The organism is Legionella gresilensis, assembly GCF_900639865.1.
Classification (GTDB): Bacteria; Pseudomonadota; Gammaproteobacteria; order Legionellales; family Legionellaceae; genus Legionella_C; species Legionella_C gresilensis.
This window is the reverse complement of the sequence record NZ_CAAAHX010000004.1, coordinates 1-57,671: the sequence shown is the minus strand read 5'-3', so window position 1 is coordinate 57,671 and position 57,671 is coordinate 1. Positions and strand designations below refer to the sequence as shown.

Below are 57,671 nucleotides of genomic sequence, written 5' to 3'. Positions count from 1 at the left end.
ATGCACTGCTAAAGGAGTTGGCATAAGAAAACTACTCATAATTGCAAAACTTGAAAATAAGCTTGCAGAGTAAGCTATATTATTAATATGTTGATAACGAGTATATTTCCAATTAAATTCAATATCTTTCTTTAACTTTTCATTTTCAGCAATTTTATTTTTTAGCTCTCTCTCCTCTTTTAATAAAACCAATAAAGCTTCTCTTACGTGATCGGCATTTGCTAATTCCTTATTCTTCCTTTTCTGCTCTTCTAAATTAGTTTTGAGCCGTTCTTCTAATAAGAATTCAGCTTCACGAATGGCTATTATTTTTTCGTTGAACTCCCTTTTCTCTTCTTTGTAATGCCATATTGATAAGCTTAAGTCCATAAGTAATAAAGCAGCGCAGACTATATTACCACCGTAACCCAGCTTGCCATCACCTTTAAGCCAAAGGTAGCAAGCCATATTAGCTAGTCCCCAGATTAAATCATTTAATAGTGCAAATTTACGCTGCTGCCACTGAGTTTTGAATTTTTCCCAAGCAGGTAAATCAATTTCTTGCTCAGTAGCACTCATCCAAAAACCTTTAATGGTATGCTTAAGTAGTAAAAGAATATTTACAGCAAAACGGGTATAATAGAGGATAAAGCTCATATAGCCTGTGGCAGGCGCAATAATATTTAAATGTTGTTGCGCTGGTGTATTAGACATTGCTTGAAAAATACTACCTAGTAAACCACCTGCCCATATCCAATATAAGCGTGCATTGTTTATATCAGTCAGATATTCGTTTATTTTTCCCGTATTAACATCAATATCAATTTGTTTAGATTCTTTATATCTCGCATTAAGGAGAGCCAAAGCCTGTTCTATAATAATGGGGGCAACAATAGTATACCCTAATAAATGTAAGCATTTTTCGGCACTATCGATTTCTTTATTTAATTGACTTTGCGGGGTTAACGGAAGAGTACTTTTTCTTAATTCATCTAAAAGTATGCTGCATTGTTTGAGTTTAGCTTCTAGTTCAACTTTCTTTGCTTTGCGATCTTCTGTTAAATGGATAGTATGTTCTAGCGCAAAAATATAAAGCATGAAAAATAGCTTATCTCTTAGCTCTTCTCGTTGCTTATCATTTAGATACCTAAAATAGGCCGGGTTAATATGAGTTAATTCCAAGCTATAGTAACTTGAAAGCGACGGTAGTAAGGTACGTAACTGATGAGCTTCTTCAAATTTTAAATCAGCAAAGGGGTCTTTAGGATTGGCGACCAAATTCACAAATAAACTACGAGCTCGATTTAATCCTTCTTGGCCGAGTATAAGACTCCAAAGGCTATTGCTCATGTTGTTACTACCCAAAAATTAAATAAAATGGCATCTTGCTTCTAAATACCGCACTAAGGTTTTTTCTAACACAGATTTTATTAAACTAATAGGTTAATTTGTAATATTTTACAGTTTTGCAAACTAATTTTTCTGAATCTTTTTGGGTAATATATTATCAAATTAAATAATTTTATTTCAAAAATGTAATGCATTGTTAAACTAATTTTGTAAGGCACAGAAATAAAATCTCGCCCTCTTGATAAAAATTATTAAGCGTATGAGATAAGCTTTTGAAAAATTTAGTTAAATAATTTTAGGATTTATAGGTTTAAATAAATAACTTATATAACTTAATAAAGGGAATTTTCTAAATCCAAATTTAAAGTTGCAGTTACTGAGATTTAAAGTCTTAATTGATTCAAGTTTAATCAATATGTTTCAAACAAGCGCATTATTTAAATATTTGCTAAAATATAATACAAGTTTTTATGTCAATCCATTTATGTACAGTAAGTCATTTTATTTTAAGAGCAAAGGTGAAGGAGACGCTTTTAGCCGTATTCCTAAGGGTAAGTTAATTGTCAATCGAGTCCTTAGAAATCAGGCACCTTTTAAACAGGCCCATGTAATAAGCCAGCCTAAGCCCAAATCCCTCGTCATTGCAGATTGGACATTAAAGAACTTAGAAGATTGGGAAATTGAGAGGGTAATAGAGAGTATTAAACAATTAATGGAAAATGATTTTCCAGTCTACCTTTGGCAGGATGGTAGAATAATAGCATTAAATAAAACAAATATTACTTGCCTAAAGAAGAAAGAAATTCGTGAGTTAATTACTCCTGCAATTCAGAGCAAGGTTATAGCTGCTACACCTGTTGAGCATGATAAGGTTAAGATTCTAGATAAATATTGGTTGAATAGTTTATTAAAAACGCCTGTTAGTTTGACAAGCCAACAATTATTGGTAAGTGATTTAGAAACTAGTGATATAAATACTGTTTTAGCTACATTTAGACAAGCGATACCTCCTTTTGACGCTGTTATTATAGACCTTGATTTAGACAGCTTACCCGAATCATTAAATATTAATAATTTATTGTTGGTATTATCGAAAGAGTTACCCATTTATACTCAATATAGTCAACTTAAGCTTGATAGAGAGAAACTTAATAAACTTCTAAGAGAGGGTTCGTTAACAATCAATAATAAGATTGTATCCATTTCAGAATTAAATAATTTAGAGAAACTAACTATTGATTTTGAAGGTGAGCTTAAGGCAGAAGAGTTAACGACACTGCTTGGTTATTTTCCTAAGCTTAAATCTCTCAGTTTAAAGAAATTAAGTTTAAGTACAGGTTTTGAAAATTTACCTGAGTTCAAAACCATTGAAGCACTTTCAATAGAAAGCATTACTACCAGTGTAGCAAACTTAGAGTCATTATTAATATCAGCAAGCGCACTTAAATCCTTAACTTTACAGCAAGTAAAGCTGACAGATATACAATCTTTTACAAAAAATTTGCATTTAGACCATCTGGATCATTTAAAAATAGAAACATTTAATTATAGTTCCGATTATAGATTACAGCCAACACATTTACAGGATATTTTCCAACAATCGAGCTCACTTAAAACCTTAGAATTAAATCACTTTCCCTTAGCAAATATTATTGATACACCCTTTAGCTCCTTAAGAGAACTTACACTTACTTCAAAAAAAGTTGATTTACGGGATTTACTTACTTTTTCGCTGCGAGCGCCAGCTATTGAAATATTAGATATAGAGGAAGTAGCACTTAATAATAGTATTCTAATAGAAGAAGGGATTTACTTTTCCAACCTTAAGGAACTTGACGCAAATAATAGCAATATCAATATTGCAAGCTTAGAGAAAATTTTAAAACATGCCCGAAACCTTGAATCATTAGATTTAACTGCCTGCGCAAGATTAGGGGATGATGAAGCTATACTGACTCTTAATTTTGAGCATCTTAAAACGTTACACTTAATCGACAGTAATATTACAGAAAAAAATATAGCTTTTATTTTAGCTCAGGCGAAAAACCTTGAAACCTTGAGCTTAGGAAAAAATGATAATTTAAGAGTTAGTTTACCTGCCGAAGTTAAATTTATTCAGCTAAAAGAACTAGAGATTAATTCTCAAACCATTACTAGCTCTGATGATTGCCTTACCTACGCTTTGTTAAAAAAAGCAGAAGGGCTTACTGTGTTGCAGTTAAGTTTTGCTACCTTCGAAGATAATGTTACCCAAGATCTTAATTTAACAAAGCTTAAAAAGTTTGTAGCCCAAAACACTAAAATTAGTGGAGCAAGCTTGAACTTTTTATTAAAAAAAACCAATGTACTTGAATATTTAGACTTAACAAGTGACTCACTAGATGAAGAAAATGAATTCATTGATTTTACAGATAAAGTTAATTTTAGTCATGTTAAATACCTTAGTCTAAGCCATAACAAAATTAACACATCTAGTCTAGAAGCTATTTTTAAGCAAGCAGCTGAGTTACAGATACTTGATTTATCTGACTGTAAAGGAATATTTCCCACTTTTAAAAATACCCAGGATTTTCAATTAGCTAAGCTAGAGGAACTTAATTTAACGAGTAGCGATATAAGTCTTCATAATTTAAAAGCAATAATTAAGGCAGCGCCTAACCTTAAGAAAATTGATATAGGAGATTGTCCTAAGCTTTTAATTGATGACGAATTAAGAGAATTACTAAGAGAGCGGAATTTATTACATATTTTAGAAAAAGTTGAAGAAAGTAATAGCCAGCAAGTAAGGAAATTACAAAAGCAATCTAACCATAAAGCGACATCAGATAAAATGGTTAAATCGCATTCTGTAGATGATTCAGCAACGATGGATGCAGACACAAAATTAGATCCAAGCAGAAAATATAATCTTAAACAAACCCTATTTCCGCTTGATCCAGATATCCCAGTGCCTAGCGTAAGGATGTATCGTAAACAAGTCTTTAACGATTTTAGAGTTAACCCAAAATCGTGTACGCCAGAGGAAGCATTTTCATTACATAATGTAGGCGACCCCCTTCTTGTTCAGCCTACTAATCTAGAGCAAATATCTAGTGTAGCAGAAATTATTGACAAGGGACGTACGCTTGTTGCTGAAGAGAAAGCAAAGCAAAGTGGCACGACTTACTATTTTGGCCATCAAGATCTTGTTCTTTCGCCAAATGGCGTCGCTTTAGATTCTTGGGTTGCTCATGAACTACTGACGCACTATCATATTGACCCGCCAGTTCCTGGTGTTGAGCTTATATATTCTAAACGTGATAATTTATATTATCTGTATGGCCCTAAAGATAAAACAGTCAAAATTTCATTCTTATTAAAAATAGAACCACAACCTAAATTACCTGCTGATCAAGTTTCATATTATGAAAAAATGAAAGAGTTTTTTAATAAAAAATTTACTGACGGTGAGCTTAAATTTGAAAAAACAAACCCAACTGGAAAAGACTATTTAGAGAGTATCATTAATCAGAAAAAAGGTGCTTGCCGCCATCGTACTCTGGCATTTCAAACCATAATGAACCGTTTGCATAAAGCTCAGGTGCCAACGCGATATGTAGGCAATCCATGTCATGCCTTTGCCGAAGCATTTGTATCTAATCAATGGATAAAACTTGATTTAGGTGGTTATCCGGCTGAATTGAACATTGATGATTCTAACAATCCAGATAACCTGATTGAATCCGAATCAGCATCAAAACCAGTAGCCATGGAGGCGGCTAACATGACGGCTGCCTATACTAAATATGCGAGATATTTGGCTACTTGGAAGAAATCAAAGCCAGAAATAAGCTCAGTTAAACGTTATTGCCAGCATTTAACAACGCCAGAAAAGAAAAAAACATTAGTTGAGTTTTCAGATTCTGATGAGATTAATGCTTTGCAAATTAGCTTACAGGATTATTGTAAACATACTTCTAGCCCATGCTTCTATATTAACTCACCTGATGATTTAGTTTGCTCAGCTCCTTTTATAAAACGTAAGGGTGAGTTTGGCGTTTTACAAAAAGGGCCTGGTGGCCCCTTATATGATTTTCTTGAAGCATACCGAACCAGCAAAACGCCAATTTATTTAATCGTTAATTACGATAATTTCGATGCTAATGATATTGTAAACTTAAATGCTTTAATTGATAAAGCACCTCATGCAGATGGGACCCCTTTACCAGATAATACTCAGGTCATTGGCTTAATTAATACTAAGAAACCAGACTGTTATCAGGGTCAAGATTTTTATTCACGTTTTGATGCTGTTGAAGCCTGTCCAATCACGTCTGACATTTTATTAGATCAACTCAATCAATTAGCGCCTTTACCTACGATAGATCATGCTGCTGAAATAACCAGTGAAACTACTTTAATTGATTTATATCATGCAGCTGATTGGAAAGAACGTCTATTAGGTTATTGGGCTATTAAGGGCGATAAGCTTATCTTTATTGAAGGTGAGCTTAGTACGGCTTTAAAAAAAGCAATGCCAATTGAAATTAAGAATGGCCTTTGGAATGATTTTGAGTTTAGACATTTCTGGCAACAAGCGCTTGCACTAGGTTATATCCTTCATGAAGGGGAACAAATTTTATTGCCAAAAGACTTACAGTTAAAAGTAAGCGAAGGTTATAATTGGGCTGATTTATTGACTAACGTACAGATTTCCAGCCGCCTTAATACGCAAGCTCAAGTACTAAATCCCGGGCAGTTCAGCACTTTTTTAAATCAATATATTTGTCAAAACAAACAATTAATTAATATTCCAGGCCTAATAGAAAAATATGACGGTCAGGCTCTAGAGGTACTATTAACACATGAATTAACTGAAGATGAATGGGCACTATTTTTAGCAGCTTGCCAAAAACATAAAGTTCGATTAACGGTTGATGTTGCGCCAGGTGTTAATTTACCAGTGGCTTTAAATCGACCTGATTTTATAAAGGTTACCCAGGAGATTCAAACTTGGCAGGGTAATTCTAACGACTCGATTATACCCATCGTAAGCGATGATATTGGTGCAACTATTCATCAATTATCGTTGAAGAATAAAGGCTATCGAGTGATTGATGTTTCCGAATGTGAGCCTAATGATTTATTAACCCATATTCATGGTGAATTTAATAATGAGCAAGGATTAGTTTTTCAATCTTATAAGCGTGCTTTATTAACGGCGATAGATGAAGGTACCCCTGTTATTTTAAAAGGCCATTTTTCCCAAGATTTAATTGATGCGTTAGCACCAATTTTATTAAGTAACTTAAATAAATTAAAATCAGGCCAGCTTGTGCTAGTAAGCGATAAGAATAGTTTTTCTTATCTACCTATTACTCAAGTACATAATGTAAGTCCAATGGATAAGTGGTCTTTATTATATTCTTTATTTCCTCAAGAAATTGATAAACTGAAAGAGGAAAATTTATTTAGCCAAGAATCCTTTACTAAGCTTTATTCACGTTTACTGTATTTACGTCATCATCCTAACGAGACTAATAGTCAACTAAATTGGGCAGGTTTACATGGTATATCTGGTGGCGTGAAACTAAAAGGTTTCGATGAAGCAAACAGTGCTGCTATTGCTGAAGAATTTGATAGACAACGGTTAGCGGCAGTTAATGAGGTATTGGCTTACAGTCCTTATGTTTTTTTAACTGGCTTAACGGCCGTAGGAAAATCAACCTTTGTTGAAAAGCAGTTTAAGAACAAAAATAATGTCACTTTATATCAAGGGTTAGATAATCTTTTAAATTGGGCGATGGATGATAAGCCTGACCAGCAAAAGATTTTGTTTATTGATGAAGCTAACTTACTACCTAGTGAATTTAGTGTATTTAAGGGATTATTTAACAATCCGCCCACAATACTTATTGATGGTATTATTCATCCATTAAGTCCAAATCATAAAGTCATTTTTGCGGGTAATCCTTTAAATTATGGTGATGAGCGCCATTTAGCATCTCTTTTTGCAGAACATGGTCGGGCTGTAGTCTTTGAGCCCATGCCGCAAGAGTATATTTATGAAAATATATTAAGACCAGTTTTTGTTGGCAGTAAACTTAACAATGAGCATATTTTACAAATCAGCCGTGAATTCCTTAACGTCTATCGTTTTTTATGTGAATGCTCAGCCGATAAGGTACTAATTTCACCACGTGAAGTCCAGATGATGGCACTGTTTGTCACTTCATATTTGCAAGAGCATCCTAACTTAAGCTTAAGCGAGTTAAATGACATAGCTAAATTTTATTCCTACAAAGTGGCTGTTGATAATGTGCCTGTAGAAAATCGTTTAACCTTCGATACGCAGTTCAAACCAGATGTCACAATAATAGAGCGCGATACAACAACGGTTGCAGTGACTAAGGATTTTTTATTAACTCCCTCACGTAGACCGATGTGGCAACAATTGCAAGATTTATTAGCATTGCGTACGTATAAACAGCAGGGCATAGAGGATGCGCAAAAATACGGTGGTTTAGGAGGATTAATTCTTGAAGGAGAGCCGGGAACAGGAAAGAGCGAACTTGTGATAGCTGCGCTTCTCTCCCAAGGCTATCAAAAAGTCTCTATTTATGACACAACAGTGCCACTATCAGATAATATTTTTTATCATATCCCTGTAAGTTTATCCTTAGAAGAGAAAAAGGCCTGTTTATTAAAAGCCTTTAATGAGGGAGCTGTTGTCGTCATTGATGAAATTAACAGCTCTCCCATGATGGAGCGTTTAATTAATGATTTGCTAATGGGGTATAATGATAAAAAAGAAAGACCTACGAAACCTGGGTTTTTAATTATTGGTACGCAAAATCCTGTAACTATGGCTGGCCGTCGGCATCCTAGTGAGGCTTTGGCGAGACGGCTTATGAAGGCTATTTTGCCGGCCTATTCTAATACTGAAATGGAAGCGATTTTACAAGCTAAAGGGTTAGAAAGACAGCAAGCAATAGAATTAGTTGAAGTCTATCAAGCTCAAGTTAATAAAGCGGCTAAAGAGAATTTAACGCCGGCACCTACATTTAGAGACCTTCAACGCCTCGCTGAGGATATCATAATAGGACAAAATAAAAAGTTGCAGAATATAGAGCCAATGCAGGTGGTTGAAGAAGATAAGACTTTAATAGAAGAACAACAGGCAAAGCAAAATAGAAAAAGAAAAACAATGACCCCAGCAGGCTTCTTTAATACTAAGCAAGAGCGTCATAATCAATCACCAATCTCAATGGAGGAAAGTTCTAAGAGAGAAATTGAGGTTGTCAGCGAGGATACTGACCAAGATCAATTACCACTCCCAATGGAGAAAGAGTCTAAAAGAGAGATTGAAGTTGGCAATGAGATTGAAGAGAAGATATTAACGGAAGCTTCTTATCTACATAAAGAGAGGTTTTTAGAAGAAAGAAGATCAATGTTTGATCGGAATTTTTCCAAACAATTAGCAAAAAAAGCGCGAAGAGAAGAGGATAACTCTACTGGGATGGATTTAATTAAATAAGTGGAAAAAGACACTGCATTATTTAGATCTTAATAATTAGTACTTTTATATGTGTTTATAAGCCAATTCATAAATCTCAACTCAATTTTTAATTAAAGACTAATCATTTCCCTGGTCAAAAGTTATTAATCTAACGACTTTCAATTTTTAATTTACTCAAAAAATTAGTTCATTGTGGTAAACTTGTGATCCTTTAAAAATCAATTAGTGACATGAAGAAACGAGTATTAATTTTAAATACCGGTGGCACGATTAGTAGTGTTAAAACTAATTGTGGCTATGAACCTGCACTGGGTTATGTTGAAAAGGCATTGGCTCAAATCCCTTCCTTAAATCATCCTGATATGCCTGATTATGATATTAAAGAATATGCACCCTTACTTGATTCTTCTAATATGACGATGACTGATTGGAATCGTATTGCTACAGATATTTTTGAACATTATCAAGCCTATGATGGTTTTATTGTCTTCCATGGTACTGACACCATGGCTTATACGGCTTCAGCCTTATCATTTATGTTAGAAAACCTTGCTAAACCGGTAATTATAACAGGTTCACAAATTCCCTTATCAGAAGTAAGAAATGATGCGACTGATAATGTGATTACTTCATTATGGTTATGTGCTCATGAGCTAATCCATGAGGTTTGTATTTATTTTAATCAACGATTATTGCGAGGTAATCGAACCCAAAAAATCAGTGCTGAACGTTTTCGAGCATTTGATTCGCCTAATTATCCTCACCTTGCAAGCATTGGAATTTCTATTAATATTCATCATAAACTTTTGTTGCCTAAACCAACAAAAGAATTACAATTACAAACAATTTCGCCTCATTTAATTGCTAATATACGTTTATTTCCTGGTTTTTTAACCGATATTTTAGCTTATTTATTACAGCAGCCTCTACAAGGCTTAGTTTTAGAAACCTATGGCTCAGGTAATGCGCCTAATTATGATCCAAAATTTTTAAATTTACTGAAGCAGGCGTGTGAGCGTAATATTATTATTGTAAATTGTACGCAGTGTCAGCAGGGCTCGGTTGAAATGGGTCAATATGCAACGAGTCATGGATTAAAGCAAGCAGGTTTAATTAGTGGACGTGATATGACACCTGAAGCGGCACACTGTAAATTACTCTATTTGTTGAGCAAAAATCTTAATTCTGACCGCATAAAGAAATTAATGGAGACAAATTTAAGTGGCGAACTTAGTGCGTAAGTAGCAGTTGTTTAACACATAGAATGTTGCTTCATTGGTAGCGGATAAGGATAATGCCTTAGAAATTAGGAGCCCGTAAATGCGCAAGCATTTTACGGGTAATATTTATTTATAGGTTATACAAGATTTTCATCTTAGAGTGAAGTCAAGCTCGAAATTGACGAAATATGCTCTATATTTTCCATTTTTATTTCATTTTCTGCTTTAGTTAAACATTCATTAAGGGTGCCTGCCTCAGGACCTAATTTAGGTGCATTAATATTAAGCGTAGAGAAAAAAGCAAAGGTAATAGGTACGCTCACATTTATACCATATTCATTAACTTTACTAAGATTTCTTCTTTTTAGTTCACCTATATTATCTAAAACACACTTTTGTCGGCGCTGTTGATAGGTACTATTGTGTTTATCTAATCCATCTAAATCTTCTTTGCATGTTTTAATCATTTCCTTAACAAGTATTTCTTTCTCTCGAGTAAGTTTGCGAGAATTAGTTATTTTAGGATTATTTGTTATTTTATCTAAAGTGCTAGAATGTAGTTCAGATAAAGTATTCTTGAATAAATAACTTGCCATGTGATAGCAGAATTTATTATAGGGATCTGAGTTATCAGAAATATTTTCTAGCTGCATATCAGTTAATTTTTCTAAAAAATTCTCAATTAATTTTATAGTGTCTAGAATTAAAGGGCCAAATGTACCTTCATCATAATTTAAAGCGTCACTAATTCTTTTAGCGTCTTCTTTCGCCTCGTTTAATAATTTAATGATTTGTCTTGCAATAGCTTTATCTGGAATAGTGATCACTTGTGGTCGTAGAATAGATTCATCAGGGTTATCCGAAGTAGTTGGACTTTTAGTTTTCTTTGATTCTTTTACCTCTGCAGTAGTTAATTTTGTTAAGGCAGGAAGAGAATGCTCAAGATTATTTAATGCATGAATTAGCTGACTTGCAATACCACGTTTTTTACTTGAAAGCGTGGCTTCACGACCAGCACTTAAAGATTGAGAGATAAGATTAAAAATAGATTTATCTGCAGCTGAAGAGCTGCCCATATAATCTGTTAACTCATTAATTAAGTGATCACGAATTATTTTTAGAAAAATAGTCATTTTACACTACTCCTTGTGGCGCAATTTTTTTATCATAGCAGTAATTATAATATTAGCAATATCAAATCAAATTGCTTAAATCAGGTATCTAGCAGCTAGGATGATGCCAATTAGCTTAAGGAAATTACAGTAATGATGTCTTTAGAGATTATTATACTTGCAGCGGGGCAAGGTAAAAGGATGTATTCTGCTAAACCAAAAGTATTGCATACCCTTGCAGGTTTACCTTTGTTGCAGCACGTTATTACTACAGCCCAACAATTAAAGCCAGCCGCTATTCATATTGTTTATGGCCATGGCGGCGAACAGGTCAAACAAGAGCTTGGTAATTTAGAAGTCAATTGGATTTTACAAGATCAACAGCTAGGTACAGGACATGCAGTTAAACAAGCTTTGCCTCATCTCTCAATTAATTCCCAAGTTTTAATCCTCTCAGGGGATGTTCCTTTAATCCAGTTACATACATTGCAAAAATTAGTTGAAATAGGCTATAGCTCTTCTAACAAGCCTACTAACTCCCTTGCTTTATTAGTAGCAAATTTACCTGACCCTACCGGACTTGGAAGAATTATTCGTGATCATACCGGTGTTATAAAAGAAATTATTGAAGAAAAAGATGCAAGTCTTGAGCAAAAGCAAGTTAATGAAATTTACACTGGAATTTGTTGTATCCCAGCTAAAGACTTAGAACGGTGGCTACCTTTACTTAACAATAATAACGCTCAGAAGGAATATTATCTTACTGAAATTATTTCTTTTGCTGTTCAGGAAGGATATAGCATTAATTCTTTTACAACAGAAGATAACTTAGAAATTCAAGGTGTGAATACCCGATTACAATTACAGCAAATGGAGCGAGCCTGGCAGCAACGTCAAGCTGAACAATTATTACTAAGTGGCGTTATGATTGCTGATGCTAATCGTATTGATATACGTGGTAAATTAATTTGTGGCCGCGATGTATTTATTGATGTTAATTGTGTTTTTATTGGCGAAGTGATTTTAGGAGATGATTGCTCTATAGGACCTAATTGTGTCCTTGCCAATGTAACGTTAGGCGCTGGCTCTGAAGTCTTAGCAAATAGTGTTCTTGAAGAATGTAAAATTGAAGAACAATGTCAAATAGGACCTTTTGCTCGGTTACGTCCTGGCACTCAATTAGGACGACAATGTAAAATAGGAAATTTTGTTGAGGCTAAGAAAGCAGTTTTTGCTGAAGGTAGTAAAGCCAGTCATTTAAGTTATTTAGGTGATGTAACCTTAGGTAAAGATGTTAATATTGGCGCTGGTACTATTACTTGTAATTATGATGGCGCAAATAAACATCAAACTATTATTGAAGATGGCGCTTTTATTGGTTCAGATACCCAATTGGTTGCGCCCGTTACAGTAGGGGCTTATGCAACAGTTGGTGCTGGTAGTACCATCCGTAAAAATGTTCCAGCAGGCGAATTAACAATATGCGAAAATCGACAAAAAACAATTTTGGGTTGGAAAAGACCCATAAAAAAGAAAGAATAAAATATTCAACATGTATTATTTAATTTAAATAATTAACATGAGTTTGCCATAAAAGAGACGAAGGCTCTTTCATGGCGCTAAACGAACGTTATCACATAAAATGCGAAGCATTTGTACGGGATCCAGATTAAATATAAATAAATTCGACATGGAATATATCAAATATATTTGATATCGAATTCACGTTAATTAACATGTAGCTAAGTTAGAACTTTCAATTTCTGTTTTTTTTGTAATTTATTATATAAATAAATGACAAAAGGTAAACTAAGAACAGTAACTATAAATTTATAAATCCAACCACTTAAACTTAGATTAAAGAGTTCTTCGTAAGGATAAATACCAGCAAGCAAAATAGTATAGTTGATAATACAAAGTAAGGTATTAGCAAGTATACTAGCAGTCAAAATCCGTATAAAACGAGAAGTGATATAATTATTTTTATTAAATTTTTCAAGTAAAAATGCATTACTACTAAAAGCAATTAATATTGCCAATGTTACCAAAGGAATTCGTTTTGGCATTATAAAAGAATAATAAGGATTTAAATTAAAAAAGTCAGGAGAAGGTAGTAAGATAGTGGATAAAAAAAGCAAGTCAAAAACTAATTCAGCTAATATCATAATAAATATTAAATATAAATTAGCCCTATAGCCAAATAGCTCTCCTACTAAACTGCTAATTAGCATGGTAAAAGGAAATAAAATGCCATTAGCTGCTATGATCCAATGATCCCCAAAGGAGATTAAGCGGTATTCACAAGCAAAACAAATTAATAAAACGATAACTGCTAAGCCGGTTAAATAATGATAATAGTGATTAAAAAAATAATCAGGTTTGGTAAAATTTTTACTGTTATGTAGCGTAAGCAGATAGGTTAAAAAACTAATGCCTATAAGCAATAAAATACTTGCTGTAATTAGCAAAGAATCCATATAAATTAAGCCAAAATTCTTAGTGTATGGCTCAGAAAAAAGTAATAAAAAATCAATAGAAAAAAAAGCATAGCCTCCTAATAAAGCCAGCAGCATACATTTACGTGGTGAATTAAAAATATGAGGATAGCGTGATGAAATTAGCAGATGAGGTAGGTAAAAGCTAATACCAAAAGCAATCGTTGATGAGAAAAATTTTCGCGGTATTTCTTCAAAGACAATTTGATAAGCAATTGTATTACGTATATTGCCTATCGAAGGTAAATTTAATAAAAGATAAACGCCAATAGAAAATAAATACAAGGCTAATAAAGATTGATTTAAAACTTGCCGTTGTTGCATTAAACTATAATTTTTTAATACTAAAAGGTATAAGCCAGCAATTAAAGAACATAAGATGCTATTAGCTGTAAAAAATAGACCATGAATAACAATTATCTTGAATGAAACATTGATTAGAAGAATTAAGCAAATTACTATTGCTAATGTAAGAGACATGAACCTACGATCGTAAAATGGTGTAGCAATTAAATTCATATTAAAAACCATTTACTAAAACTACAACGTCTAAATCCTTAAGTAATCGACTAGTTTTTTCTGTAACGAGTGAGTTAATTCTCTTGTCGTTTACAGTAAATATTTGGGCCACTACTAGCGTAACTTTTTTATTTTGATTCAGTAGATAGACTTATACCTCTCTCCGATCAAGGATGGCATTACAAAAAACCTGTATCAGGTAAAGTATCTAATTTAGATTAACTGTCCGGCAATATAACACTATCATTATTAATTTGGCAAATCCAGCTAAATCTTTTTGTTAAAGTTATAGCGAATGAGCATTTAATTAGATTTTAAATTTTACTAAAATAAAACTTATAAGTGCGGCCGTTGTCGAATTTTAACACTCATATGATTAAATCTGCCGCAGTAAGCCTGCGGCGAATTTAATTAACAAATGTCTATATGAATAAGCTCATACTATCTATGGAATCGAGTTCAGACTTATTTTTTTGATTAGGTTCTTCACTTGTAGGGAACATACGAAGGTTATTTGTTGATAGTTTAGAGGTTGTAGGGGAAGTAAATTTAGACTGAATTAAATTATTAGGTTGTTTATGTGGTACTGATCGAGTTGAAGTAATAATAATATTCTTTGCTAGATTAGTACCAGAGCTCTTTCTCGGATTAATTATCGCTTTAGCATCTACTTTTTTATTTTCATCCTTATCTTCACTAGGTAGAGGTGGTGGTATTAATGTCTTTTTAGGATCTGATTCTGATTGTCTTAGTTGAATCGTTAAAGGACTTAAATCAACCTCTTTAAGTGACTTTTTAACTTCTAAAGTCTCTAATTTTCTGCGTATAGAGCCCAGATCAAGCATAAATTCTTTTTTACCCAGTAATGTTAACACTTCTCGCCCAATAGATTTAGGTATACCAAAAATTAACCATAATAACTTGGCCGCTTTTTTGGGATCAGAAATTGCTACTCTCATTAACATTAACTTAGCTGCTTTTCCAGGATCAACTGTTGCTACTTTGGTAATCTTTAAATATGATTCTTTTGAATTTTCTATTGCTTTTAAAGCTAAAATAGAGCGCTCACGTAAATATAGCCAATAAGGTTGAATAACGGGGTCAGAAATAAAGGCTTCTGAACTATGAAGCATGCGCGGTAAAATGATTGTTTCAATCCTTTGGGTATAAGGATTTTGTTGTACTTCTTTGGCTAAGTTATAAATTGTTTGCCAAGGAATATCAGTTGGCGGTCCTTTAAGTAAAAGAGGAAGTTGTTTTTTAAGGCCAGAGGATACAATGTCAAAAATAAATCCAATAAAGCTCTGGTAGGCGCCGATAGGGTCAATAATTTTTCGTTGCGATTGAATTACGGGCGGTGGCAAACGTGAGTGTGCTACAACACTGATTTGCGTTAAAAGCATCGCTTGAGATACAAAAGGTTTATAATAATTTACGGGTATTCCAGTTAATGATTCAATACCCCAGCTCAATAAGGTTGTTGAAATTAATTCGTTGATACCTAACGTTAGTGGCAACTCAGCATACTCTTTTAAATATTCTACTTGATGACGTTGGCATAAGTCGGGTAATACCATACTTAAGGCATAACGTCCGCGGTGAAAGACAGATAAAACGGGTACAATTTTATCACCCAGCGGCAGATACCCCACTAAGGATAAAGCTACTTCCGTAGCCCAAAAGGCTGTAAGATCACGAAAATTACCCCGTACATAACGGAATAAGTCACAGTTTTTGTCAATGCAGACTTGCTTTGGTAAGTCGCTGTTAACTGTGCTTAGTGATTTAGCCGCTTCAATAGCTACAACAGTCATACGTACCGTTGCTTGCGTCTTTTTTCGTGTATTATAAGCCCATAAAGCAACTTGTAATAAAGCTAATGAAGTTTGTAAAAAAGCACTAGTACTTACCCAAGAAGCATCTTTTTCTATTAATTCATCTTCAGTGTATTTTTTTAGTGAATCAAAGACATAATTAATTGCAACATAGGGCGCAATATCTTCAACAAAAATACGTGCAACATTATAAGCAATTCTTCTAGTTGGTGCATGTGTAAATACCGAGGCAGCTGTTTTAACAGTTGCAGGTGCAAGCTCGACAGATTTTAAAATGGTGTTATAAGTAAAACTACTAACATTCGTCGTTACTTGAGCAGTTATGTTACTATTCCATAAGGCGCTGCCCCATCCTTTTATCTTATCCCACCAACCTGTGTCGGTTGCTTGAGAAACTATATTATTCCCTACAGCGTTGTTTGGCTCATTGCTTTTATCCCACCACCCCATACATGCTCCTTGCTGAAGTCGGAAATTTTATTCTATGGCTAAAGTAAATTATTTACTAGATATTTTAATGTTTAATTTATTAGCTTAGAGTTTAGAAGATTTATAGGGTTTTTTCTTTATATTCGCATAAGTCACGAATAGAGCAGACACCGCAGTGCGGTTTACGAGCGACACAAACATAACGGCCGTGTAAAAGTAGCCAATGATGAGCATTAAGGATAAATTTCTCATCGACAACCTTAAGTAGGTTTAGTTCAACTTCAAGTGGATTTTTACCAGGCGCAATACCTGTACGATTGGCTACGCGGAAGATATGGGTATCAACTGCTACCATTGGTTGTTTAAACGCTGTGTTTAAAACAACATTAGCCGTTTTGCGGCCAACCCCTGCTAGTTCCTCTAACTCGGAACGTGTTGTTGGAACATTGCCATGATGTTTTTCGAGCAACATTTGACAAGTTTTGATTATATTTCTAGCTTTTCCTCGATATAAATTAATTTTGCTTATATATTCTTTTAATTTTTCTTCGCCAAGTTCTAAAAACGCTTGAGGTGTATTAGCAACAGGAAATAATTTATCAGTTGCTTTATTAACACTGACATCGGTTGCTTGCGCAGATAAAATAACAGCAATTAACAATTCAAAAGCAGAACTAAATTTTAATTCAGTTGTTGGATTAGGATTGGCTGCTTGAAAGCGCTTAAAAATTTCCTGACGCGTTAAATTATCCATGATTTTTTTTGCTGTTAACACGATTAAGGGCTTGTAAAATGTAATTTTGTTTTGCTTCAAGTTCTTGCATCAGTTGTGTACGCTGCGCTAGTTGCTTTTTAGCACGATACAATTGCTGTTGCTCATGCTGTTCACGTAATTTCCTTATTTGTTTTGCTTGAAAGCGTTGCCGAGCGATATTGCTGTTATAGGTAGGCTGATCTAGCGGCTGCATTTCAATGCAATCGACTGGACAAGGATCTACACAAAGCCCGCAACCTGTGCACTCTGTTTTTAAAATAACATGCATTAATTTACTACTACCAACAATTGCGTCAACAGGACATGCTTGGATGCACTTCGTACAGCCTATGCAATCTTCTTCATTTATTTTTGCAACACTTGGGGCGCGTTTATTCTCTTGGGCAGTTAAAAGATACGGAGCAGCATCTAATTTTAATAACTTCGCAAGCGCTTGCACGGTCTCAACTCCACCTGGTGGGCAACGATCAATAGGCGTATTGCCTTGCAGTAAAGCTTCTGCATAGGGCATGCAACCAGAAAAGCCACATTCGCCGCATTGAGTTTGTGGTAGTATGGCGTCGATATCTTTAACGGTAGTGGTCATTTTACTTTCATACCAGGTAAAGCGCCTGAATCAGGTTGTAATAAAAAAATCTGTTTACCATCACCGGCGGCTAAAACCATTCCCTCAGATACACCAAAACGCATGGTACGTGGTGCTAAATTAGCAACAACAATTGTTAAACGACCAACAAGATCAGCAGGGGCATAAGCTGTCTTTATACCGGCAAAGACTTGTTTTTGGCTATCGCCTAAATCTAGTTTAAGGCGCAACAATTTATCCGCACCTTCAACGGGCTCAGCCGTGATAATTTTGGCAACTCGTAAATCAATTTTACTAAAATCATCGATACTAATGAAATCTGTTTGCGTTTGTTTCATGGGGTTTGATTGTTTGCTGTTAATTAAATTTTCTTTTGTTTCTGCAAGTAAAGTATCTATTTTATCACGCTCCACACGAGTTATTAGAGGCTTAAATAACTTAATGGAATGTTCAAGTAGGGGCTTATCTAAACTATTCCAAGTAAGTGAGTCACAATTTAAGAAGGATTCAGCTTGCATTGCCATTAAAGGGAGCACGGGTTTAAGATAGGTTATTAAAATACGAAATAAATTTAATCCCATTGTACAGATGGTTTGTACTTCAGGTAGTTGCTCTGGGGTTTTGGCTAATACCCAAGGTTTATTCGTATCTATATATTGATTGACACGATCAGCACAATCCATAATTTGTCGAACTGCTTTCGCATAGTCTCGTTGGAGGTAAGCGTCAATAATCGTTTCACGCTGACTTAAAAGTTCTTGGTAGAGTGTAGGGGCACTTAATTTTTCTGCTAACTGATTATTAAAAAGTCTGTTAATAAAGCCAGCACAGCGGCTTGCAATATTGACAACTTTACCAACTAAATCAGCATTAACGCGATTAATAAAATCATCAAAATTTAAATCAAGATCATCTACTCGGCCATTTAATTTAGCAGCAAAATAGTAACGCAGATACTCAGGATGTAAATGGTTAAGATAGGTCCGTGCTTCAATAAAAGTGCCCCGTGATTTAGACATTTTCTGGCCATTAACAGTTAAAAAACCATGGGTAAAAATGGCGGTAGGAAGGCGATGATTACTGCCAGCAAGTATGGCAGGCCAAAATAGAGCATGAAAATAGACAATATCTTTACCAACAAAGTGGTAAAGTTCAGCGCTAGAATTTTTACCCCAGTAGTCGTCAAAATTTAATCCATTTAGCTCACAGTATTTCTGAAAGCTCGCCATATAGCCAATTGGGGCATCTAGCCAAACATAGAAAAATTTATTTACAGTCCCTGGTATGGGAAAGCCGAAATAGGGTGCATCACGTGAAATGTCCCATTGTTTTAAGCCAGCTGCAAACCATTCGTCAAGTTTATTACTTACTTCTAGTTGTAAGTGGCCTTGGCGAGTCCATTCTTTTAATAATTGTTCATAGCGGGGTAAATCAAAAAAATAGTGTTCGGATTCTTTTTCAATAGGCTTGGCGCCGGAAATAGCTGAAACTGCATCAATTAAATCAGTTGTTGAATAAGTTGCACCGCAAGCCTCACAATTATCGCCATATTGATCAGGGGTTTTGCATTTTGGGCAGGTGCCTTTTACATAGCGATCAGGTAAAAACATTTCTTTAACGGGATCATAGGCTTGGCGTATTGTTTTTTTAACGATATCGCCATTGGCTTCCAGTTGCTGATAAATTTTGCTAGCCAATGCCTGATTTTCATTGGAATGGGTTGTGTGATAGTAATCATAGTGAATAGCAAAATCTTGAAAATCTTGTTCATGACTTTGCTTCATTTGGGTAGTTAATTCTTCTGGGCTAATACCAAGCTGTTCTGCTTTTAGCATAATAGGGGTGCCATGCGCATCGTCCCCACAAACACTAATACAAGTATTACCTAACATCTTGTGTGTACGCACCCAGACATCTGTTTGAATATGCTCAACTAAATGTCCTAGGTGAAGTGGGCCGTTAGCATAAGGCAACGCGCTGGTTACCACTAATTTGCGAGTCATACTTTAGCCTATCTAATGAAAATGACGAATTATAATGTATTTATTAATAAAATGCTTGCTACCATTAAGTTTAATAGGCAATTAATTTTAGTAAACAGTTGCAGAGAGTAAGGATTGAAAAGAATAAAACAAGAGAAATAAAAATATGTTGAGCCGAAGCTCAACATATACTAGATATTAGAAGCTTACAGCAACTATTAACCAAGAGTTACTTTTTTCTCTTGAGTCACTGTAGTATCGATATGTTCAACTGCTGGAATTGGTTTGTCTTCATGGAAAACTTTAGTATGGGGCAGATCTTTTAATTCTACTTTAGGAGCGCGCTTATCATTTAGTCGTACTTCTGGATCTAGATTAGATGCATTGGCTGCAGAAGCGTTATGATCAGTAACTTTTTTAGCAAGTTCTGGAGTATGATAAGGGCTGTTAGTGAAAGGGTTATAGCCTTTTTCAGAGACGATTCTTTCATTGGGGAAATCAGTGATATGAGTTTTCTTAGTACGGAATAAGTTATCCATTAAGTTAGAAACTTTAGTCACTGCATTAACGACAGCTGAAAAACCAACTGCTGCAGCAGCAGCAATACCAGCAGCTGCGAAAGAAGCTGCAACGACAGACATTGAAGCTAAGCCTGCGAAAGGTGCCGCGCCGAAAATTGTAATACCAGCGATAAAAGGAATTGCTGGTGGGAAGAATAAACATAGTGCGCCCACGCCTACTGCGCCTACAACAGCCCCGCCAATTGCAGCAGCACTTTTCCAGTTATTTTTTAAAAAATTTCTAAAATTGATTTCTGGCGCTTTGAATTTAAATAATGCCATAATTTTTCTCCATATGTTTGAAAAAATCGCTGGCATCATAGCAAATATTTATGTGATGTGAAACAAATATGTTCAATATCTTGTTACAAAACTGTAAATTTACCATTTTTAAAGCTTAAAATTAGTAAAAGGGCACTTTTTTTATAAGTTGTTCATTTTATTTAAATTTGGAAAACAATTAAAACACCTTGGTGAAAATATAATGCAGTTGTTGTAGTTTTATTCAGGCATTTGTTGCAGAATCGTAAACATAAAAATTAAAAAAAAAACGTTTAAAGAAATACGAATTTTTTTCTTACAACGTATAATATTTTTCCTTGTGCTTAAATTAAAATAGAGAGTAATTGCCAAAGTCTTGCACTTTATGGAAAAATCACGAATTAATGACTTATATGTAAATAGTAATCAAATGGTGATTGATCGAGCCGGCTATAGGCTTAATGTAGGAATTATTTTAGTTAATGATTCCGGTAGAGTTTTTTGGGGGCGGCGTAACGGCCATGATGCTTGGCAATTTCCGCAAGGCGGTTTAATTGCAGGTGAAACGGCGCTTGAAGCAATGTATCGTGAACTACGTGAGGAAATAGGCTTAGATAAAGAAGATATAGAAATTATAGGGGTAACAAAGCGATGGTTAAAATATCGCCTGCCCAAACAGTATTTACGACATGGAAGTGAGCCATTAGTAATTGGCCAGAAACAGAAATGGTATTTACTTAGGTTAATTACTTGTGAACAGAAGGTACGTCTTGATCTAAGTGATTCGCCAGAATTTGACAGTTGGCGTTGGATTGATTATCACGAACCTCAGGAACAGGTGATTTTTTTTAAAAGACAAGTCTATACTCAAGCCATGAAAGAGTTAGAGCACCTGTTAAAAAAACGTCGCACGCCATTTGGTATGCGTCGCAAGCGAGGTAATCATAGTTCATAAATGTTAAAAATTTTAAAACGAATTGTACAGGATGTTACAACCGCTAATCATTTATCTGAGGCTTTAGCTATTCTCGTGCAGCGTTTGCATAAGGCTTTAGCCGCAGATGCTGTGTCTGTTTATTTGATAGACAATAAACATGCTGAATATGTTTTAATTGCAACCGAAGGCTTGAATAAATATGCTGAGTCTAAAGTTAGAGTAGGTTTAGATAGTGGTATTATTGGGCTAGTTGGTAGGCGTGAAGAACCTATTAATATTATTGATGCGCATTTGCATTCTGAATTTCATAAAAACCCTCTTTTAGGTGAGGAACATCTAAACGCTTTTTTAGGCGTTCCTATTATTCAGCATCGTAAGCTCTATGGCGTTATTACCGTACAACAAATAGAACAGCGTTATTTTGATGATGCAGAAGAAGCGTTCTTAATTACTTTGGCAGCACAATTAGGTGGAATTATTGCCCATGCTGAAGCAACAGGGGAACTAGCTCAATTAACCCAGCCAAAGCCTTTAGGGGCAAAAAGAACAGATCTACCTGCTCATATAGCGTTATCAGGAATTGGCTGTGTGCCTGGAGTAGGTATTGGACGCGCTGTCGTTATTTATGCGCCTGCAGATATTGATTCTGTACCACGTCATACGGTTGAGGACATTGAAGATGAAATAGACATTTTTTTAAAAGCGCTTCAATCAGCTCGTGAAGATATGCAACGTCTAAGTAGGCGTATGAAAGCAACCGTTGCAGAGGACGAGCAGGCCTTATTTGATGTTTATATTCGCATCTTAGATAAAGACAGTTTAGGTGCAGAGGTCATCACTGTTATTCAAGCTGAAAAATTAAGTGCTCAAGCTGCTTTATCCGTTGTTATACGTAAACATGTGCAGCAATTTGAAAGCATGGAAGATGAATATTTACAAGAGCGGGCAAGCGATTTTAGAGATTTAGGGCGACGAGTACTAGCTGAATTACAACTTTCCCAGCGGATAGAAATTACCTATCCGAGACGCACAATTTTAGTTGGTGAAGAAATTACAGCATCTGTCTTAGCTGAAGTACCTGAAGGACAGTTAGTAGGTATTGTTTCGGCTAAAGGCTCGAATAATTCGCATGTGGCTATCTTAGCTCGTGCTTTAGGTGTGCCTACCATTATGGGTGTACGTGGGCTTAAATTAGAAACGTTATCTAATCGAGCTGTTATTGTTGATGGCTTCTTAGGCCATATTTATGTTTCCCCCTCACGCGCTTTACTTGCTGAATTTAAGAAACTAGCTCGTGAAGAGTTAGAATTAAATCAAAGCCTAGAAAGCTTACGAGATAAACCTGCAGAAACACTTGATAATTTTAAAATTTCATTACAGGTTAATACTGGATTAGCCATGGATGCCGGGCTGTCCATGAGCGTTGGGGCAGAAGGGGTAGGTCTTTATCGTTCTGAAGTGCCTTTTATGAGCCGTGATCGTTTTCCTTCAGAGGATGAACAGCATATTATCTATCGTCAAATATTAAAAGCCTTTGCGCCCAGATTGGTAACTATGCGTACTTTAGATATTGGCGGTGATAAAATTTTACCTTATTTTCCTGTAAAGGAAGATAATCCTTATTTAGGTTGGCGCGGTATAAGAGTAACTCTTGACCATCCTGATGTTTTTCTAATTCAAGTCCGTGCTATGATGCGAGCCAGTGTAGATTTAAATAATCTGCGTATTATGCTGCCTATGATTACCAGTTTAAGTGAAGTTGAAGAAGCTGCATTATTGATTGAACAAGCATTTCAAGAATTACTAGAAGAAGGCTGTGTAATTGAGAAACCTAAATTAGGTGTAATGATTGAAGTACCGGCGGCTGTTTATTTGGCAAAAGATTTAGCTAAGCGTGTTGATTTTATTTCGGTAGGAAGTAATGATTTAACGCAATATTTATTAGCTGTTGATAGGAATAATTCTCGCGTAGCTAATATATATGATTCATTTCACCCCGCAATGTTACGGTCTCTTATTAAGATTGTAGAAGGAGGGCATGCAGCCGGAATAGAAGTAAGTATCTGTGGAGAAATGGCTAGCGATCCATTGGCGGTAGTTTTACTAATCGCTATGGGTTTTGATACGTTAAGTATGAATTCAACAAGCCTACCTCGGGTAAAATGGGTAGTTCGTAATATCTCTTTGGCCAAAGCACGAAAAGTACTTGCTGATGTATTAGAATTAGAACATGCTGTTGAAATTAGACTTTATTTACAAAAAGCATTAGAAGATGAGGGTCTAGGTGGCTTAATTAGAGCTGGCAGAATATAATGATATTGATGACTTTTTTAACTGGCGCTCTCTATAGTCTTACTGGTATTGTCGCCGGTTTAATGTCAGGCATGATAGGTATTGGCGGCGGAATTATTATTGTGCCTGCTTTACTCTTTATTTTCCAATACATAGGCAAAATGCCTGCAGACTTAGCTATTCATTTAGCGACAGGCACCTCTCTTGCAATTATTCTATTCATTTCCCAAGCGACGGTACGGGCGCATTATCGACAAGGTACAATTTTATGGTCGGCTTTTCTTAAGCTAGCACCAGGTATTTTTATTGGCGCCTTTGTTGGCGTTATGTTATCTAATTATTTACCGGTTATTTGGTTAGAAAGAATACTCGCTTTTTTTCTATTACTTATTGCTATAGAGAGAATATTTAACTTTAAACTCAGTCAACCTACACCACACTATCCACATACTGCCTTAAATATTTTAATTAGTTTTTTCATTGGCCTAATTTCTGGTTTATTAGGTATTGGCGGTGGTGTACTTATTATTCCATATCTTTCTTACTGTGGCTTAAATATAAAAAAAATCACCCCTATAGCCGCTTTATGTATTATGACTGCCGCTGTTGTTGGCACTATTATGTTTATAGTAATTGGTTTTTCTGAAGTAGCACTTCCAGCTTATAGTACAGGTTATGTTTATTGGCCCGCAGTATTATGTATTGCCTTGCCTAGTATTTTTAGTGCTTTCTGGGGAGCGAAACTGACTTATCTTCTTTCTCAAAAACATTTAGAATATGTTTTTATAATAATTTTACTTATAACAAGTATCCAGTTAGCATTGTAGTTTTATTGCGTCATAATTAATAATATTAGCGTTATTTAGTTTTTAATATGTAAATATTAGAGCTCTTACATAACCTGTAGATTTTACTTTAGTGCAAGGCGCAAAGGTTTTGAGGAGCAGAGTTTACAGAGAGTAAATGAGCACCGCAGAAACATTTGCAACGCAGCAATAAAGTAAAAGATGCAGGTTATGCGAGAGCTCTATTTAACCCTAGATATTTTAAAGAGGTAATTAGTTTTACCGGCAATTTGGCAAAATTCTGCAAATAACTTGAGGTAAGAATATGCTCACTTATCCTGCTATTGATCCAGTTGCATTTTCTATTGGACCATTAAAAGTACATTGGTATGGCTTAATGTATTTGTTTGGTATTACAGCGGCCTGGGGTTTAGCTCATTGGCGTGTTAAACGTTACCATTTAAATTGGACAAGTGAACAAATAAGCGATCTAATCTTTTATGCTGCTCTAGGCGTTATTTTAGGTGGTAGATTAGGGTACATGTTATTTTATAGCACCCACCAATTTATGAGTGATCCCTTAATATTTTTTAAATTATGGGAAGGCGGAATGGCTTTTCACGGTGGACTATTAGGTGTTGCTGTGGCTCTAATTTTGTATTCCCGTAAAATAAAGAAGTCATTTTTAGAGGTCGGCGATTTTGTAGCACCTTTGGTACCTTTAGGACTTGCTGCTGGTCGATTAGGGAATTTTATTAATGGTGAGTTGTGGGGACGCGTAACTGATGCTCCTTGGGCTATGATTTTTCCACATTCAGATGGGTTACCTCGACACCCCTCTCAACTTTATGAATTTGGCTTGGAAGGCATTGCACTATTTGTTTTAGTTTGGTGGTATGCTGCAAAACCAAGGCCCCATGGCTGCGTATCAGCTATTTTTTTAATTGGATATGCTTGCAGTCGTTTAATTATCGAGTTTTTCCGAGAACCGGATGTTCAAGTCGGGTTTCTTGCATTTAATTGGCTGACCATGGGGCAGTTATTATCCATTCCCATGCTTGCTGCAGGATTTTGGTTATGGTGGAATAGACGATGCAAACATATTTAGCGTTATTAAAACATATTTTACAACACGGGATTGAGAAATCAGATCGAACAGGCACCGGTACATTATCTGTTTTTGGCTATCAGATGCGTTTTAATTTAGCGGCCGGATTTCCTTTAGTAACTACCAAAAAATTGCATGTGCGCAGTATTATTCATGAATTGCTGTGGTTTTTGCGTGGTGATACAAATACCGCTTATTTAAATGAAAATGGTGTTACTATCTGGGATGAGTGGGCTGATGAGCAAGGTAATCTAGGTCCCGTTTATGGTCGACAATGGCGTAGTTGGCCAACTTCTGACGGTCGTACTATTGATCAATTAGCTGAACTCTTAGAGCAGATTAAAACAAATCCTGATTCAAGACGTCTTATTGTCAGTGCGTGGAACGTGGGTGAGTTAGATAAAATGGCTCTAATGCCTTGTCATGCTTTATTTCAATTTTATGTTGCACAAGGGAAATTGTCTTGTCAGTTATATCAACGTTCTGCTGATGTCTTTTTAGGTGTTCCCTTTAATATTGCCTCTTATTCATTATTAACTTATATGATTGCTCAACAATGCAATCTTGATGTAGGCGATTTTGTTTGGACTGGTGGTGATTGCCATCTATATACAAACCATTTAGAGCAAGCTCAGATTCAGTTAGGAAGAGAGCCATTTCCCTTGCCCGAACTAGTTATTCATCGTCGTCCCCAATCCTTATTTGATTATAAATTTGAAGATTTTAGTTTTAAAAATTATCAATCACATCCTACTATAAAAGCGCCTATCGCAGTATAGAGATTAAATTTTAAAGACTATATCAGCATAAGGTTGGGCTAAGCATAGCGCAGCCCACCAACAGTTTCAGTCTTAAGGCATGTAATTATACTCATAATTGTTGGGTTGCACTTTGTTTAGCATATCAATGTAAATTACCACTTATTTAATTTTACCTACGTTATTCTATTTCTGCTACATTCCATGACTTGTTTGCAGAATCCATAATTTTGCAACCTCACTAGATCCAGCAGACAAGCCGTAGCAAGTAGGCATAGGTGGAGGCAATTTGTTTAAATTTTATTTTTATGTTTTAATATTGGCTCTGTTGTTTTAATTAAGAGTATTATGGCTAAAAAATTTATTTTTCTTGTGGCTTTTCTAGCAACTCTTTTTGTATCTATTGGTTATGCTAGTAAGCTTAGTAAGTACTTAAACAAGATGGATGCTCAAGACCGTGCTCGTCAAGAACGGGAATGGCAACAGGATATGAATTTTAATGATTTTGCTTTTCGCCTAGATAAGCGCTATCGTGATGAGCGGGGTCAATCTTGCCGCGATTACATATTTAGAGCTCGTAGTAATCCATACCGACATGGATACTATACAGTATGTGATGAGCGATAACAGTTAAACTAGACTTATTTTGCCATAAAAGAATCTACTTTTCTTTTATGGCACTAAATGAACCAGACTAATCTAGGTTTTAATCCTAACTAGGAATTTTAATAGCTAAAGGTTCGGCTTTTATCTTATCTCTTACCAGATAGTATCCTTTTCTACCGTTAGCAATATAAATTAACGACCATCCACTTACCATTGAACCATCGCCAAAAACGCAAATATCTGTCTGTCCTAATGCATTACTAAAACCGCCATTAGCAAGAAATGCAATACTGGCTCCGCCTATATTTTTACAAAAATTAAGGGAAGGATTTTCGTATTTGCCTTTAAATAGGGGCGAGTCGTGCGAGATAGGCGGTAATTGTTTAATTAAAGTTGCTGCGATATTAGGCGCTGTTGATGCAAACGTTGCTAAACCTACAGCAATAAAACCGCCATCGATTTTGAACGTACAAAAATCTTTACTAAACCCTTCTACTAAACCGGTTTTAGTACTAAATTGAGCTGGCATACGTTCAACTTGGCCACTTGATTGCTCACAGTATTCTTTAAGCGCTTGATCCTTTGGTTCATCAGCGTAACTTAAATTTAAAAAGAGTAAACTTATTAAAATTGTTATTTTTTTCATTCAATAATTCCTTATCTTAAATCCTTAAACTAGTTTGCAAAACCTATCGCGAGAGAGAATAACTAATAGCAGGAAACAACACTCAACAATAAACGAAAAATTATAATTTCATATTACTTTCTTTCAAGCAAATGTCGTAAGCGTTCAATTTCAGTTAATAATTCTAAGGCTAAGCCAGCACCGGCTAGATTAACGCCTAAGTCCCTATTTAACTTTAAAACAGTACGAATACGTCGAAAAGCTTCATGATCAAATTGCCATTCGTCCCGGTCATCTTTTTTGGCAGAAATAATTCCTTCATCTATGATTTCTAAAATCGTTGCTTGTGAAACCCCAAAGGAATAGGTGATCTCTTGTAAAGATAAATAAAAGTGCTCCTCACATTCAGGTAATTGAGTTGCATTCTGATTTCTAGTCATCACTTACTCCTAAACTTTGACGGGGATTAAATTTTGTTAAGGCAGCGATCTGCTCATATAGTTTATTAACTTCATTATTCTCTGTCGTTGGGATAACAATCTTTAAATTAATTAATTGATCACCTGGCGGATTGCCTGGCAAACCTCTACCTTTAAGGCGCATTTGTTTTCCAGTTTGGGACAATTTAGGTAATTTAAGCCTTACTAGCCCGCCTAGCGTTGGTACTTGAACGGAAGCACCTAGCGTTGCTTCCCAAGGCGTTATAGGGAGTTCTAAGTGAATATCTTTTTTTTCTAATTTAAACCAAGGATGAGGAGCAATATTAATTTCGATGTATAAATCGCCTTTGTGGTGTTTTCTGCCTTCATTCCCTTGACCTTTTAAGCGAATTTGTTGTTTGTCTATAACCCCTTTAGGAATCTTTACTTTGATAGCTCGTGTTTCATACTCTGGCCAACCCGATTGGGCCATAACAGGTTTTTGTAACTGTAACGTTTTTTCAGCGCCATGAAAGCTATCTTCGAGGCTAATCGTTAATTTAGCGTGAATATCTAAAGACTCCTCAAAATAATCGTATTCTTGTTGCTGACGCTGCCTAAAAATACTACTAAGAAAATCTTCAAAATCAGCAGCACTACCTTGATCAAAGGAGTGTGAGTATTGATAATTTGATTGCTCGCTTGGTCCACCAGCGGCTCCAGCATTAGGATTTTGCCAGTATTGCCCAAATTGATCATACTTGGCTCGTTTTTCTGGATCTTTTAATACTTCATAAGCTTCACCAAGTTCTTTAAATTTACTTTCAGCATTAGGCTCTTTACTAACATCAGGGTGATATTTACGCGCGAGTTTTCGATAGGCACGTTTTATTTCTTCTTGGCTTACATTTCTATCAAGCCCCATTATTTTATAATAGTCTTTATATTCCATGGTTTTCTTCACTAAAATAAGTATTTAATTTTAAGTTATTTTAAATAAAGCCTATTGTTTTTTAATCAGTATAGGCGGTAGTTTCTGACTGTGCCTATCACAAAACATCAATACACCACCTATGACGCCAGCAGGCATACTGACTATATTTAAAATAGGTATGAAGCTAATGCAATTAATTAGAAAGCCAAAACCAAAAGATTCTTCTTTATTTTGTCTCATTAATTGCCGCATAGTTTTGAAATCAACTAAATTATTATCCATGGCATAATCTTGATATTGCATACTTAAGATCCAGGAATTGAATGCAAACCAAATAAAAGGAAAAAAAGGATGGATAAAAGGGATAAAGAATAGAAAACACATGCCAATAAAGCGTGGAAAAAAATAACTGATAAATTGCATTTGACGCTTAACAGTACGCACGGTGATTTCTGAGTAAGTTAATTCAGGAATCATTTGGTTACGTAATAAATATTGCGCCCGCTCAGCTAAAATGCCATTAAAAGGCGCAGCAATCAGGTTAAATACGATAGTAAATGTTGCTAAGAAAAAGAGAAAGCAACTTAAAATAAAAAAAATCATAAAAATAGTACTTAAGAAGCTCAACCAAGAAGGTAGCTGATTAACATAATAATTAGAGAGGGGAAATAGATAATGGTAAAGGAGATAAAAAAGGCCAATAAAAACAAGAAGATTAAAAAAAATAGGTAGGATGACAAAGCGTCTCAGTCCCTTTGTTGGTAAATTTACCATACCTAATAAAAGGTAGCTCATCCCTGTAGAAAATTTAATCATTAAGCTAATTAACTTATAATTTAATTATAGAAGTATAACCTGGGCTAACAGGGGATTAAAGAGTTGCACTTAAATCTACCCTTTATCGAGGATAATAAAGGGCAGATCATTTAGATTAATGTGAATTAGACATAAAATATATTTGCTATATTTTATGTCTAATTTAGTTATATTTAATCTGGATCCCGTATGAATGCTTCGCATTTTACGGGATAACGTTCGTTTAGCGCCATGAAGGAGCCTTCGTCTCTTTCATGGCGAACTCACGTTAGATTAATGATAATTAGGTGTCATGACAACTTTGATACAGCTATCTTCCTTTTCACAAAATTTTTCATAAGCAGTAGGTGCCTCATCAAGTGTGATTCGATGGGAAATAACTTTCGTTGTGTCAATTTTACCATCCATAATTTTTGATAACAGCAGAGGTAAGTAACGTTGTACATGTGTTTGGCCCATCTTAAAGGTTAATCCTTTATTCATAGCAGCACCTAAAGGAATATTATCTGCAAAACCAACATAAACACCTGGAATAGAAATAGTGCCCCCTTTGCGACAGCACATAATTGTCTCTCTTAAGCAGCGTGGCCTATCCGAGGTTAAATGTAAAACCTGTTTTGCTTTATCAATCATAGCATCAAATTTAGGTCCTGCGTGAGCTTCAGTACCGACTGCATCGATGCATGCATCTGGCCCTAAGCCTTTAGTCATAGACATCAGTTCTTCATAAACATCTTTTTCTTCAAAATTAATTGTTTCTGCTTTACCCCAAGTTTGGGCTAAGCTTAGGCGCTCAGGGACACAATCAATGGCAATAACTCGGCCAGCACCTAGCATCCAAGCACTCTGAATTGCAAATTGTCCCACAGGCCCGCAACCCCATATAGCGACGGTATCTCCTTGTTGAATATTGCAATTCTCGGCAGCCATATAACCAGTAGGAAATATATCTGATAAAAATAAAACCTGTTCATCACTATAGCCTTCAGGAATAACAATAGGGCCTACATCTGCATAGGGAACGCGTGCATATTCTGCTTGCCCACCAGAAAACCCACCTAACATATGTGAATAGCCGTATATACCTGCAGGTGAATGTCCCATTCTCTCTTTAGCTATTTCAGCGTTAGGATTAGAGTTTTCACATAAGGAAAATAAACTTTTCTTACAAAAAAAGCACTCACCACAGGAAATGGTAAAAGGTACAACGACACGATCGCCAACCCTTAACTTAGTATTACCGCGTCCGACTTCAACAACCTCTCCCATAAATTCATGGCCTAAGATGTCGCCTGACTCCATAGTCGGAACAATCCCATTATAAAGATGCAAATCAGATCCACAGATTGCTGTTGCTGTAATACGAACAATGGCGTCTCGATCATGAAGTATTTTAGGATCGTCAACAGAATCAACTCTTACATCGTGCTTTCCATGCCAACAGAGTGCTTTCATAATTAATTCCTTTTAAAAGTATTTATCAATTGAATATTGTTTATGAGTTAATCTAGCGCTACTCACTAAGCTTTATACTAGGTTGCAAGCTCGTTGGTTCAGTCATTACTTAGTTGTACCCTCATTCGCCTACTCACTTGCGCCTTGTCTAAAACTTAATGGGTAGCGCTATAGAACATCGGCCTTAAGTATAAATACATTGAAAGGCATTTCTTAATTAGTATAGTCTAGAAGTGAGCTGATAAGGAAATGGTCTATGTGTAAATAAAATTGGCTTACTCTAACCTAGATAGATTAAAGTAAGTAGGAAGATTAATTATTTATATTTAATCTGGATCCCGTACAAATGCTCCGCATTTTACGGGATAACGTTCGTTTAGCGACATAAAAGAGCCTTCGTCTCTTTCATGTCGAACTCACGTTAAATAGTACGTGCCCAAAATCTGAGCTTTCGACAAGCTTTAATAAATTGCGGTATGGTACTTTCATCTATTAAATTAATAAAACCATCATCTAGATGAGTAATAGAGCCTATCTGAGTTAATAGCGGTTGTAAGTGTTGCTCATAACCTATAAATTTATAATGAAGATAAGCATCATTGATAAACTCTTGTACTTTAGGTAAATTTAAAAGCTCGGTTGTAGCTGGTTCAGCAATTAAAAGGATGACAGCATCATACAAGAAAGAAGGGCCACCACCAATTTTTTCATTCACTTTAATTTTACTATTATCACTTAAAGTCACACCTGAAATGTGAGGTGCGATAATAAAGGGTAATGCGCCTTCAGCTTTAATTTCCTTGATTAGCTTAGTATAAAGACTTGCATTAGCACCTTCTGATAATAAAATACCTACAGTTCGGCCAGCAAAACTATTAGGGGTATTTTTTAAAATACTTAATTTGTCCGAAGTTGGTAAATTTTGGAGGGTAGGCTTAGCGGCAGGAGCAGGGGTAGGTAATTGCGTAATACCTAAGCCTTTTGCAACGGTATGGGCTAGGTTTTGATCAATATTTAATAGATGGGCAACCATACGCTCTCGGATTGCAGCTGTTTCAACTTTGCTGAGCTCAAAAACAAGTGCGTCACTTAAGTGCGCTTGCTCAATCGTTGTTTGACTTAAATAAAATTGGCGTGCTTGACTGTAATGATCAGCAAATTTTTCCGGGCGTACTCTTAATTTAGGTCCTTCTTCATAGTTAGGATAACTGCTAAAGCCAATTTGCCGGTTTTCACGTGGGCCTACTCCCCAAGAATTAGGATTATAATTAGCTCGCCCCTTGGGGTTAATAAATGCCATATGACCATCCTGCTGGAAATGCGCAAATGGGCACTTAGGTGCATTAATGGGTAAATGAGTAAAGTTAGGGCTACCTAAACGTTTTAATTGAGTATCAAGATAAGAAAAATTACGGCCTTGTAATAGAGGATCATCAGTAAAATCAATCCCAGGAACAATATTTTGAGTACAAAAAGCAACTTGCTCAGTTTCAGCAAAAAAATTATCTACACAACGGTCTAATACTAAACGTCCAACCGGCCTGATAGGAATCTCTTCTTCGGGAATAATCTTAGTTGCATCTAACACATCAAAAGGAAAGCGCTCGCAGAAAGACTCATCAAACAACTGCATACCAAGCTCCCATTCTGGGAAATTACCTGTTTGAATAGCATTCCATAAATCGCGTCGATGATAATCAGGATCAGCGCCATTAATTTTAACTGCTTCATCCCAGGTGACAGACTGCATACCAAGCATAGGCTTCCAATGAAATTTTACAAAAGTAGACTTACCTTCTTGATTAACTAAACGAAAGGTATGAACACCGAACCCTTCCATAAAACGGAAAGAACGTGGAATAGTACGATCAGACATAATCCACATAACCATATGCATTGACTCTGGCGTTAAAGAGATAAAATCCCAAAAATTATCATGGGCTGTTTGTGCCTGTGGAAAGCCTCGATCGGGTTCATCTTTAGCAGCGTGAACAACATCAGGAAATTTAATTGCGTCTTGGATAAAAAAGACAGGAATATTATTACCAACGATATCCCAGTTACCTTCTTGCGTATAGAGTTTCACAGCAAAACCTCGCACATCACGTGCTAAATCAGGCGAGCCTTTGTTGCCTGCTACTGTGGAAAACCGTACAAAAGCAGGTGTTTTTTCTCCCTTTTTTTGAAAAAGATGGGCGCTTGTAAGCTCACTTAAAGATTCATAATTTTCAAAATAGCCATGAACACCAAACCCTCGCGCATGCACGACCCGTTCAGGTATGCGCTCATGATCAAAATGAAAGAGCTTATCACGTAAAATAAAATCTTCTAATAAGGTTGATCCACGCGGCCCAATTTTTAGCGAATTATGATCATCCGCAATGGGGGTACCTTGCTGCGTGGTTAGGGTCGCAGTTTTGGTATCAGCGAGCTGATGTAGGTCACCACCTTTACCACTATAAAGTTTTTGCTCGCCTATTTGTACTTCTTTTAAGTGAGTTAAATCTGAATCCTTTTTATTATCATTCATATCAATATCCCTATTTAAAATACAGCAAATTGAAATTAATAAAATTTTTCTTAGGCAAGGCTAGCTAATTTATGTTCATGAGCAAGCTTGTCAGCTAAACGAGTTGGCTCAGGTAAGCGATAACCTTTCGTAAGTTTTAAAATCCAAGCCAAAGCACTTGTAAGATCTGCTTTATGCCCTACGGAAATATAAAGCGGTTTAACATTTAATTTGTTACGTAATACGGCACCAATAATATTACCCTGCCGATCCTGAAGATCAGAGTAATCACCTGGGTTGCTACCAGGTTCTTTAGCATAGCCATAAAGTTTACTTTTACCGCAGCCGATAGTCGGTATATCATAGGTTAACCCAATATGACAAGCTAACCCAAAACGGCGCGGATGTGCTATCCCTTGTCCGTCACAGACAATTAAATCAGGTTTAATACTTAATTGATCTAATGCTTGACACAAAGCGGGAACTTCTCGAAAGGATAAGAATCCAGGTTTATAAGGGATTTCAATTGGTGTAATGGCTTTAGTTATTTCAATAGGTTGTAATGTTTCTGCATCTAAAAGGACGGCGACAGTAAAAGCTCGATTACTTGGATAATCATAACCAATATCAATACCTGCCACATAATTTATTATTTTGGATATGGGTTTTATTTCAATCTTTTTAGCCCACTGTTTTTGATAAATAATGGCCTGTGACACATTAAATTCATTATTAATTACTAGATTTTCAGGATTTTTTAAATTCATAAAACTTGAGACTTTTTGTTAATAGCACCTAAAATTAAATAAAGGTAGTTTTCAATGAAGATATAAATTTAACATTTATCACCAGTACTAGCTACTGAACAACCTATTGCATTAAACCTAAGTTCTTTTATTTATAAGCCAATAGCTTTAAGTTAATTATTATAAAAATAGGATAAAATTATGTCGACAATGAAAATATGTAAGAAATGTGGTGCAAAAATCGAAATTGAGGATATGGATAATTTGGAGCCAATTCAAGAAGTATTGCCCCAAGAAGATGATACTATTGAAGATATCAATGATTTATGTGAAGAGTGCGCGCATCAACAAATGATGCATAAAAGTTAATTTAAGAAATAACGCAGTACCTAAAGGTACTGCACTAATTAAATTAATTAAAATTGTCCGGTACCAGTACGATCATCGCGGCTAGAGAGGGCGGTATCATAATAGCGAGCAATAGAATCACTCCACATTTTATCTGACATATTAGGCCAATTATCTTTATCGAAGCCAGGCGAGTTTTTTAACTGTTCTTCATTTAAAGGAATTTGAAAGCAGTCGCGATCTTTATTGTAAGAGAAAATACTCCAAGGCATTGCAAAAAGCTTATTACCTAAGCCTAAAAAACCGCCATAACTTAGTACAACGTAACTTACTTTCCCACTTAATTTATCAAGCATTAAGGCTTCAATTTTGCCGAGATTATCACCCTGAATATTCTCAACTTTAACTCCAATTACATCATTAGCATTTACAACATGGTTAGTATTCATTGTAATCTCCTTACAGTAGTTACAAATATATCATTTGAGATAACTTATTATTTTTTCTTTAAGTTATGTATAAATTATATGTATTTTGTGGGATAGAGTTTGACAAAAAATACTTCGTTCCTTTATGTCAAACTCACATTAATTACCGCACCGCAATTGCAGAATGAACTGCTCGTACGCCCCTTATATTTTTTGCTAAGCTAGTAATATTAGCTCGTTCTCTATCGTTATCTACTTCACCAGTTAAATAAACTATTCTATTTTTTGTTTCGACTTTAATTGGCCAATATTCAACCGCTTTCTTACCAAATAATTTTTCTTTTAAAATGGCACCTTTTACTTTGGCGGTAAGCATGGTATCAGTTAAAGGTGCTTTACTATTAGTTACAGATAGGTGATCGGCATTAACACTTTTAACGCCCTCCACTGACTCTGCTAAGGCAAGTGCCCGCTCGTATTGCAAATCACTTTCTAATTTACCTGTTAAAATAACTTGTTGATTCTTTGTTTTTACTGAAATTTTTGTGCCAGGCACTAAATGAGATTTTAAGTAAAGTGCTTTAACTTTAGCAGTGATTGCTGTATCAGTAATGGCATTTTGTGTCACATTACTGTTTCCGTGTACGGCTGCTTCAACGGCTAGAGGAGACATGGTTGTCAGAGCAAAAACGCCACATAATAAACTTTGTTTAAACATAGTCACTCCTTATATTATTTAGACCGGTCCTTTTTTATAGAAAATTTTAGTCAATTTTATGGTGAATATTCTGTCCAATTTTTTATAAATTTAATTGTGACTATTTAAGCTAACATTGTTGTGACAAGAATGTCAAGGCCATGATAAAGGAAATTAATATATTTATTTATCAAGTATAGCTAACTATTGTTTGAGCTTAATCATAAAGAGCTAACCGTATTCATTATGTTGGTTTTAAGGTCAACGGCTTCCTTTTATAAGAAGTTATGATGGACTAATAGGTGATTAAAAATTTTACAATTCTGCCATCTTACTTCTCGAGTATATGCTATGTTTATATTTAAACAGTGATATTTAATTATGAAAAAATATATCTTTTATGTGGGTATTTTGTTCTGCTTTTGTTTTGGTATTTATGCAAAAAATATAGAAAATTTTAGAGATAAAGTTGTACAGCAACAAATTTTCTTAGATGAGCAAAATTTTAGCACAGGGAAAATTGATGGGCACCGAGGCAAGTTTACAAAACAAGCCTGGAAATATCATGAATCATTTAAACCTTTATACTCTGAAATGGATTTTCCTTTACCCTATACCGTTTATCTTCAAAAGAAAGTCTTAGTTAATGACAATTTTAATTTAGAAGAAGCAGCTACAAAAAGTACGGAATTTACTTCAATATTTCAATGTTATAAATTACCGCAACCAAAGCCTCTTAATTCACTCTATACTTTTTATACTATAAAAGATGATGATAAAAATTATTTAGGCTCTATTCCAGAAAAAATAAGAAAACAGGCAAAGAAGAAAGCCTTACCTTATGAAAATTTAGCAGAGTTTATTGCAGAGCGTTTCCATACAGACGTTGATTTTTTAAAAGAAATTAATCCTCATGTTAATTTTAATAAATTAAAACCGAATGATAGGGTAAAAGTCCCAAATGTGACCCCCTTTGTTATAGAAAGCCTCACACAAACAGGAGTTTCTAAACATGTACCCTTACCTAAAAGAATTGTAAAAATAAACACGCGCAAAAAAACGCTTCTGGTTTTTGAAAACAATAAAATTATTGCTTTTTTTCCTATAACCCCGGGCTCACAAGAATTACCTGCTCCTAAAGGAAAATGGAAGATTAAAAGTATTAGATATCTTCCCTGGTTTAGATACGATAAAAGGATGCTTAAAGAAGGTAAGCAAAGTGATAATTATCACAATCTTCCACCGGGCCCAAATAGCCCAGTAGGTGTGGTGTGGATAGGTTTAAATAAAAAAGGGATTGGAATTCATGGTACCAATGAACCAGAAACCATAGGACGTTCTACAAGCCATGGCTGTATTCGTCTAACTAATTGGGACGTAGTGAAACTTAGTAAGTTAATAAAACCTGGCATGATTGTAGAAATAAACTAGGATTTTTTACTTCTATTATTTTAGGCATAGATAAGAATTTAAACCTAATTAGTTACCTTATTTAAATTCCATTGTGTTTGTGATTGCTATTTAATTTAGTTAATTAAAATTAAATTTGCACATACAGAAATAAATATAATATAGTGATTTTAAAGTTTAATGAATAAGTCAGGTATTTAATGAAGGGAATCTTAGCACCTATCTCAATCTTGTTAGTAACAAATATCTTTGCGATGCCTTGCTCCTTTGATGAAAACAAGCAGTGTAGTTTAGTAAGAAATATTTTAACTGATAAAAATGAAGAGGGCTTAAATTACTATGCTGCTACAAACTATGATCATAGGAAATCAGGCGAAATTAATGTCTATGATTCGTCCTTGGTATCTTATTACTGTGATAACGTTAATGAGCCAGGTCAATTAAAATTATCGGCAACTAAAGTAAATAATAATTATTGGAAAGCTGGTGAAATAATGACACGCCGTGATCTTGAGGCGCCTCCTTATAATGCTACGGTAAACTCAACTGTTTGGGATACAAGTACTTTATCGCATGGCTATCTTGAAGTAGTTGCTAAGTTACCACGCTGTGAAAGCAGTGATGATGGACTATGTGAGGCAAGAGCTAATCCAGTTAACTATCATAGTGGTTTATGGCCTGCAATCTGGCTTTTACCTACTAATGACAAACAATGGCCAACGAATGGCGAAATCGACATTATGGAAGCTTACCCTAAGAATACAAGCTTTGACATAATGACCGCTGCCCTACATTTTAATGGTAAAGATCCACGCTGCAATGGCGGCGATTGTAAAGGGCCAGGTTATCGATTAATCAGAAAGAAAGAAGTTGAACGGTTGTATAATGATTTTCATAAATGGGGTTTTGAATGGAATAAAGATCCTCAAAGCACCAAAGGTGGTTATATTATTACAGGTTATTATGATAATAAAAAAATTTGGGGGCCCTTAAAAACTGACTCATTACCAGCAGATGGTGCTAATGCCTTAAGTAGAGGTTTTAATGATAAAGAGGGTGGTTTTTATTTAATAGTTAACCTAGCCATTGGTGGCCCTTATGCTGGACCGCCTAATCCCCATATAAAAACGGCTAGTATGTTTGTGCAAAGTATTAAAAGCTATAAAGTTGCTACGCCTACTTTATGCAAGCCTCCCGCTAATATTTCCGCTAGTTATACTAAAGATAAAAAGAGTATAACCTTGAAGTGGCAAAAGCCAGAAGGAAGCCTCAATATTACTAACTATCAAGTTAGAAACTGGATGCAACAAACCCTGTGGGAAGGTAAAACGTTAACTTGGACAGAAAATACTTTACCAGGCAGATCCGGGAAATTTACCTATTATTTAAATTCTCAATGTGGGGCAGAAGTATCAGAATTAGTAAAATACGAGGTTGTTATTCCTTAATCTTCTGACCGCTGAACGGTAATAATAAACTTAGCAATGAACTAGATTTAAGTGCAGACTAAAAAGTTTTTAGAAGAAGTAATGAACACTGATATAAGAGGATAATTTTTATTTTATTGAAAGTCGAACTTCCCTGTTGCAATGAAAGCCATTCGCTTTCAGCTTATTTTTTTAAGTTGAAATGTTAGGGGGAACTTGCACTAGAGTTATTAGAATATTGGCTTAACTCATCGTTTAAATCACTTACTTTTTGTTTAGCTGCGTCAAGATATTGGGTTATCTTACTGAGAAACAAATAACGTTCAGGGCCGCCATCACCATTATAATTTTTAGCATCTTTTTATAGGATTTAAGTTTCTCTTGTGCTTCAAGCAACTCTTTTTCTATTTATGCTCTTGTTCTCATATTAAGTTTAAGGCTGATTATTAACGATCTAAAATGCCGACTATTTTATAAAAAAAGAAACTATGGGTTTATTTTAATAAAATTGTGCATTAGGAAGGAAGTATAATATAGGCTCTATATTTAAATAATAGATTTATATAAAAGTCCTAAAGATAAGTAGCATTTTATTTTAGTATTATACTAAATAGAGAAAAATCGTATGCAATTGTCAAAGATAGATAATTTTTGAGATAGTTAAAACCACAAATCCTATAAACTTATTATTACTTTCTACTACTTCTATTTTCAATATTCTCTAATTTTTGATAAATAGACTCTAAAAGAATTTCAATTTTTTGCAATTCTTTCTGCTCTGCTGCTTCTTCTATCTCATGCTGTTTTTGCATAGCGTCGACAATAACTGCAATAAATAGATTTAGTACGGAAAAAGTTGCAATCAATATATAAGTAACAAAAAAGATCCAAGCATAAGGATAAATTTCCATTACTTTACGAACAATATCAGGCCATCCTTCCATTGTCATAATTTGAAATAAACTAAAAAGAGAAGCCTGTAAACTGCCAAAATACTCAGGAAAATTTTGCCCAAATAATCTCGTCGCCATGACACCAAAGACATAGAATAAAATAAGTAAAATGCCAGCAATAGAAGTAATACCAGGTATTGCGTTAACTAAGCCTTGAATTACACGTCGGAGCGAAGGAAAGGCAGATACGAGCCTCAATACTCGTAAAACACGTGCAGCCCGTAATACTGTAAAAGCTTGGCCTGCAGGAATCAAAGATACAGAGACAACAATTAAATCAAACATGTGCCAGGGATTAGTAAAAAATTTCTTACCTAATGCTATCATTTCTAAACTAAGTTCGATGACGAATAAAGTTGTAAAAGTGTTATCAAGAAAGGTAAGTAAGGGGCCATATTTTTGAGTTAAAGTAGGATAAGTTTCAAGACCTAAGACAATAGCATTAAGGACTATTAATATAATAATAAAATTATAAAACCAACGACTGTTAATAATAACTTTTAGCTTATCCATAAGAGCACTTGGTGCCTGTGTTATTAACTATTACATTTCATTTAACACATAATAGAGAGTGATTCCATCGTTACTCTAACTAATTAAATTTAATTATGTAACTTATTAATAGCCTTAACAAGTTGGTTATTAATATTAAAAAGGAAGATATTTATTATTTTGCTATTTAGTAACTGTAACTTAATCAGCATTTTATTTCGTACTATGTTTATAGAATCTTTACTATTTTAAGTTATTGAAAGCACTAAATAATCAAATTTTGATTAGAATTGACCAATATTTAATTCTTTAGGCAAGAGCATAGTTTAGGTCTTTATGAAAAAAATAGATTGTTTCTTAAACTCACCCCTCGAAGAATTAGCTGCGAGTGATCCAGTTAGATATACTCATTTACTTTCTTTAATTAAGTTAAACGAGCTCATTACCAATTATAATAAAAATAGTGGTAATAATAACAACAGTGTTAGTGAGTGTGATCCAAGTGAAGAATTAAATTTATTAAAACAAATTGAAAGTCAAGTTAGCGTAATTTCCGAAAACTATAAAAAAAATCCTGTTTTCGATGATGAGAATTATCGACGTTTTTTTACCTGGCGAGCTCAGATCAAGATTCCTTAGCAGCAAAAATAGAAAAGCTAATAGAGCTAAACGCGCCGCATTTAAAAGCTATCTCATCTCCACCAATGCCTAGAATCTGGGAGAAACAGACTAAACCAGGATTTTTCAAGCGAGACCGTTCAGTACAGTATAAACGAATAGATCCATTTTTAAGCAATGTTTATAAAGCAAAAGAAGAAGCTGTTAAAGCAGAATACCAAAATTCAGAGGTGAATTTAAAATTAGTAGAAAGACTTCTCCAGCTTGAAAAAGAAGTATTAGATATATTAACTAACGGAATTCCGGCAAAGAAAAAGAAAATGCCTGGGAGATTTTATTACCTTCTTAATCAGATAACGGCTGCACTAAAGAGATTATCTGAAAATAATCCAAAGCCTGATGAGCTAAATAAAATTAACGAAGAATTAGCAAAGATTTTTATCGATCCATTTGAAGAAGAGGGAAAACGCTTTAAAGAAATAATGGTTAATCTTCTTTCAGCACAAAAAGATTTCGCCCATAATGGTTATAATCTTAATTATCTAGGCGGTAATAATAATAGAAATTGGTTAGCCACAAATGACTTAGATGGGAAAATATATGTCGTTCGCGTAGAAAAAGCGGATGATCCACCCACAGATTATTTATTATTAGAGAAAGCTAAAGAGAATAAAGAGATTGCTAAATTTATTGCCAAAGATGTTTATTATTATCCTACAGCTCCAGTAGAAGCTTTGCACGATAGATGTTTCAACTTAGCCATATCAGAATATTGTCCGCGTGGAAGTATTATGGATTATCGGGACTCTATTGATGCGCGTGATTTATCTTTTATCTCTGCTGAGATTGTTGATATTACTCGACAGTTAGCAACCATGGCCCTGGCTTTCACGCAACACGATATTGCTTATATGGATATAAAGGCTGAAAATTTTTTAATCCGTGATGACGGAAGTGTTATTACAGCTGATTTAAAATCAATTGTATCTATGGAAAAGGGTCATGTTCGTAGAGATTTAATTGTGACTACGTCGTGTAACTCCGCACCCGAGCAACGCCTAAAATGTTTAGAGCTAATTAATGCCAAACAATTTATGGTCTAGCAATTTGGCCTTGTATTATATAACTTGGCTACCAATCAAGTAAATAAAGATACACTGGTTGATCAATTACTAACCGATAATGATATAGAGAAAACACTTGCTTTAGATTTTTCACAACCTATTTTTAAAACCCCAGTAGGGGAAAAATTAGCTCAATTAATTACTAGCTTGATTAATAAAAATGGTGATGCAAGGCCACAATTAGAAGAGATAATAGAGGCCTGTGAGTCCTTACAACATTTAATTGCTAAAGTAGTTATCCAACCAGCGTTAGTAGACTATGAAAAGCCAGAAGATGGATTATTAGAGGCAGTTGGCGCATATTCAACTATTAAACCTTAGGGAGAATTAAGATGATTATAAACTTGCCTGTCAATTCTTGGGACGACTTATTAAACAAGTTAAATATTACTAAAAGTAATCGTAATGACAAAAATCAACAAGAAGTGCTTGTCTTATGGTGCAGAGAGTTTGTTAAAAGTGATTTTCAATTTGTATCTCTTGGCGCTACAGAAGATTTAGTTAAACGATGTATTGAATTAAATAATTATCCTTCTTTATCAGCCATTGATAAAGAAACTAGCAAAACGGTTCTTCAGGAAGCTGCTACTCTTGGATATGATCAATTTTTAGCTGAAGCTTTGAAAATTGATTCTGAGCATATTAATCTTGCAGATGAACATGGAAATACAGCACTTCACTTTGCAGCAGCACATTTTCATTTTAAAACTGTAGAGTGCTTAGTAACTTATAAAGCCAATCCAAACTGCATTAATACATCTAATAGCTTACCTATTAACCTAGCTGCAAGAAATCCTATTTCTGATCAAACAAATTCTAATCGAGATATTTTTTTATACTTGTTACCAAAAACTGATATAAGTTTATTAAATTTAATAAATAATAAAAATCAGAGGACTTTGATTTTAGACTTAGTTGTTTTAGATGACCCTGACTTAATAATGGAGATTTTAACAAAAAGACCCGATTTAAAATTAGCTGAAATTTTTAGTCACGGTAAGCAAAATATTCTCCACTTAGCTATTATACAAAGGGCTAATCGTATAGTGAAAGAATTTATAACCAATCCTACACTGGCTCGGCAAAAAACAGCTAATAACTCCACAATTTTGCATTTAGCAGCGCGTTACAATAAAGAAATCATCTTAACTCTGTTAGAAGAAGATACTTTAAAAGAAGTTATTCCTCAGTTAATAAATGTTCAAGATGAACATGGAAACACAGCCTTACACTATTTGACAGAAAATAAAGAGCCATCCGACGATACAATCATTGATAAGCTAATTGAAGCTGGCGCTGATGAGAATATTTCGAATGAAAACGGCAATGCGGCAATAGAACATAGCCGACGCTCTTTTTCTATATAAGAAGGCTTTAGGTTATTTAGGCTAGTTAAATTAATGCTAGCATGCAAAATGATATAAATTATGCTAGCCTAAATTTGACTAGCATAATTTAATAAATTAGTGTCTACCCGTGAAATCTCTAACTGCTTTTTCAGCTTCATCACGAGTGTAGCCATAATGTTTTTGTAGTTTGCCAAAAATTTCTTGTTGGTTACCTTCTAGCTCACGGAAATCATCATCAGTTAATTTACCCCAAGCTTGTTTCATTTTACCTTTTAATTCTTCCCAGTTACCTTCAAAAATATCTTTATTCATAATATTTCCTCATTGTGGTTTAGTTTAGAATTGATCAAATACAACATGATTAAGGTATCAATAATCAATCTATGTAGTAGTTAACCTTGTTTATCTATTTAAATCAAGTATTTAAATCTATTTAGGTAAATAATTGACGAATATTATCAGGTACAGCAACGGATTTATTGAGTTTATAATCAACCCAAACAATTTTACTTATGCCTTGTGCCATTAGAGTGCCTTCCTGAAATAAATCGTGATCGATGATAAAACTTGAATGCCCAAGGCTGTGGATACTACTATTAAGCGTTAAAGTTGCTGGGTAAATAACTGGTTTAAGAAAAGTACAAGCAACATGAATAACAACAGGGCCAGTAGGCTCTTCTAAGTTAAAATTTAAGCTAGCGAGCCATTCAATGCGAGCTTCTTGGAAATAATCAAAATAACGGGCGTTGTTAACATGGCCAAGCGCATCCATATCTCCCCAAGCAATAGCAAAATTTTTTTGATAAACTGCAATTTTTGAATTAGTCATGATAAATCCATAGGATCAACGTCAATGTTCCAACGTATATCTTGTGATTGTTTAGTTATTTTTATCCACTCTCGCATAGCCGTCAATGATAAGTGTAGATGTTTGCGTGAGGAAGATTTTATGAGAAGTTGCATACGAAATACATTTGCTTTACGCGCCAGTGGCGACGGTGCCGGCCCTAAGATTTGCAAAGATTGCTCACTTAAGTAATTTTTAATTGACTTTAAAAAGTGTTCAATACGTTCATTTTGCTTATGTTGAGCTCGAATAACAGCTAAATAATGATAAGGTGGTAAAGCAGCCTGCTTGCGACTAGTGAGTAACATTTTTGCAAATTCGGCATAGCCCTTTTGAATCAGTATGTTTAATAAAGGATGGTGAGGTATATGAGTTTGAATAAGAACTTGCCCTGGGTTTTCGGCACGCCCGGCGCGGCCTGAAACTTGCGTTAATAATTGGCCTAATTGCTCAATAGCCCGAAAATCTTGATTATAAAATCCAAAGTCAGCATCTACGACTACCACAAGCGTGAGTTTGGGAAAGTGATGTCCTTTCGCTAACATTTGCGTGCCAACTAATAATTGCGCTTGTTCATTCTTAATAAGCTCAAGTCGATGCTCAAATTCATTTTTTTTGCGTATCTCGTCTCTATCGATCCTTAAAATTTTAGTGTCTGGAAAAACAGTTGCTAAGTAATCATAAAGTCGCTGAGTACCAGTTCCAATTGGAATTAACTCGGGATTTTCACATTGCTTACACATGGTCGGAATTGCTTGACTTAAACCACAATGGTGACAAATTAAACGGTGGCTGTGCCGATGTAAGGTCAAATGACTATCACACGCTCGACAATCAATCATAAAACCGCATGCATGGCAAAGTAAAATAGGCGCAAAGCCACGTCGATTAATAAAAACTAAAACCTGACTTCCTTGATTCAAATGATGAGCAATGATTTGTACTGATCTTTCAGCTAAGCCATGATGGATACTTGCTGAACGTAAATCAATTAATTGATAATTAAGTGGCTGTGAAGTTAATGCTTTATGGTTTAGCTGTAAAAGAGAGTATTTTTTCTGACGGCAATTATGCAAGCTTTCTAAGCTTGGTGTTGCTGAGCCTAAAATAATAGGAATATTGGCTTGATACGCTCGCATAAGTGCTGTATCACGGGCTGAATAACGGACATTATCCATCTGTTTTAAAGAAGGATCATGCTCTTCATCAATAATAATTAATCCCAATTTAGGCATGGGCGTAAAAATTGCAGCGCGCGTACCAATAACTAAATGAGCAATATTATGCATTGCAGCATACCAAGATGCATATCGTTCGCTTTCATTAAGATTGGAATGTAAGGTAACAATTTGTTTATCAAAGCGAGCACTAAAACGCTTCAATAATTGTGGTGTTAAACCAATTTCTGGTACTAGAATTAGAACTTGCTGCCTACGAGCGAGGACTTCAGCGATAACCTGCAGATACACTTCAGTCTTGCCGCTACCTGTTATACCTTGCAAAAGAAAACAATGATAGCTTTCTAAATGTTGTTTAATTGCCGACACAGCCATGGCCTGCTCAGCATTAAGCGTTAGAGGCTCAGTTTTTAAACAGGGTAAATTAGGTAAATCAAATACTTGCTCTTGGTGAATAATATTTAGTTGGCTAAGTTTATCTAATTGCGCTTTAGTAAAACCAGCTTGAACTAATTCCTTTTTCGTTATAGTTTTTTTTTGCTTAGCTAAAAAATCAACTAAGGCACGTTGTTTAAGCGCATTTTTTCCTAACAGACTATAAGCTTCATCTGTTGTTTTGGTAAGTATGTAAGATTCTATAAGAGGCGCTTTAACAGTGCAGACCTGACGCAGTTTTTTAGGTATTGCTAAGGGTAATACTTCAGATAAAGGGGCTTGGTAATAGGTACTAATCCATTGGCATAAAGCAAGTATTTCAGCGCTTAAAATAGGTCGTTCATCAATAATGGTATGAATTGGTTTAAGGGGCCTATCTAATTTAGACATTGTGGCTTTACCAACCACAATACCTAAACGCTCCTGTTTGCGAAAAGGCACCCAGATACGTGTGCCAATTGCAGGAGAAACGTTAGATGCGGCGACATAATCGAAATAATCATGATTAGTATGAGGTATACATACATGACAAATAGTAATCACAAATATTTCCTTTAAACATTATTAATTAATGTGAATTCGACATAAAATATATTTGCTATATTTTATGTCGAATTTGTTTATGTTTAATCTAGATCCCGTACAAATGCTTCGCATTTTATGGGATAACGTTCGTTTAGCGCCATAAAAGAGCCTAGGTCTCTTTTATGGCGAACTCACGTTAATTAGATTGCTTTACCCACTCGTGGCTTGCCGATTGCCCAGGAGCCGAAAAAACTTTTACAACAACCTTTTCTATTCGATGTTTAATTAACTCTTCATCATCTTTGATAAGTTCATTAACAAACCATCTAGATAATTCTTCAACAGTAATATTGGTTAAAGGTAATAAAGTAACATCTTCTTTTAAAAAAGGAATTTTCTTTTTATTAAACATAAAATAATAATATTCCTCATCTTCACTCATGGTTAGAAAAGGCGAATAGGTAGGCATTAGAAACGTTTGATTAAGAAAGCGACATAATTTGTGTATCCGATCTTTATAATAGCGATAATCAAACGTCATGCCATTTTCTTCAACCCAGGTTGTTAATGCAAGATAAACACCATACATGTGACCATGCAATGGTTCTCGTTCAGTAGCAGAGAAAATAGTTGTATGGCCTGCGGAAAATTTCATTGATTCTTTTTGTAATTCAACGGTAGTTAGGTATTTAGTCATTTATAAGCTTGCTCTTTTATCTTGTAGTTGAAACCCAGTTAAAAACACATCCAAATTTTTAGTCAATGCCATTACTTTGAATAACTCACCCATTTCGCTAGGTAATGTCAATTTTTTTACAGCTTGAGTTGCGTTAATACGTGCCCGTTTATCCTCTATTTCAGCTAATAAGCCTAACAAATCATTAGCAAGTAAAAAAGCAGCTTGATTTGTATAACCAGCGACATGTAGATCAGCCGCACAAGCTGCTTCTGCAACATGAGTAAAGTCAATATGAGCCGTTATATCTTGTTCACCTATATGCGCTAAAAAGTTAGTATGAGCTTGATGTTTATAGTGACACATCAATGTTCCTTGGCTCCGATCAGGATGATAATATTCATGCCTGGGGTAACCATAGTCAATCAAAATAATAGCACCTTGATTAAGTATATTAGCTAGTTGCCTTAACCAGCCTTCAACAAATAAATTAACCTCTGACTGATAGGGCAGAGGCAGTTTCGGCAAGGCACTTTTTAAGTAATCTTGCAGACGTAAATTTGCAGTCGGTTTAAAAATCTCAACTAACTCATCTTTTTCATTTACAGTAATAAAACTTTCTAAGAGGTTCTCTTCAGTTTGTAAAAAACGATGCACAGGCATGGCATCTAATACTTCATTAGCTATAACAATACCGTTAAATGGCTCGGTTGGCCATTGAGTAAACCACGTTACTAAATGAGCTAAATGACTAATCTCTTGTTTAATTAAATTACTTTGCTCGGCTTGTAGAAAGCCACTCACTTCTAAAATGTAATAGGCTGAAGGTAGACAGTTTAATTGTTCCAAGCGTTTTAATATATCGACACATAAGCGACCTGAACCGGCCCCAAATTCAAAAATAATAGGATTAGGTAATAAAGGAATAATTTGCCTGCATTGATTAGCAAGTGTCTGGGCAAATAAGGGCGTTAATTCAGGTGCTGTAATAAAATCACCTTCAATACCAAATTTAGGCAAGCCAGCGCTGTAATATCCAGTCTCAGGATGATATAAAGCAAGTTGCATAAATTCAACAAATGGAATTTCTTGGTGCTGTTGTAAATACTTATACAATAAGCTTAATGAATTCATTGTTAATCTGCTTAGTTAAAACGAGGAAACATACCTTGATTTATGATAACAAACAAGTTAATGAGGTTGCATTAGTGACAGGTGCTGCTCGACGTATAGGAGCGGCTATTGCTCAGCAATTGCATCAAGTAGGCTTTAACGTTGCTATTCATTGTCAACATTCATTGAATGAGGCCCAACTGTTAGCCAATTTTTTAAATAAGATAAGGCCGGAAAGTGCTCATGTTTTTCAAGCTGATTTAAACCAACCTCATGAATGTAAGGATTTGATTAAGCAGGTATTACAATGGGGAAGTAAATTAAATATGCTTGTTAATAACGCTTCCGTCTTTAAAAAAACCAATGTTAATGAGGTTAATTTAGATGATTGGCAAACTCTTTTTACTGTTAATGTGCAAGCTCCATTTCTCTTAAGTCTTGTAGCATTTCCTCATTTATCTCTACAGCAAGGTGCAATTATTAATATTACCGATATTCATGCTGACAAACCGTTACGTGACTATGCGGTTTATTGTCAGACTAAAGCGGCCCTCGCTATGCAAACTAAAGTGTTAGCAAAAGAATTTGCTCCCCATGTTCGCGTTAATGCTGTTGCGCCTGGCGCAATTGTTTGGCCTGAAAAGGAAAATGCTTTAAACCTTAAAGTACAAGAACATATTATTTCTAATACCTTATTAAAGCGACATGGCGATCCCCGCTTTATTGCCCAAGCTGTTGTCTCTTTAATTAATAATCCTTTTATTACCGGACAAATATTAAATGTTGATGGTGGTAGAAGCATTAGCTAATTATAGATAATTAACAAATTAAATTTCTAAAAAGATATAATACAAAAGTAAAAAAATTCATCTTCTAAAATGATTCTTTGAAGACCTTTTTAACTAAAAGAGGGCCTCTTAGCAAAAATAAAAGGGACTTTCCTTTAGGAGCCCTTGCTGTTATTAAAGAGGTCCTCAATATACATCAAGACCTTATAATTTTAGGACCTCTTTCAAAAGTTAACATTTTTTCTTACTAACCATCTTGAATTTTGATAAGAATCAAATAAGTGCTTTTGGTACTAAAGATTTTCTTTTCAATAATACAGCTAAAACTACATTTAATTAAGCTAAGAATAGCTTGATGATGTTGGTATCAAAAAATTGCAATATTTATCTGTAAACATCAACTGAAGTCGGTCCTTAGCATTAAATAAAAGAAATTTTAGAATAACTTTTCCATTGCGAGAAAATATGATTACCCTTAGTCCACCAACGTCCAACATAAACTTGTTTATTATCGCGTGCTTTACGAAAAATAAGTTTGCTATCTTTTGTAAAAAACAACTCATATAGAGAGTGACTCTTACAGGTATGACCTACAATAGTATTATTAGTCACTAAATTATTTAATTCATTCGCTGTAAGTGGCTTACTTTCCTGTAAAAAAGCATCAATTTGTTTAGGTAGTTGATTAAATTGCAGTGATGCATGAGTAATACTATAAGCCACTAGATTAACTGTTAATAATATAATCCATTTATTCTTAATTAATATTATATGTATCTATTCTTTGAATAAGCATATTGTTACTACACTACATTATTTATTATGTAGTAACAATATTGATTCGAAAGATGGTTACTAGACTATCCTGAAGTACTTGTGTTATTACTGTAAATAATAAAAATATCAATTTGGTAATAGAATATTTATCTTCAATTTTAACTATCTGACAATAACTGCCAACCTGATAATTCTACAAATCCCTATCTTTGCCACAAGCGCTCTAGAATTATCTGCCTTAGGGTATTCTATAATAATAAAACGTGAATTAATTTTTTAATATAGGACATCAGGTATAAACTTCATCGTTAAATTGAGCTCTGCTATAGAACAAGATTAAACTTACAAAATTGTGGTGCACAACTATATAGACCAATCATTTCTTCTGAGTCGCGGTAGAAGATCGTCTCATGTTTGCATACCAATGCACTTATTACATACTCATTACATACTCACGTTTATCAATTAAAAAATTTTAAATGCCAGTGGAATATATACTTAAATTGTCGAGAAAAATTACCCACATTTTATTGTGTGGGTAAATAGTGCATAATTTCTAATTTACAATTACCTAGGTTTAACAGCTGAATGGGTAGCTTCTCCCTCTTCATCAGAGAGGGGGGTAAATTGTGGGGCTGAGGATGGTTTATGAAGTTTATGATGGTAAAAGCCTGCATATCCCATAATATGTTTTAAACAGTCTACATTTACATATCCCTCAAAAATTTCTTGAGCTGGGTGTAGGTTTTTTGGATCGGCTGCGTATTCTGGATGTGTTACAGCTGCAAATGTCAGGGCCGGTTGCAATAACATGTCCTTTAATTCCCGATGCGCTTCCTTTAAATCTTTCTGAACTTTGTCAAATTCTTTCCATAAATCAGCGGGAGTTTTTAAAGAGGGATCATTAGCGTTGTTGTAATACTGTTTATATTGTGCCATTTTTCTATAAAGATCTCCGAATAGAGTCCTTGTTAAATTTTGCATTAAATTGTCAAAGTTTTTAAAAAATTTAAAGAGAGATTCAGTATTACTTTTATTTAAATCATTTTTAATTTCTTCTAAGAGGATTTCCCCCAAGATCTCCAAAAAGTGGTGGTTGTTTTCCGACATACCATTTCGAGTTGGGTTCAGGTTCTATAAGTGGAAATCGAGCATGAATGACCGTTTCGACTAATTGAATTAATTTCTCGTGATGCGCTTTCATTGTTGCCCCTAAAGTATTGAACCAGGTATATTGTAACATTTGATTGTTAAAATAATACTAAATTAGTACAAAATTAATACAAAAAGTTTATGCAGGAGAGAAATTCATCACCTAGTCGCCTATTGCTTATGTATTTAAAGTAGATAAGGGTAAGCCTTGTAAAATAATTTTTTCATTAAAGGCTCACCTTTTCGAACATAGCAGATTTTCAGATAATACTTTCTGAAGAAGTCTAATAGCTATAAGTCAAATTTTAAACTAATAAATCTTTAGTTTTTTATTTTAAAAGTTTAAATTTTAAGTGGTTTTATAAGCTCGAGTTGTATATACTTGATTTGTTGAGTCTATATTCTCTTCTAGCTGATTTTGTTTTTGATAACTTTCTTTAAATTTAGCATTATTACAAGCTATTTCGGCATTCTTTCCTAGTATAATATCCTGGCGTATCTCTGTTAGCTCTTCTGGGTTTTTTATATCTAAACTTTTTAGCAACTCAAGATCATCTCCCATTCGTTTAATTAGCCAGTTCATAGATTGAGTATCAAAAGAATATTTATTATTTCCAAAAGGGCAAAACCTACGCTCCGCACACGCTAAACATAGCTCCACTAAAGCGTCTCTTTTTTTAGTTAAATCGTTATTCTTTACAAAAGATAAGGCTAATAGATTAAGAAGTTTTTTATTGATTATGTCTTCCTTTTTGCTAGCACTTTTAGCCAAGTATAAATTACTACTAGTTTTTTTTTTGCTTCTAAACCTCCGTTAATATTTAATACTTGTTTCTGTACCTCTTCAGAAGCATAGTGAATTATTAAATTGTTATTACCTATCAGTTCTTGTTGGAGTGATGGATCTGCATATTTTAGGAATTCAGTGCTTTTATCTATAAATTTCCTTTGAAGCGATTGATTTGCATATTTTAGCAACTCAAGTCGATCTTGTATTAATTGTTCTTGCGCACTAAGATCTAACGTTTTAAAATAATGTTTTAGAATTGGTATTTTTATATGTTTATTAATGTAATCAACTAGGTTCCCTGAAAATATACGATTATCAATAAGCGCTTTACAAATTTTCTCTATTTTTTTCATCTAATAGTGATTCTATAAATGTTTTAAAGAGTAATTTATCTTTATAAATATCTTTTATCACTTCTGAAAGCAGTCCTTTAGACGTTAACTTAATCAGTGCTTGAAAAAAATTAAAAAGATATGCCTCTTCGGAGGGATACTTATCTTTATTTTGCAATAAGTATTTAAAAGCTTCAATTCTGTCCTTATTGCGCATTTGTTTGTAAGTTTCTTTTGGATCATTGTTTCAAGCGAATGCTTCGCTGAATTCACTGGCACCTAAATTCGATCGTGAAGATATAAGCCAGGGCGAGCGCGGTGTCAAGCTTGTAAAACGAACCATCTCTAATAAAACCCATCAAAGTAAAACCGATCCTGATGCAAGTTTAGCCTTAAAAAAAGGCGCGCCTCGCACCTTAAAATATAAGGCGCATGTCTGCATAACAAGTCAAAGTCGCATTATTTTAGACATTAAAATAACCACAGGTGCCGTACATGACTTACAACCGTACCTTGAGCAGCTCAATGCGATTAAATCAATTTTAAACCAAGATATTAAAGAAGCCATCGCTGATCGTGCTCACGGTTCAGGACATATTATTGCAACACTCAAATCAAGGGGTATTACCACCTATATTTAGTACCCGTAGCGGCGCCTCACAACGAACAGTCACACCAGGCTTCTATTATGATGCACAAACTAATCACGAACTTAAACCAGGTAAATTATTAAAAAATGATTACACGCCCTACCATTCTCGGGTAACACATTGTCAAAATTGCGTGCCATACCCATTTTGATTTATTTTAACAAGTAACATTGGCTATGCAGACAACCTTATTCAAACAGAAACTAGTAGAAAGACTCTCAAAAATTGAAAGTGTCATGAATGAGTTGAAAAACTATCATTGTCTGGCGAAGGCTAGATATCGAGGCATTAATAACGTGCAGATGTAAGCTTATATGGCAGCGATTGCTATCAATATTAAACGGATAGTTTTTTTATTTTTTATCAATGGTCTAATACTGCTTAAATGTAAACCACCTTTTGCAACAGGCCGGGTCGTTTTTTGACACTTATACTGAAAAGAATTTTATTTATTTGAGTTATACCAGTTAAATATAGGGTAATATATAAGTTAAATTTTAACTTCTTATCCAAAAAAAGGCCGTAATCGTTTTATAGCAGCGCGCTGTTCTAACTGCTCAGTAGTCATTGGATGATCAAACTGTTTGATAGGGTAATTAAGATGTGGGTTATAAGTACTTGGTATTGAATGAAGTATTTTTGAAGTTTCTTTTAGCAAAGCATTCAGTTGATAATCTATTAAAGGCGCTGTATTGACTTGGCGATAAAGTTGCTTTGCCCGGCCAAGACCATGAATGATGGCTTGGTGAAAGCGTGAAATGGGTCCTCTTAATGCAGCAATGTAATCAAAAAGAGGTTCTCCAGCCTGTAGTTTTAGAAGTTGTTCGATTTCTGGATCTAACTTGTGAAGTACTTCTAGAAATTGCTTTTGTTTAGAAAGAAGCTTGGACAACTCTTTCGTTACAAAGTAAGGCTTTTGAGAGTTTTTGTCTTTTAATATAAAAGAGGAATGACTATTTTTGTAACGAGCAACGATTTTAGAAAGAGAGCCCGTTAATATAGCTAAAATATTTAAGATTTGTTTTAAATCTTCATTTCCTACAGCATAGGCTAATCGATCCGTATTCATTTCAGCTGACTGCTGAGCTTGGATTCCAAGAGAATAAAGTAAATTATGATCTAGCCTTAACAAAATACTCAAAGCGTCTTCACAGCTTAAACGATACTGCAGCGTTAATTGAATGTTTAGAATTTTATTTCCATCAGAAGAGTCTTCCTTATCATTATCAACTGTCATTTGTAGAATTTTACTTAGAATAGATTGAGTCTCATTAAGATATAAATTAGACTCACTGATTAAATGGTTAATATTGTTAGCTATACTATTCACAGATTTCAGACTTATGTGTTGATGTGGTGACCCAGTAAATTGGACCTGATTTTTTTTCAAAATTACTTATATTTTCCAATGTTGTTGAAGTAATACTCTGTATTGCCTCTTGTGTAAAAAAACCTTGATGACCTGTAATGAGCACGTTTGGAAAGGTTTGCAGCCTACAAAATACATCATCATTAATGATTTCGTAGGAATGATTTTCAAAAAACAAGGATTCCTCTTCTTCATAGACATCAATTCCAAGATAACCTAACTTTTTGCTTTTTAGGGCCACAATAACTGCTTTTGTATCCACCAGTTTGCCTCGGCCGGTATTAATAAGCATTGCCCCTTGTTTCATTTTTTTTAAGGCTTGAGCATCGATTATATGAAATGTATTGTCATTTAAGGGACAGTGTAAGCTGACTATATCCGAATTCTCTAATAACTTATCTAAACTCACATAGTTGACGTCAAGCTTTATGCACTCTTCATTTTGTTGTGGATCGAATGCAAGAATTTTGCAGCCAAAACCATTAAGAATTTTGGCTAATGCAGTTCCTATCTTTCCTGCACCAATAATACCGACTGTTTTTTTGGATAAGTTAAATCCCATTAGTCCATTGAGAGAAAAATCACCTTCCCGTACTCTATTATGGGCATGATGAATTTTTCTATTAAGGCATAAAATTAACGCCACGGTATGTTCTGCAATGGCTTGTGGTGAGTAAGAGGGAACTCGGCATACACTAATTCCTTTCTCCTGGGCATAAGTATAATCAATATGATTATATCCTGCAGAACGCAAGGCAATTAGTTGAACACCTCGCTCATAAAGTCCATCGATTACTTTAGAAGTAATGGAATCATTTACGAAGCAACAGACCACCTCCGTTGGTGCAACAGCTCCAATGCTTTCTGAATTCAAATGAAAATCAAAATAACTAATTTCATGGAGGTGTAGCTGATTTATTTCATCAAAAATGGAGCGTTCATATAGCTGCGTACTAAAAAAGGAAACTTTCATAATATTTACGAATAAGGTTAAAGGGGTTTTATCGGCATTAGCACTAAAGTCTTAGTTTTTTATTATATACAAACTATAAGATTAAAGAAAATTATGAAGAAATAGTTATTTTTGATTTTTTAGCTTTTAAAAATCTAGATTATTGGTTGAAGGTAATTATTTTTCGAAATGGCATAATGTTGGACCCAGCGATAAGCAGTCGTGTGATCTAATCCAAGACCGCGCTCCGGTATCATTTCCTCTAAATCTCGATAACTTATACCGTACTTACAGTACCAGCGTACAAATTGCAGGATTAATTCGCCATGAAAGTGACGCCATTTGAATGCCACTGCTTTAATTGAACGCATTTTTTGATTCTATTATTTAATCAATTTAAATTATAAACAAATGTCGTTTTTGCAACAGAGCCGAAATATTATCTAGTAGGTTAGTTAATAATAATTTTGCTCGTTTGGAGAATGAATAGTCTTTATGATTTACTCAACTTCCATCACCTGCTGGCCTAACCAGCTGCGCTCAATAGAACCTATTCCATTTTTGAAGAATCCTATAAGCAGCAATTTAAAGTTACTAATACTGATAAAAATTCAGCTTATGGCCAAGCTATTAGATGGCGTCAATTGTTTTATTTGTCAACTGCCTAAAGAATTTCACATAAACTACATATTCCTTTTATATATTTATGTTTCATGAGGCCTACTATTATCCTAAATTATCTTAAAAGGATTGATTTTTATAAATCTTAAAAGATAGCTAAGGTACTATTTTGAATCTACGCAAATTTCTACTGTAGTCTCGAAAACGGTCGTTTTCAGAGGCTCTATCTAATCTATTATTAATTTAATAGCGCTTAATATGTTAAGTATATTTTTAGACTAGTGTTTGATCTCATTTTTAGGTATAAAAACCTGAGCCTTAGGATTCCATCCCATTTTCTTAGTTTCATCCGCTTTCTTTTCTAATAAGAAAAACGGTGGTGGTGGAGGCGAGCTTACTGAGGTGGTTGAATTTGCTAGTTGTACACAGCCCTTCTCCCAGTGTTTAGTAGCCAGGCCATAGTTACTACAATATGTTTCAACGACAGTTTTCATAGCATTCTTGTGTGCCATTGCACTATGATTTCCTGCACCAAAGATAATTTTGTTTACAGTGGTGGTATCCTTAAAGCCTTCATTAAGTAGTAAGGAGGCAGACAAATAATCTAAGCTATGTAAATCGACAATACCATGATTCAGATGCTTTAGCTTAAGTTTATTAACAAATAGCGTTTCTACTTCTTTAATAACTTGATTAGGTTGGCCTTGATTACAAGTAGGAAAAAGTGCTTTTAAGTGGCGACAAATAATCTCTAGCGCTGCTTCATTAGTTGTGTTCTTGGCAAGTTTAAGGTAACTAGAGACGGTCATTGACCATCCTAAAGGTTGATTTTCATACGCAAAATCTGCTGGCCGTTTGGTAAAAAGCTGCTCTAAAAGTCTGGGAAGCTCTTTAAAATCGCCCATGTTTTGTAAGCCATACAAGGCATTACCAAGTTCTTGGCTATTTAATTTAGCATTGGAGGCAGTTACTTTATGGGTTAGAGCAAAAAGCAGCGCTTGCACGGCGTCACTTTTAGCATCCATATTTTGTAAGCCATACAAGGCATTGCCAATATGTTGGCCACTTAATTCGGCATGGGAGGCCTGGACTTTATGGGCTAGGGCAAAAAGTAGTGCAAGCACGGCATCCCTTTTAGCATCCATATTTTGTAAGCCATACAAGGCATTGCCAATAGTTTGCCCATTTAACTCGGCATAGGAGGTATTGACTTTATGGGCTAGGGCAAAAAGCAGCGCTTGCACGGCGTCACTTTTAGCATCCATATTTTGTAAGCCATACAAGGCATTACCAAGTTCTTGGCTATTTAATTTAGCATTGGAGGCAGTTACTTTATGGGTTAGAGCAAAAAGCAGCGCTTGCACGGCGTCACTTTTAGCATCCATATTTTGTAAACCATACAAGGCATTGCCAAGTTCTTGACTATTTAATTTAGCATGGGAGGCCCTGACTTTATTGGTTAAAGCAAAAAGCAGCGCTTGCACGGCGTCACTTTTAGCATCCATATTTTGTAAGCCATACAAGGAATTGCCAATATTTTGCCCATCTAACTCAACAGTGGAAGCATTTATTTTACTGGTTAGGGCGATAAGCACTGCTTGCACTTCCACTGTGGCTGGAAGCTTTTTTAATCCCTTAAGACAGCGAGTAAAGCTAATGGCGCTCCACGTAAATCGACCGCTATCTAATGCTTTATCTAAAATAGCTTCTGGTAGTTGTTTTAGATCACTTAAAAATTGTAATTGCGAGTAATCAGTAACCTTACCTTGATAGCAGTCAATAAGAGGGCAGTCTTTATCGTCCATCCAGTCTGAAAGCGCTTTTGCTGAAGTAAACTTGGGTAACATACAACTTCCAACTAATAGAATGGTAATTATAATAACATATTGAGTTAAAAATAGTCAATAAGACTGTAATTTAAACAAAAAACTATATTTCCCTTTATAAAATTTATCTTATTATTACCCTGGCGTCTAAAAGTTGATTATTCCCAAGCAGTATATTTCGTTTCACTTTTCTAAAAGAAGTT

48 protein-coding genes and 1 pseudogene (1 of these 49 running past the window's edge) are annotated in these 57,671 nt (G+C 34.8%); 18 read left to right on the top strand and 31 right to left on the bottom strand.

Translation table 11 applies throughout. The annotated features are described in order from the left end of the window. On the bottom strand, window positions 1–1,329 hold the 5' portion of the coding sequence (locus tag E1P04_RS05545) for a hypothetical protein (RefSeq protein ID WP_131781938.1). The gene continues 651 nt to the left of window position 1, outside the view; only the first 1,329 of its 1,980 coding nucleotides appear in the window; the start codon lies at window positions 1,327–1,329; its stop codon lies beyond the left edge, outside the window. A gap of 484 nt (window positions 1,330–1,813) precedes the next feature. Between E1P04_RS05545 and E1P04_RS05540 the strand changes: the two genes are divergently transcribed. Continuing rightward, entirely contained in the window at window positions 1,814–8,845 is a 7,032-nt protein-coding gene (locus E1P04_RS05540) for an AAA family ATPase (protein WP_165482689.1), read from the top strand. Window positions 8,846–9,057: 212 nt separating this feature from the next. Next, window positions 9,058–10,068, top strand: a complete 1,011-nt coding sequence (gene ansA / locus E1P04_RS05535) for an asparaginase (RefSeq protein WP_131781936.1) — start codon at window positions 9,058–9,060, stop codon at window positions 10,066–10,068. 134 nt (window positions 10,069–10,202) lie between these two features. Here ansA and E1P04_RS05530 read toward each other — a convergent pair whose 3' ends face one another. After that, window positions 10,203–11,180 (bottom strand): hypothetical protein, encoded by a 978-nt coding sequence (locus E1P04_RS05530; protein WP_131781935.1) that lies wholly within the window; start codon window positions 11,178–11,180, stop codon window positions 10,203–10,205. Window positions 11,181–11,315: 135 nt separating this feature from the next. Here E1P04_RS05530 and glmU point away from each other — a divergent pair, with 135 nt between their 5' ends. Beyond that, window positions 11,316–12,701 (top strand): bifunctional UDP-N-acetylglucosamine diphosphorylase/glucosamine-1-phosphate N-acetyltransferase GlmU, encoded by a 1,386-nt coding sequence (gene glmU, locus E1P04_RS05525; protein WP_131782206.1) that lies wholly within the window; start codon window positions 11,316–11,318, stop codon window positions 12,699–12,701. A gap of 200 nt (window positions 12,702–12,901) precedes the next feature. Here the strand turns inward: glmU and E1P04_RS05520 are convergent, their stop codons facing one another. The 6 genes from E1P04_RS05520 to E1P04_RS05495 all read right to left on the bottom strand — a co-directional run bounded on the left by E1P04_RS05520 (window position 12,902) and on the right by E1P04_RS05495 (window position 20,622). Further along, window positions 12,902–14,173: a VUT family protein gene (locus tag E1P04_RS05520; protein WP_165482688.1), complete on the bottom strand. Its 1,272-nt coding sequence runs from the start codon at window positions 14,171–14,173 to the stop codon at window positions 12,902–12,904. Between the two features lie 422 nt (window positions 14,174–14,595). Then, window positions 14,596–16,458: a hypothetical protein gene (locus E1P04_RS05515; protein WP_131781933.1), complete on the bottom strand. Its 1,863-nt coding sequence runs from the start codon at window positions 16,456–16,458 to the stop codon at window positions 14,596–14,598. Window positions 16,459–16,558: 100 nt separating this feature from the next. Beyond that, window positions 16,559–17,191: an endonuclease III gene (gene nth / locus E1P04_RS05510; RefSeq protein ID WP_131781932.1), complete on the bottom strand. Its 633-nt coding sequence runs from the start codon at window positions 17,189–17,191 to the stop codon at window positions 16,559–16,561. After that, on the bottom strand, window positions 17,184–17,798 hold the full coding sequence (locus tag E1P04_RS05505; protein WP_131781931.1) for an RnfABCDGE type electron transport complex subunit B: 615 nt from the start codon (window positions 17,796–17,798) through the stop codon (window positions 17,184–17,186). Before E1P04_RS05505 ends, nth begins: the two co-directional genes overlap by 8 nt. Further along, on the bottom strand, window positions 17,795–19,801 hold the full coding sequence (gene metG / locus E1P04_RS05500; RefSeq protein ID WP_131781930.1) for a methionine--tRNA ligase: 2,007 nt from the start codon (window positions 19,799–19,801) through the stop codon (window positions 17,795–17,797). Before metG ends, E1P04_RS05505 begins: the two co-directional genes overlap by 4 nt. A gap of 197 nt (window positions 19,802–19,998) precedes the next feature. After that, window positions 19,999–20,622: a hypothetical protein gene (locus E1P04_RS05495; RefSeq protein ID WP_131781929.1), complete on the bottom strand. Its 624-nt coding sequence runs from the start codon at window positions 20,620–20,622 to the stop codon at window positions 19,999–20,001. Window positions 20,623–21,031: 409 nt separating this feature from the next. Between E1P04_RS05495 and E1P04_RS05490 the strand changes: the two genes are divergently transcribed. The 6 genes from E1P04_RS05490 (at window position 21,032) to E1P04_RS05465 (ending at window position 27,108) form a co-directional block, all read left to right on the top strand. Next, entirely contained in the window at window positions 21,032–21,556 is a 525-nt protein-coding gene (locus tag E1P04_RS05490) for an RNA pyrophosphohydrolase (protein WP_131782205.1), read from the top strand. Further along, window positions 21,557–23,851 (top strand): phosphoenolpyruvate--protein phosphotransferase, encoded by a 2,295-nt coding sequence (gene ptsP, locus E1P04_RS05485; RefSeq protein ID WP_131781928.1) that lies wholly within the window; start codon window positions 21,557–21,559, stop codon window positions 23,849–23,851. It begins immediately after the preceding gene. Window positions 23,852–23,859: 8 nt separating this feature from the next. Then, window positions 23,860–24,657 carry a sulfite exporter TauE/SafE family protein gene (locus tag E1P04_RS05480; RefSeq protein WP_242604393.1) on the top strand — a complete coding sequence of 266 codons (798 nt, stop codon included), beginning with the start codon at window positions 23,860–23,862 and terminating at the stop codon, window positions 24,655–24,657. Window positions 24,658–24,940: 283 nt separating this feature from the next. Then, window positions 24,941–25,723, top strand: a complete 783-nt coding sequence (lgt, locus tag E1P04_RS05475) for a prolipoprotein diacylglyceryl transferase (protein WP_131781926.1) — start codon at window positions 24,941–24,943, stop codon at window positions 25,721–25,723. After that, a complete protein-coding gene (gene thyA, locus E1P04_RS05470; protein ID WP_131781925.1) occupies window positions 25,708–26,502 on the top strand; it encodes a thymidylate synthase in 795 nt (264 codons plus the stop codon). The genes lgt and thyA overlap by 16 nt, the downstream gene beginning before the upstream one ends. Window positions 26,503–26,829: 327 nt before the next feature. Beyond that, entirely contained in the window at window positions 26,830–27,108 is a 279-nt protein-coding gene (locus E1P04_RS05465; protein ID WP_131781924.1) for a hypothetical protein, read from the top strand. An 85-nt stretch (window positions 27,109–27,193) separates the two neighbouring features. Here the strand turns inward: E1P04_RS05465 and E1P04_RS05460 are convergent, their stop codons facing one another. The 7 genes from E1P04_RS05460 to nfi form a co-directional block, all read right to left on the bottom strand. Further along, the gene (locus E1P04_RS05460; RefSeq protein ID WP_131781923.1) at window positions 27,194–27,733 is read right to left on the bottom strand and encodes a hypothetical protein; all 540 of its coding nucleotides are present in this window, start codon (window positions 27,731–27,733) and stop codon (window positions 27,194–27,196) included. 113 nt (window positions 27,734–27,846) lie between these two features. Beyond that, complete coding sequence (locus tag E1P04_RS05455; RefSeq protein WP_131781922.1) at window positions 27,847–28,152, bottom strand: chaperone modulator CbpM; 306 nt, start codon at window positions 28,150–28,152, stop codon at window positions 27,847–27,849. Next, window positions 28,145–29,083, bottom strand: coding sequence for a DnaJ C-terminal domain-containing protein (locus tag E1P04_RS05450; RefSeq protein WP_131781921.1), 939 nt, complete (start codon window positions 29,081–29,083; stop codon window positions 28,145–28,147). The genes E1P04_RS05455 and E1P04_RS05450 overlap by 8 nt, the downstream gene beginning before the upstream one ends. Before the next feature lie 51 nt (window positions 29,084–29,134). After that, window positions 29,135–29,881 carry a sulfate transporter CysZ gene (gene cysZ, locus E1P04_RS05445; protein WP_131781920.1) on the bottom strand — a complete coding sequence of 249 codons (747 nt, stop codon included), beginning with the start codon at window positions 29,879–29,881 and terminating at the stop codon, window positions 29,135–29,137. A gap of 273 nt (window positions 29,882–30,154) precedes the next feature. Further along, the gene (locus E1P04_RS05440) at window positions 30,155–31,336 is read right to left on the bottom strand and encodes a zinc-dependent alcohol dehydrogenase (RefSeq protein WP_131781919.1); all 1,182 of its coding nucleotides are present in this window, start codon (window positions 31,334–31,336) and stop codon (window positions 30,155–30,157) included. 421 nt (window positions 31,337–31,757) lie between these two features. Then, a complete protein-coding gene (locus tag E1P04_RS05435; protein WP_131781918.1) occupies window positions 31,758–33,866 on the bottom strand; it encodes a catalase in 2,109 nt (702 codons plus the stop codon). A 50-nt stretch (window positions 33,867–33,916) separates the two neighbouring features. Beyond that, entirely contained in the window at window positions 33,917–34,612 is a 696-nt protein-coding gene (gene nfi, locus E1P04_RS05430; protein ID WP_131781917.1) for a deoxyribonuclease V, read from the bottom strand. 180 nt (window positions 34,613–34,792) lie between these two features. Between nfi and E1P04_RS17585 the strand changes: the two genes are divergently transcribed. Then, window positions 34,793–34,960, top strand: coding sequence for a hypothetical protein (locus tag E1P04_RS17585; protein WP_165482687.1), 168 nt, complete (start codon window positions 34,793–34,795; stop codon window positions 34,958–34,960). A 47-nt stretch (window positions 34,961–35,007) separates the two neighbouring features. Here the strand turns inward: E1P04_RS17585 and E1P04_RS05425 are convergent, their stop codons facing one another. Both E1P04_RS05425 and E1P04_RS05420 read right to left on the bottom strand, forming a co-directional pair. Then, window positions 35,008–35,388 carry a PRC-barrel domain-containing protein gene (locus E1P04_RS05425; RefSeq protein WP_131781916.1) on the bottom strand — a complete coding sequence of 127 codons (381 nt, stop codon included), beginning with the start codon at window positions 35,386–35,388 and terminating at the stop codon, window positions 35,008–35,010. A 142-nt stretch (window positions 35,389–35,530) separates the two neighbouring features. Continuing rightward, window positions 35,531–36,085, bottom strand: a complete 555-nt coding sequence (locus tag E1P04_RS05420) for a BON domain-containing protein (RefSeq protein ID WP_131781915.1) — start codon at window positions 36,083–36,085, stop codon at window positions 35,531–35,533. 360 nt (window positions 36,086–36,445) lie between these two features. On the opposite strand from E1P04_RS05420, the gene E1P04_RS05415 reads away from it, so the two are divergent. Beyond that, window positions 36,446–37,495, top strand: coding sequence for a L,D-transpeptidase (locus tag E1P04_RS05415; RefSeq protein WP_131781914.1), 1,050 nt, complete (start codon window positions 36,446–36,448; stop codon window positions 37,493–37,495). A 179-nt stretch (window positions 37,496–37,674) separates the two neighbouring features. Further along, on the top strand, window positions 37,675–38,922 hold the full coding sequence (locus E1P04_RS05410; protein WP_131781913.1) for a glycoside hydrolase family 16 protein: 1,248 nt from the start codon (window positions 37,675–37,677) through the stop codon (window positions 38,920–38,922). Window positions 38,923–39,590: 668 nt separating this feature from the next. On the opposite strand, the gene E1P04_RS05405 is transcribed toward E1P04_RS05410, so the two are convergent. Next, a complete protein-coding gene (locus E1P04_RS05405) occupies window positions 39,591–40,367 on the bottom strand; it encodes an ion transporter (RefSeq protein ID WP_207385987.1) in 777 nt (258 codons plus the stop codon). A 315-nt stretch (window positions 40,368–40,682) separates the two neighbouring features. Between E1P04_RS05405 and E1P04_RS05400 the strand changes: the two genes are divergently transcribed. The 4 genes from E1P04_RS05400 to E1P04_RS05385 all read left to right on the top strand — a co-directional run bounded on the left by E1P04_RS05400 (window position 40,683) and on the right by E1P04_RS05385 (window position 43,455). After that, window positions 40,683–40,985, top strand: coding sequence for a hypothetical protein (locus E1P04_RS05400; RefSeq protein ID WP_131781912.1), 303 nt, complete (start codon window positions 40,683–40,685; stop codon window positions 40,983–40,985). Window positions 40,986–41,050: 65 nt separating this feature from the next. After that, window positions 41,051–42,067 (top strand): protein kinase family protein, encoded by a 1,017-nt coding sequence (locus E1P04_RS05395; RefSeq protein ID WP_131781911.1) that lies wholly within the window; start codon window positions 41,051–41,053, stop codon window positions 42,065–42,067. Between the two features lie 24 nt (window positions 42,068–42,091). Continuing rightward, entirely contained in the window at window positions 42,092–42,409 is a 318-nt protein-coding gene (locus E1P04_RS05390) for a hypothetical protein (protein ID WP_131781910.1), read from the top strand. 11 nt (window positions 42,410–42,420) lie between these two features. Further along, a complete protein-coding gene (locus tag E1P04_RS05385; RefSeq protein ID WP_131781909.1) occupies window positions 42,421–43,455 on the top strand; it encodes an ankyrin repeat domain-containing protein in 1,035 nt (344 codons plus the stop codon). A gap of 96 nt (window positions 43,456–43,551) precedes the next feature. Here the strand turns inward: E1P04_RS05385 and E1P04_RS05380 are convergent, their stop codons facing one another. The 5 genes from E1P04_RS05380 to E1P04_RS05360 form a co-directional block, all read right to left on the bottom strand. Continuing rightward, on the bottom strand, window positions 43,552–43,749 hold the full coding sequence (locus E1P04_RS05380; RefSeq protein WP_131781908.1) for a CsbD family protein: 198 nt from the start codon (window positions 43,747–43,749) through the stop codon (window positions 43,552–43,554). Window positions 43,750–43,870: 121 nt separating this feature from the next. Then, window positions 43,871–44,266 (bottom strand): acyl-CoA thioesterase, encoded by a 396-nt coding sequence (locus tag E1P04_RS05375; RefSeq protein WP_131781907.1) that lies wholly within the window; start codon window positions 44,264–44,266, stop codon window positions 43,871–43,873. Next, the gene (locus tag E1P04_RS05370) at window positions 44,263–46,440 is read right to left on the bottom strand and encodes a primosomal protein N' (RefSeq protein ID WP_131781906.1); all 2,178 of its coding nucleotides are present in this window, start codon (window positions 46,438–46,440) and stop codon (window positions 44,263–44,265) included. The genes E1P04_RS05375 and E1P04_RS05370 overlap by 4 nt, the downstream gene beginning before the upstream one ends. A 178-nt stretch (window positions 46,441–46,618) precedes the next feature. Next, window positions 46,619–47,119 carry a 6-pyruvoyl trahydropterin synthase family protein gene (locus E1P04_RS05365; protein WP_131781905.1) on the bottom strand — a complete coding sequence of 167 codons (501 nt, stop codon included), beginning with the start codon at window positions 47,117–47,119 and terminating at the stop codon, window positions 46,619–46,621. Beyond that, window positions 47,120–48,232: a class I SAM-dependent methyltransferase gene (locus tag E1P04_RS05360; RefSeq protein WP_131781904.1), complete on the bottom strand. Its 1,113-nt coding sequence runs from the start codon at window positions 48,230–48,232 to the stop codon at window positions 47,120–47,122. It lies immediately after the preceding gene. Here E1P04_RS05360 and E1P04_RS05355 point away from each other — a divergent pair. Then, window positions 48,223–49,020 carry a pteridine reductase gene (locus E1P04_RS05355; RefSeq protein ID WP_131781903.1) on the top strand — a complete coding sequence of 266 codons (798 nt, stop codon included), beginning with the start codon at window positions 48,223–48,225 and terminating at the stop codon, window positions 49,018–49,020. The genes E1P04_RS05360 and E1P04_RS05355 overlap by 10 nt on opposite strands. A gap of 399 nt (window positions 49,021–49,419) precedes the next feature. Here E1P04_RS05355 and E1P04_RS05350 read toward each other — a convergent pair whose 3' ends face one another. The 4 genes from E1P04_RS05350 to E1P04_RS05335 form a co-directional block, all read right to left on the bottom strand. Then, complete coding sequence (locus E1P04_RS05350; protein ID WP_131781902.1) at window positions 49,420–49,722, bottom strand: hypothetical protein; 303 nt, start codon at window positions 49,720–49,722, stop codon at window positions 49,420–49,422. Window positions 49,723–50,343: 621 nt separating this feature from the next. Then, window positions 50,344–50,886, bottom strand: a complete 543-nt coding sequence (locus E1P04_RS05345; protein ID WP_131781901.1) for a hypothetical protein — start codon at window positions 50,884–50,886, stop codon at window positions 50,344–50,346. A 391-nt stretch (window positions 50,887–51,277) separates the two neighbouring features. Beyond that, complete coding sequence (locus E1P04_RS05340) at window positions 51,278–51,700, bottom strand: hypothetical protein (RefSeq protein WP_131781900.1); 423 nt, start codon at window positions 51,698–51,700, stop codon at window positions 51,278–51,280. After that, the gene (locus E1P04_RS05335) at window positions 51,667–52,071 is read right to left on the bottom strand and encodes a hypothetical protein (protein WP_131781899.1); all 405 of its coding nucleotides are present in this window, start codon (window positions 52,069–52,071) and stop codon (window positions 51,667–51,669) included. Before E1P04_RS05335 ends, E1P04_RS05340 begins: the two co-directional genes overlap by 34 nt. A gap of 221 nt (window positions 52,072–52,292) precedes the next feature. Between E1P04_RS05335 and E1P04_RS05330 the strand changes: the two genes are divergently transcribed. After that, window positions 52,293–52,691 carry a transposase gene (locus E1P04_RS05330; RefSeq protein ID WP_131781898.1) on the top strand — a complete coding sequence of 133 codons (399 nt, stop codon included), beginning with the start codon at window positions 52,293–52,295 and terminating at the stop codon, window positions 52,689–52,691. 514 nt (window positions 52,692–53,205) lie between these two features. Here the strand turns inward: E1P04_RS05330 and E1P04_RS05320 are convergent. The 4 genes and pseudogenes from E1P04_RS05320 to E1P04_RS05305 all read right to left on the bottom strand — a co-directional run bounded on the left by E1P04_RS05320 (window position 53,206) and on the right by E1P04_RS05305 (window position 57,489). Then, window positions 53,206–54,030, bottom strand: coding sequence for a hypothetical protein (locus tag E1P04_RS05320; protein WP_131781896.1), 825 nt, complete (start codon window positions 54,028–54,030; stop codon window positions 53,206–53,208). Further along, window positions 54,023–55,042 (bottom strand): 2-hydroxyacid dehydrogenase, encoded by a 1,020-nt coding sequence (locus E1P04_RS05315; RefSeq protein WP_131781895.1) that lies wholly within the window; start codon window positions 55,040–55,042, stop codon window positions 54,023–54,025. Before E1P04_RS05315 ends, E1P04_RS05320 begins: the two co-directional genes overlap by 8 nt. A 170-nt stretch (window positions 55,043–55,212) precedes the next feature. Continuing rightward, window positions 55,213–55,392 (bottom strand): annotated as a pseudogene (locus tag E1P04_RS05310) (IS6 family transposase); the annotation flags it as partial. 528 nt (window positions 55,393–55,920) lie between these two features. Then, entirely contained in the window at window positions 55,921–57,489 is a 1,569-nt protein-coding gene (locus E1P04_RS05305) for a hypothetical protein (RefSeq protein WP_131781894.1), read from the bottom strand. Window positions 57,490–57,671: the final 182 nt, after the last annotated feature.

What these genes read in the sequence shown, in the direction of transcription:
- E1P04_RS05505 (WP_131781931.1), bottom strand. Translation starts at nt 17,798, where the DNA reads ATGACCACTACCGTTAAAGATATCGACGCCATACTACCACAAACTCAA.
- E1P04_RS05540 (WP_165482689.1), top strand. Translation starts at nt 1,814, where the DNA reads ATGTACAGTAAGTCATTTTATTTTAAGAGCAAAGGTGAAGGAGACGCT.
- E1P04_RS05415 (WP_131781914.1), top strand. Translation starts at nt 36,446, where the DNA reads ATGAAAAAATATATCTTTTATGTGGGTATTTTGTTCTGCTTTTGTTTT.
- ansA (WP_131781936.1), top strand. Translation starts at nt 9,058, where the DNA reads ATGAAGAAACGAGTATTAATTTTAAATACCGGTGGCACGATTAGTAGT.
- E1P04_RS05420 (WP_131781915.1), bottom strand. Translation starts at nt 36,085, where the DNA reads ATGTTTAAACAAAGTTTATTATGTGGCGTTTTTGCTCTGACAACCATG.
- E1P04_RS05520 (WP_165482688.1), bottom strand. Translation starts at nt 14,173, where the DNA reads ATGAATTTAATTGCTACACCATTTTACGATCGTAGGTTCATGTCTCTT.
- E1P04_RS05530 (WP_131781935.1), bottom strand. Translation starts at nt 11,180, where the DNA reads ATGACTATTTTTCTAAAAATAATTCGTGATCACTTAATTAATGAGTTA.
- E1P04_RS05435 (WP_131781918.1), bottom strand. Translation starts at nt 33,866, where the DNA reads ATGAATGATAATAAAAAGGATTCAGATTTAACTCACTTAAAAGAAGTA.
- E1P04_RS05395 (WP_131781911.1), top strand. Translation starts at nt 41,051, where the DNA reads ATGCCTAGAATCTGGGAGAAACAGACTAAACCAGGATTTTTCAAGCGA.
- E1P04_RS05335 (WP_131781899.1), bottom strand. Translation starts at nt 52,071, where the DNA reads ATGAAAAAAATAGAGAAAATTTGTAAAGCGCTTATTGATAATCGTATA.
- E1P04_RS05380 (WP_131781908.1), bottom strand. Translation starts at nt 43,749, where the DNA reads ATGAATAAAGATATTTTTGAAGGTAACTGGGAAGAATTAAAAGGTAAA.
- E1P04_RS05355 (WP_131781903.1), top strand. Translation starts at nt 48,223, where the DNA reads ATGAATTCATTGTTAATCTGCTTAGTTAAAACGAGGAAACATACCTTG.
- E1P04_RS05375 (WP_131781907.1), bottom strand. Translation starts at nt 44,266, where the DNA reads ATGACTAATTCAAAAATTGCAGTTTATCAAAAAAATTTTGCTATTGCT.
- E1P04_RS05360 (WP_131781904.1), bottom strand. Translation starts at nt 48,232, where the DNA reads ATGAATTCATTAAGCTTATTGTATAAGTATTTACAACAGCACCAAGAA.
- glmU (WP_131782206.1), top strand. Translation starts at nt 11,316, where the DNA reads ATGTCTTTAGAGATTATTATACTTGCAGCGGGGCAAGGTAAAAGGATG.
- E1P04_RS17585 (WP_165482687.1), top strand. Translation starts at nt 34,793, where the DNA reads ATGTCGACAATGAAAATATGTAAGAAATGTGGTGCAAAAATCGAAATT.
- E1P04_RS05385 (WP_131781909.1), top strand. Translation starts at nt 42,421, where the DNA reads ATGATTATAAACTTGCCTGTCAATTCTTGGGACGACTTATTAAACAAG.
- metG (WP_131781930.1), bottom strand. Translation starts at nt 19,801, where the DNA reads ATGACTCGCAAATTAGTGGTAACCAGCGCGTTGCCTTATGCTAACGGC.
- E1P04_RS05450 (WP_131781921.1), bottom strand. Translation starts at nt 29,083, where the DNA reads ATGGAATATAAAGACTATTATAAAATAATGGGGCTTGATAGAAATGTA.
- thyA (WP_131781925.1), top strand. Translation starts at nt 25,708, where the DNA reads ATGCAAACATATTTAGCGTTATTAAAACATATTTTACAACACGGGATT.
- cysZ (WP_131781920.1), bottom strand. Translation starts at nt 29,881, where the DNA reads ATGATTAAATTTTCTACAGGGATGAGCTACCTTTTATTAGGTATGGTA.
- E1P04_RS05315 (WP_131781895.1), bottom strand. Translation starts at nt 55,042, where the DNA reads ATGAAAGTTTCCTTTTTTAGTACGCAGCTATATGAACGCTCCATTTTT.
- E1P04_RS05480 (WP_242604393.1), top strand. Translation starts at nt 23,860, where the DNA reads ATGACTTTTTTAACTGGCGCTCTCTATAGTCTTACTGGTATTGTCGCC.
- nth (WP_131781932.1), bottom strand. Translation starts at nt 17,191, where the DNA reads ATGGATAATTTAACGCGTCAGGAAATTTTTAAGCGCTTTCAAGCAGCC.
- E1P04_RS05495 (WP_131781929.1), bottom strand. Translation starts at nt 20,622, where the DNA reads ATGGCATTATTTAAATTCAAAGCGCCAGAAATCAATTTTAGAAATTTT.
- E1P04_RS05440 (WP_131781919.1), bottom strand. Translation starts at nt 31,336, where the DNA reads ATGAAAGCACTCTGTTGGCATGGAAAGCACGATGTAAGAGTTGATTCT.
- E1P04_RS05305 (WP_131781894.1), bottom strand. Translation starts at nt 57,489, where the DNA reads ATGTTACCCAAGTTTACTTCAGCAAAAGCGCTTTCAGACTGGATGGAC.
- E1P04_RS05405 (WP_207385987.1), bottom strand. Translation starts at nt 40,367, where the DNA reads ATGGATAAGCTAAAAGTTATTATTAACAGTCGTTGGTTTTATAATTTT.
- E1P04_RS05515 (WP_131781933.1), bottom strand. Translation starts at nt 16,458, where the DNA reads ATGGGGTGGTGGGATAAAAGCAATGAGCCAAACAACGCTGTAGGGAAT.
- E1P04_RS05490 (WP_131782205.1), top strand. Translation starts at nt 21,032, where the DNA reads ATGGTGATTGATCGAGCCGGCTATAGGCTTAATGTAGGAATTATTTTA.
- lgt (WP_131781926.1), top strand. Translation starts at nt 24,941, where the DNA reads ATGCTCACTTATCCTGCTATTGATCCAGTTGCATTTTCTATTGGACCA.
- E1P04_RS05365 (WP_131781905.1), bottom strand. Translation starts at nt 47,119, where the DNA reads ATGACTAAATACCTAACTACCGTTGAATTACAAAAAGAATCAATGAAA.
- E1P04_RS05425 (WP_131781916.1), bottom strand. Translation starts at nt 35,388, where the DNA reads ATGAATACTAACCATGTTGTAAATGCTAATGATGTAATTGGAGTTAAA.
- E1P04_RS05455 (WP_131781922.1), bottom strand. Translation starts at nt 28,152, where the DNA reads ATGACTAGAAATCAGAATGCAACTCAATTACCTGAATGTGAGGAGCAC.
- E1P04_RS05410 (WP_131781913.1), top strand. Translation starts at nt 37,675, where the DNA reads ATGAAGGGAATCTTAGCACCTATCTCAATCTTGTTAGTAACAAATATC.
- E1P04_RS05460 (WP_131781923.1), bottom strand. Translation starts at nt 27,733, where the DNA reads ATGAAAAAAATAACAATTTTAATAAGTTTACTCTTTTTAAATTTAAGT.
- E1P04_RS05465 (WP_131781924.1), top strand. Translation starts at nt 26,830, where the DNA reads ATGGCTAAAAAATTTATTTTTCTTGTGGCTTTTCTAGCAACTCTTTTT.
- ptsP (WP_131781928.1), top strand. Translation starts at nt 21,557, where the DNA reads ATGTTAAAAATTTTAAAACGAATTGTACAGGATGTTACAACCGCTAAT.
- E1P04_RS05400 (WP_131781912.1), top strand. Translation starts at nt 40,683, where the DNA reads ATGAAAAAAATAGATTGTTTCTTAAACTCACCCCTCGAAGAATTAGCT.
- nfi (WP_131781917.1), bottom strand. Translation starts at nt 34,612, where the DNA reads ATGAATTTAAAAAATCCTGAAAATCTAGTAATTAATAATGAATTTAAT.
- E1P04_RS05345 (WP_131781901.1), bottom strand. Translation starts at nt 50,886, where the DNA reads ATGTCGGAAAACAACCACCACTTTTTGGAGATCTTGGGGGAAATCCTC.